This is a genomic window from Streptococcus respiraculi, assembly GCF_003595525.1.
GTDB lineage: Bacteria > Bacillota > Bacilli > Lactobacillales > Streptococcaceae > Streptococcus > Streptococcus respiraculi.
The window spans coordinates 401,453-455,000 of the sequence record NZ_CP022680.1; the positions used below are offsets into that span (position 1 = coordinate 401,453).

Sequence of the window (53,548 nt, forward strand, 5' to 3'; positions counted from 1 at the left end):
CGGTAGCGTAGCGACAGATGTGACGGAATTTGGCGATTATTTCTTAGCGACCTTTTCGATTCAGACAGGAGTTTATTGTCTGGAAAAGGCTATGAAAAAAGAAGTCACTTTAGAGAATGTCCGTTTTGTAGTGAAAAATATCCTTCGAAGTCGTTTTCTGTAAAAGAAAGTTAAAAATCGGTGCTATCAGCTAACCATTGAACAATGGGATGAAAAAAGGCTTCAGAACAGTCTTTTTCGGAGAATGGTCTGAAACCTTTTTATTTTAGCTATTGTTTCTAATTCTTGGTAGTTAGTCCTCTACCCGATAGAAGACTTCTTGGGCGAGAATATCTGCGGGCATGAGGTATTGAGTCGAGAAGAGGCGGTCTTTGGATTTGTCGGTGGGGTCCTCTGCATTTTCTGCGATTGGTGTGATGGCAACTCCTTTAGGGATAAAGACAGTTGAAACAATTGCAGATGCCATAGCATTTGGATTTCGGATGCCAGCCATGAGTTGTCCATTCTCAATTTTGGCATAGTTCAAATTGACATAGTAATTTCTATCTGGCACATCTTGGTAGTTGACTGTTCCGTCTGCTTGGATGGTCAGAACTCTTCCTTTGCCGTTTTTCCAAGTACCTGCAAGACTTGAGAAATCGCCAGTTGCTACGGCATTGATGTCCATGCTTTTTCCAGCGGTATCTGTAGCAGATGCAGGTTTTTGCGGTGTTTCAAAAGATGCCCAGTTGAGAGCCACTAAGTCAAGCTCTTCTGTTTTTGATTTGCCACATAGCTGGTCTAGTTTAATTGGACCAAGCTGAAATTCGTTTTGATCGATTTGCTTCGGTTGGGTACTATCTGCAGAAAATTGGTAAAGTGTTGCGGTACCTTCTCCCGTTCCAGAACTCCAACTAGCGGCAACAACATCGCCATTCTGATAAATCCTAAAGGCGTTTCTAGCTCCGCCATGACCAGCAACAAAACCTTCTGATAAGAGGTTAGGTGTTTTGTTATCTAAATAGTAAAGAGCGACTGGAAAAATTTGCTGATCCTGTTGGAAGGAGCCGACCAGTAACTCATTTTGTCCGTCTTGATTGACATCAAGAAAAGTATAGCGCAAGCGATCTGGAGAGTATAGGGCACTCTCGATTACCCAAGAATTGAGTTCGATATTTAGGCTGCCCAGTAATTCTTGGATGTGGGCGATGTTTGTATTATAGGTAGCACTGTATTCGAGTATTTTTTGATAGTCTTCAAAGACACTGGCATAAGATTTTTTATCGTCTTCTGGGGTTGTTTTTTTGACTTCGGAAGAAGTAGCTGTTGAGTGGCTTGTTTGCTCTGGTGTGCTAGGTTGACTTGTTTTGTTGGTCGTACAAGCAGTCAGTAGTGTACCGGTCAATAAGCTAATTAGAGCAATATGTGATAATTTAGCAGTCTGTTTCATAGGCCTCTCCTTTGTATGAATAGGTGCATAACTGACTTCATTATAGCACAAAAAATACAGATAATCTGCCCAGTATCCTATATTAAAATTTACAGATAATTTAAAGCGTGTTATAATAGTCAAAACGATGCCTGTTGGATAATAGATCGATAAAATTTGCTCTTCTTGGTAGGGTGTTACCCGTTGAAGAAGAGATACTAAAGGCAATAATAAAGAGGATTTATGAGGAATTCTCAGTAATGGTGGAGAAGATGATGAAGCAATTAAAAGTGAAAGATTTGATGGTGATAGGGGCTTTTGCGGCTCTCTACTTTCTATGCGTGGGCCTGGGGACCTTGGTGGCAGCTCTATTTGATCGTTCGGGTAATATGATGTATGCACCAGCTTTTTCAGCTATTTTAGGTGGACCAGTTTATATGCTCTTGGTCGCTAAAGTCGGGAAATTTGGCTCAATTAGTCTAGTAAGTGCCGTTATGGCCTGCTTCTTTTTTATGTCTGGCTACATGACAGCAGCTTTTTTGCCAAGTCTAGTTTTCGGTATCTTAGGAGATGTGATTGCAAGACAGGGACAATACAAGCAAAAATGGCTTAACCTTGTGAGTTTCATCGTTTTTTCTTTTGGAAATTTAGGGCCAATCATTCTCATGTGGTTGATGAAAGATGCTTATGAGGCAAATCTTTTAGCGCGAGGGAAATCTGCGGAATATATCGCTCGTGTCATGGTGGATTTCACGCCTGCCAACGTGCTAGGCTTATCTGCAACTATCATTGTTGGGGCCTTGATTGGAGCTGTTATAGGACAAAAAATGGTAGATAAATCCTTCAAAAAATCGGGGTTGCTGCAATGAGATTTGATGCCAGAAGCAAGTTTCTGTTAAGCATTTTTGCAGGAGTTACCTATGGTCTGCATGTGACGGCTTGGGAGCGTGCTTATCTGCTATTAGGAATTGCAGTTTGTTGGCTTCTTGTGGGACGAATCAAAATGGTGTTTGTGACTTTGCTAGGCTATTTTATAGTCTATCAGTTGAGCCAGGTAGATTTGCTTCCGATGTGGCTTTTTCGTTTTACCTTTATGCTTAGCCATATCTGGGTACCCTTAATGGCTGGGCATTTTCTGCTTATGACAACCTCAGCTTATGAGTTAATCCATGGTCTTAGAAAGTGGCGCTTGCCAGAGACTTTTTTACTAACCTTGGGAGTTATGTTTCGTTTTCTTCCTATGATTAAAAAAGAGGTCCGACTGATTCAAATGGCTTTAAAAACGAGGGGAATTTTTTTGAGAAAACGGGATATTCTCTTGCAACCTCATCGCTATCTGGAATACGTTTTAGTACCCTTGATGATGTCGCTTTTGCGCTCTGCGCAGGATTTGACGATTGCTACCTTGACCAAGGGGCTAGCAGTGACGAAAAGACCCAGTGAGTTTGTCCACTCCCGTTGGACCTGGCTAGATTGGAGTATCTGTGTATGGTGTCTCAGCTTTCTTATCCTAAAATTCAACTAGAAGCTCGTAACGTACGGCTTCGATATGCGTCTAGTCAGAACATAGCCTGTCACATCGGATCTTTACAAGTGAAGAAGGGTGAGTGTCTTGTCTTATGTGGTCCGAGTGGCTCGGGGAAGTCTTCTGTTCTTCATCTCATCAATGGCTTGATTCCTGAGTATTATCAAGGAGAGATTGAGGGAAGTTTGCGAATTGGTCCCCTATCCTATCAAGAAAGTAGTGTGGAAGAATTGGCTTATCAAGTGGCGTCTGTTTTTCAAAATCCGGCGACACAATTTTTTCATCAAGAAGTGTTACAAGAATTAGTTTTTCCCTGTGAAAATCAAGGAATGGCACGAGAGGTTATTTCAAAACGATTGGCAGAGGTAGTAGAACGATTTCAACTAGCGTCTTTGTTACATGAAGACATGGAAAAGTTGTCGGGTGGGCAAAAGCAGGTCGTGGCAATTAGCACAGCAGCTATGCAGGGAACAGACATCATGATTTTTGATGAACCGACTGCAAATCTTGATACAGCAGGTGTAGAGCGGGTGCAGAAATTACTTCAATCCCTAAAGCAGCAGGGAAAAACGCTTATCATCGCAGAACATCGACTGGCCTATCTAAACGAAATAGCGGATTCTTATGCGTATTTTTATGAGGGTAAGCTGGTAGAACATCTGCCTGCGCATGAGTTTCTTGCTTATTCTGATCAACAGCGAGCAGAATTGGGTCTGCGGACAGCAAGTCTAGATACTTATCAAGCACGTGTGAGGGAATTAGCTCACTCGTTTACGGATGACCAAATAGGTCTTGAAGTACGAAATTTCCATATTTACAATAATGGCGACTATCTTTATCAGTTAGATCATCTCATGTTAGCACCAGGGCAGGTTATCGGCCTTATCGGAGCAAATGGTTCTGGTAAGACGAGTTTTGCCCGCTCCTTGTTGGGCCTAGAAGGTGACAAGACAGGTTCAGTTTATTGGCAGGGGCAAAGACTAAATGCTCGGAAACGCCTTACGAAAATGGCTTATGTCATGCAAGATGTGCAGTTGCAGTTAATCACGGAGCGAGTTGAGAAAGAATTGACCTTGGGCTGCCCTACTCACGAGCTGGATTCAGAGGTTCTTCAAGCTTTTCGTCTGTCACAGCTCCTTTCTCGTCATCCGATGAGCTTATCAATGGGAGAACAGCAGCGCCTGATGATAGCAGCTAGCCTGATAGCCGATAAGGACATCATCATCTTTGATGAGCCCTCAAGTGGGCTTGACAGAGAGCAAATGGTACAACTAGCCACCCAACTTGAACTGTTAAAAGCAAAGAACAAACTAGTTTTGCTCATCTCTCACGATGACGAATTGCTAGCCAGGGTTTGTGATAAAGTGGTGGATGTAGCAGGACTTAAGAAATCATAATCGAGGCTGGTCACAAAGTCCAGTCTCTTCTTAATGTTTTGACGAGTATGAATAAAGGTTAGGATATCGTTAAGTCGCTTTGATGAACGCCAGTTCTATCTGCAGCTCCTTGCCTTGTCTTGTCTTATTCCTTTCTCGGTCCACTATAAAAATGAAACCCAGCACGGATTTAGTGCTGGGTTTTGCGTTTCTCCATATTCGGTAAATTGATATGATATTTAATGACAAGCAAGCGGATGAGTAGGAAGATGAAAAAGAGGCTGATAAAGACAGGGATTCGTGCCAATTTCCAATCAAGTACAAGGATGTGATAGCTAATCCCTGTAAAAAGAGCCAGCACAGCATAGACATCTTCTTTTAAGACAACAGGTGTCTCATTGACCAGCAAATCGCGGACGATTCCGCCACCTACTCCTGTCAGGGCTGCCAAAATACCTGATGTCATACCATTCAAACCCAGTTCCACCCCGGTGCTTGCTCCAATGAGAGCAAAGATGACGAGTCCAATCGCATCAAAGACCAGGTTGGTCTTGCTCAGAAATTGATACAAGGTTTTATCGCGCGGTGATTCATTTTTCTTCATGATGACAAAGAGGTACATGATGATGGAGACAATAATCGAAAGATAGATTGAAGATGGCTCTACAAGGGCAACAGGGACTTGATTGACCATAGTATCGCGAATGACGCCTCCCCCAATTGCCGTAATCGTGGCTAGTAGTGTAATGCCGAAAATATCGAGTTTCTTCTTAAATCCTTTAATCGTTCCAGAAACGGCAAATGAGATGGTACCAACGTAGTTGCAAATCAGTAAAAACAAATCGAAATCCATAGCAACCTCCGCAGTTATTTTACCATAAAATAACAGAAGGTTCAACGCTTACAAAAGTTTGTGAAAAAAAGAACATACCTGAATGCAGTAAAGTCAGAAAATGATGAAAAAAGGGGATAAAATGCGCTTTTTTAGAATAAGTCTATGAAATATAAAAGCGGTTAAATTATTTGCTATTTGTGAATTTTTGGATTATCATAGAGAGGAAACAGAATTACTTTGGAGGAAAATATGGTATCTATTTCAAAAGAAAAACATTTAGACATGTTTTTAAAAATGCAACAAATCCGTGATGTGGATATGAAATTGAATAAACTTGTTCGCCGTGGATTTGTACAAGGGATGACCCACTTCTCAGTCGGAGAAGAGGCTGCTTCAGTTGGAGCGATTGCGGACTTGACAGATCAAGACATTATCTTTTCAAATCACCGTGGACATGGTCAAACCATTGCCAAAGGAATTGACATCAATGCCATGATGGCTGAACTTGCAGGTAAAGCTACTGGTTCCTCAAAAGGACGTGGTGGATCTATGCACTTGGCAAACCTTGAAAAAGGAAACTATGGTACAAACGGTATCGTTGGTGGTGGTTACGCCCTTGCAGTCGGTGCGGCCCTTAGCCAACAATATCTTGGAACAGATAATATCGTGATTGCCTTTTCGGGAGATTCAGCGACCAACGAAGGTAGCTTCCATGAGTCAATGAACTTGGCTGCTGTTTGGAATTTGCCAGTTATCTTCTTTATTATCAACAACCGTTACGGTATTTCAACAGATATTACCTATTCAACAAAAATTCCTCACCTTTACCTACGTGCAGATGCTTACGGTATGCCAGGTCACTACGTAGAAGACGGGAATGACGTCGTAGCTGTTTACGAAAAAATGCACGAAGTCATTGAGTATGTTCGTGCTGGAAATGGCCCTGCCCTTGTTGAGGTTGAGTCTTATCGTTGGTTTGGACACTCAACTGCCGATGCAGGTGTTTACCGTACCAAAGAAGAAGTGGATGCTTGGAAAGCAAAAGATCCGCTTAAAAAATACCGTGCTTACTTGACAGAAAACAAGATTGCAACTGATGAAGAATTGGATGCCATTGAGGCGCAGGTTGCAGAAGAAGTTGAAGCATCTGTAAAATTTGCTCAAGAAAGTCCAGATCCAGACATTTCGATTGCTTACGAAGATGTTTTTGTGGACTAATCCTTCAAACAAGGAAAGAAACAGCAAACGTTCCCCAGTGGAACAACTAAGATTTGATATTTTCTAGGAGAAAAACATGACTGAAACAAAAGTAATGGCCTTGCGTGAAGCGATTAACTTGGCTCAAAGTGAGGAAATGCGTAAGGATGAACGCGTATTCTTAATGGGAGAGGACGTAGGTATCTACGGTGGAGACTTCGGTACCTCTGTTGGAATGTTGGAAGAATTTGGTGAAAAACGCGTCCGCGACACACCTATCTCAGAAGCAGCGATTGCAGGTTCAGCTGTAGGAGCTGCTCAGACTGGTCTTCGTCCAATTGTTGACTTGACCTTCATGGACTTTATCACCATTGCCCTTGATGCCATTGTCAACCAAGCAGCAAAAACCAACTACATGTTTGGTGGTGGCTTGAAAACACCAGTCACTTTCCGTGTGGCTTCAGGTTCAGGAATTGGATCAGCAGCGCAACACTCTCAATCACTTGAAGCATGGTTGACTCATATCCCAGGAATCAAGGTTGTCGCACCAGGTACAGCTAACGATGCTAAGGGGCTCTTGAAATCTTCTATCCTCGATAACAACCCAGTTATCTTCTTAGAACCAAAAGCACTTTACGGTAAGAAAGAAGAAGTAAACCTTGACCCAGATTTTTACATTCCACTTGGAAAAGGGGAAATCAAACGTGAAGGAACAGATGTGACAATCGTATCATACGGCCGTATGTTGGAACGTGTGCTTCAAGCAGCTGACGAAGTAGCAGCAGAAGGAATCAGCGTAGAAGTGGTTGACCCACGTACCCTTATTCCGCTTGACAAAGAATTGATCATCAATTCTGTTAAGAAAACTGGGAAAGTCATCCTTGTCAATGATGCTTACAAAACAGGTGGTTTCATCGGTGAGATTGCTTCTATTATCACAGAAAGTGAAGCCTTCGATTACCTCGATGCACCAGTTGTGCGTATCGCTTCTGACGACGTTCCAGTTCCTTATGCTAACATTCTTGAAAATGCAGTATTGCCAAACGTTGAAAAGATTAAAGCTGCAATTTATAAACAAGTCAACAAAGGGTAAAAGCGAGAAAGACGGTTTTGGGAGAGTTCCAAACCGTCGCTCCCTTGTTTGCTAATGGACAAAGAATGGAAAAAACAGAAAGGAAGATTACATGGCAATAGAAATTATCATGCCTAAACTCGGTGTAGACATGCAAGAAGGCGAAATCATCGAGTGGAAAAAACAAGAGGGTGATGTGGTCAATGAAGGCGACGTTCTCTTGGAAATGATGTCTGATAAGACCAGCATGGAATTAGAAGCAGAAGACTCAGGTGTCCTTCTTAAAATCGTTCATGGGAACGGCGCAACCGTGCCTGTTACAGAAGTGATTGCCTATCTCGGAGCAGAAGGCGAAAGCGTAGATGTAGTGGCAAGCTCAGCTCCTGCACCAGCACAAGAAAGTGCACCTGCTGAAGTAGCCCCCGTTGCAGTAGTAGCAGTTCCTACACCAGCTGCAAAACCTCAAGGTGGAGGAAAAGTGCGTGCAACACCAGCAGCTCGTAAATTAGCGAAAGACTTAGATATTGATCTTGGTCTTGTTCCAGGAACAGGAGCAAATGGTCGTGTCCATAAGGCAGATGTCGAAGATTTCAAGGGTGCTGCTCCTAAAGCAACGCCACTTGCACGTCGTATCGCTGCTGATAAGGGTATCAATTTAGAAGATATCGTGGGAACAGGTGTCAAAGGCAAGATTCTAAAAGAAGATGTACTTGCAGCACTCGCAGCTAGCCAATCACCAGCAGTCGAAGCAGCACCAGCTAAGGCAGCAGAAAAACCAGCCAAAGAATTGCCAGAAGGCGTTGAAATCATCAAGATGAGCCCAATGCGTAAGGCAATCTCAAAAGGAATGGTCAACTCTTACCTTACTGCACCAACCTTTACGCTTAACTACGATATTGACATGACTAACCTCATGGCGCTTCGCAAGCAAGTTCTTGAGCCAATCATGAACAAGACAGGCTTGAAAGTGACCTTTACAGATTTGATTGGTCTAGCGGTTACTCGTACCTTGATGAAAGAAGAGCACCGCTACATGAATGCTTCCCTCATCAACGATGCACAAGAAATTGAGTTGCACAAGTTTGTCAACCTTGGAATTGCCGTTGGTTTGGATGACGGTTTGGTTGTACCAGTTGTACATGGTGCAGACAAGATGAGCCTTTCTGACTTTGTTGTCGCATCAAAAGATGTCATCAAAAAAGCACAATCAGGCAAGTTGAAAGGGGCAGAAATGTCTGGTTCAACTTTCTCTATTACCAACCTCGGTATGTTTGGTACCAAGACCTTTAACCCAATCATTAACCAACCAAACTCAGCAATTCTCGGTGTTGCCTCAACTGTTCAAACACCAGTTGTGATTGATGGAGAAATCAAAATCCGTCCAATTATGGCCCTCTGCTTGACTATTGACCACCGTATTATCGATGGTATGAATGGTGCCAAGTTTATGGTGGATCTTAAGAATTTACTTGAGAATCCATTGGAATTGTTGATTTGAGTACGAAATCACAGTATAGGTTATCAGTAGAAGAACTTTTAAACAAAATAAAGAAAGGATGTAGAACGAGTTCGTTGGATTTGAACACGAACTAAATGCTCGGAATTTAGATAGTCCTCCTTGGGTATAAACCATCCTACGTTGGACTCTAAAATTCGGTCGCATTTTGACGTTCTTTGTATCATAATTATGGCAGTTGAAATTATTATGCCAAAACTTGGCGTTGACATGCAAGAAGGTGAAATCATCGAGTGGAAAAAACAAGAAGGTGATGTGGTTAACGAAGGTGACGTTATCCTAGAAATGATGTCTGATAAGACTAGCATGGAATTAGAAGCAGAAGATTCAGGAATCTTGCTAAAAATTGTTCGTGGAAACGGTGAAACAGTACCTGTAACAGAAGTAATCGGCTACATCGGTGCAGAAGGCGAAGTGGTGGACGCAGGTGCAGCTCCAAAAGCAGATGTTGCTCAGGCAACTGCAGACTTGAAAGCAGCAGGACTTGAAGTGCCAGCGGCTCCAAAAGCAGCGCCCGCAGCTCCAAAAGCAGAACTTGCAGCAGACGAATACGATATGGTCGTTGTCGGTGGAGGTCCTGCAGGTTACTACGCTGCGATTCGTGGTGCTCAATTAGGTGGAAAAATCGCCATCGTTGAGAAATCAGAATTTGGTGGAACATGCTTGAACAAAGGATGTATCCCAACAAAAACCTATCTTAAAAATGCAGAAATCCTTGACGGTTTGAAGATTGCAGCTGGTCGTGGTATCAATCTTGCTTCAACCAACTATACAATCGATATGGATAAGACTGTAGATTTCAAAAACTCAGTTGTTAAAACATTGACAGGTGGGGTACAAGGACTCTTGAAAGCCAATAAGGTAACCATCTTCAACGGTCTTGGTCAAGTAAACCCTGATAAGACTGTCACAATCGGCAGCCAAACCATCAAAGGTCGTAGCATCGTCCTTGCGACAGGTTCAAAAGTATCACGCATCAACATCCCAGGTATCGATTCTAAACTTGTCTTGACCTCAGATGATATCCTTGATCTTCGTGAAATTCCAAAAACTCTTACTGTTATGGGTGGTGGAGTTGTCGGAGTGGAACTTGGACTTGTCTATGCGTCATACGGTACAGAAGTAACCGTTGTGGAAATGGCAGACCGGATCATTCCAGGTATGGACCGTGAAGTGTCTGTTGAACTTCAAAAAGTCCTTTCTAAGAAAGGCATGAAGTTCTTGACCTCTGTTGGTGTATCAGAAATTATCGAAGCCAACAACCAATTGACCATCAAGTTGAACGACGGTTCAGAAATCGTATCTGAAAAAGCTCTTCTTTCAATCGGACGTGTACCACAATTGGCTGGTTTGGAAAATCTGAACCTTGAAATGGACCGTGGACGTATCAAAGTCAATGCCTACCAAGAAACATCTATCCCAGGTATCTATGCGCCAGGTGATGTGAATGGTACTAAGATGTTGGCGCATGCCGCTTACCGTATGGGTGAAGTAGCAGCTGAAAATGCGATTAACGGAAACCATCATAAAGCGAAATTGGATTTCACACCAGCAGCCGTCTACACACATCCAGAGATTGCCATGGTTGGTTTGACAGAAGACCAAGCACGTGAGCAATATGGAAATGACATCTTGATTGGTAAATGTAGCTTTACTGGAAATGGTCGTGCCATTGCTTCGAATGAAGCGCATGGATTTGTCAAAGTCATTGCAGATAAGAAATACCATGAAATCCTTGGTGTTCACATTATTGGTCCAGTAGCCGCTGAAATGATCAATGAAGCAGCAACTATTATGGAATCAGAATTGACAGTGGACGATGTAGCAGCATCTATCCACGGGCACCCAACCTTCTCAGAAGTCATGTACGAAGCCTTCTTGGATGTCTTGGGAGTAGCCATTCACAACCCACCAAAACGCAAATAAGAAAGCAAAAAGGGGCGAAAGCCTCTTTTTCTTGCATATAGAGTAATACCAATCACTTGTCTTTTGACAGTGTTTACCCTATACTAGATATTGAGTATACTCAATAGAAATTAAAGACTGATTAGGCAACGAACCGTAGGTAGAACTAGAGTTCGGAAAGGTGAGTTAACAACGTCAGGATTTAATTTTTGAACAGTATGAAAAATGAGGAGTACATTATGAAATACATCATCAACAACAGTAACGATCCTGCCTATAACATTGCTTTAGAAGCCTATGCTTTTAAGGAGTTGACGGATGTCGATGAGATTTTTATCTTATGGATCAATGAGCCTGCGATTATCATTGGAAAACACCAAAATGCCATTCAGGAAATCAACAAGGAATACACCGACGCACACGGTATCCACGTTGTTCGTCGTTTGTCAGGTGGTGGCGCGGTTTATCATGATTTGAACAACTTGAACTACACCATTATTTCCAATAAGGCAGACGAAGGGGCCTTTGATTTCAAAACCTTCTCAAAACCAGTGATTGACACCCTTGCAACCTTAGGAGTGAAGGCTGATTTTACGGGCCGTAATGACCTTGAAATTGACGGCAAGAAGATTTGTGGGAATGCTCAAGCTTACGCTAAGGGTCGCATGATGCACCATGGTTGCCTGCTCTTTGATGTTGATATGACCGTCTTGGGAGATGCGCTTAAAGTCAGCAAGGATAAGATTGAGTCTAAAGGTGTGAAATCGGTTCGTGCGCGTGTGACCAATATTAACAACGAATTGCCAGAAAAAATGACCGTCTTGGAATTTAAAGAGGCCATTTTAGACCAGATGAAAAAAGAATACCCAGACATGGACGAATACGTCTTGTCAGAGGATGAATTAGCTCGTATCAAAGAAATCCGTGATAGCCAATTTGGCACATGGGATTGGACATTCGGTCAAACACCTGAATATACTGTTGAGCGTAGCGTCCGTTATCCTGCAGGAAAAATCACGACCTATGTCAAGGCAGAAAAATCAGTCATTGAATCAATTAAAATTTACGGTGACTTCTTTGGAATCGGAGATGTCTCAGATATCGAGAACTTGTTGGTTGGTACGCGTTACGAGTATACAGATGTACTTGAAAAACTCCAAACCATTGATACGACACACTATTTCTCACGTATGACGACAGAAGAAGTTGCAAAAGCGATTGTCGCTTAAGAGAGAATAGGAGGTTGGGAAACCAGCCTCTTTTATGACTATATAGCTCCTGCCTATGGCTGTTCATAAGGGTTTGGTATTAGTCAAATAGGGGAGTTTTTGGTATGATAGAAGAGTAATTTTACCGATAGGAGAAACTATGTCAAATAATTTACTTGTTTTGCAATCAGACTTCGGTTTGGTCGATGGAGCAGTGTCAGCCATGATTGGGGTGGCGCTACAAGAATCTCGTGATTTGGTCGTTCACAATCTGACACATGATATTACCCCTTACAATATCTTTGAAGGTTCGTATCGTCTTTTTCAAACAGTAGAATACTGGCCGGAAGGCACAACCTTCGTCTCTGTTGTTGACCCAGGTGTCGGATCAAAACGTAAGAGCGTTGTGGCGCTGACTGAGCAAAACCATTACATCGTGACCCCTGATAACGGGACTCTTTCTTTCATCAAACAACACGTTGGTATCAAGGCTGTGCGTGAGATTTCAGAAGTGGCGAATCGCCGTGCCAATACGGAACATTCCTATACCTTCCATGGTCGTGATGTATATGCCTATACAGGTGCAAAATTGGCGTCTGGTCATATTAGCTTCGAAGAAGTAGGGCCTGAGCTCAAGGTGGAAGATATTGTTGAGATTCCAACTGTACCAACAGAAGTCGGTACTGACTTTGTCAAGGGTGCGATTGACATCTTGGATGTCCGCTTTGGTTCTCTTTGGACATCGATTACCCGCGAGGAATTTTATAGTCTCACTCCAACCTTTGGAGATCGCTTTGAAGTGACCATTTATAACAATGATATGCTGGTCTACCAAAACCAAGTAACCTACGGCAAGTCCTTTGCGGATGTTCGTATCGGTCAGCCTCTGCTTTATATCAATTCCCTTTACCGTGTAGGTCTTGCCATCAATCAAGGTTCATTTGCTAAGGCATATAATGTTGGTGTCGGACAAAACTGGCATATTGAAATTAAGAAAATGAGTGTTTAGCAAGAAAAAGGAGATTCTCAATGAAAAATAATTCGATTAAAACAGTTGTGGCAACGGGTGTCGGAGCAGCCTTGTTTGTGGTGATTAGCCTGCTCGTCAATATTCCTGTTGGTTTTATCCCTAATACGTCAGTGCAACTCCAGTATGCTGTTCAGTCTCTATTAGCTGTTCTCTTTGGCCCAATCGTTGGTTTCTTAGTTGGCTTTATCGGCCATGCCTTGAAAGATTCCCTCACCTACAGTCCTTGGTGGTCATGGATTTTTGCATCAGGCGTTTTCGGCTTGATTGTTGGAACCGTGAAAAATCGCTTGCGTATCAGTGAAGGTGCCTTTACGACCAAGGATATTGTCTTGTTCAACGGAGTGCAAATCGTGGCGAACCTCCTTGTCTGGGGTGTCATCGCACCTGTTTTGGACATCTTAGTCTACCATGAGCCAGCCAATAAAGTATTTATCCAAGGAGTGGTAGCTGGTAGTCTCAATGCTGCTACTGTTGCGATTGCAGGAACGATTTTACTAGCAGTCTATGCCAAGACACAAGTGCAAAGCAACAGCTTATCAAAAGATTAGAACTTCCTTGTTCATAACCTGTTCAGTGATTCCTGAGCAGGTTTTGTTTCGTATTTTCGGTCAAATAAATTGCCTTCAATTGTAGATACAAAGTATAATAGAAGAGTTGAATGATAAAATTCAGACAATTTTTAGAAAGAAAAGAGAGAAGAAATCTTATGGCAAAAGATATTCGTGTCTTACTGTATTACAAATACGTTCCAATTGAAAATGCGCAAGAATTTGCGGCGGAACACTTAGCATTTTGTAAATCAATCGGCTTAAAAGGTCGTATCCTTGTAGCGGATGAAGGAATCAATGGAACAGTTTCGGGTGATTATGAAACGACCCAAAAATACATGGACTATGTCCACTCACTTCCTGGTATGGAAGACCTTTGGTTCAAGATTGACGAGGAAGAAGAGCAAGCCTTCAAGAAAATGTTTGTTCGCTACAAGAAAGAAATCGTGCACTTGGGCTTAGAAGACAATGATTTTGACAACGACATCAACCCGCTTGAAACAACAGGTGCCTACCTTTCACCACAAGAATTTAAGGAAGCCCTTTTGGATGAAAACACCGTCGTTCTTGATACACGTAATGACTACGAATATGACCTCGGGCACTTCCGTGGAGCCATTCGACCAGACATCCGCAACTTCCGCGAGTTGCCACAATGGGTCCGTGACAACAAGGAAAAATTCATGGACAAACGCGTGGTTGTTTACTGTACGGGTGGAGTCCGTTGTGAGAAATTCTCTGGTTGGATGGTCCGTGAAGGCTACAAAGATGTTGGTCAACTGCATGGTGGTATTGCGACTTATGGAAAAGATCCAGAAGTTCGTGGCGAACTTTGGGATGGAAAAATGTACGTCTTTGATGAGCGTATTGCTGTTGATGTCAACCACGTAGACCCTGTTGTAGTCGGAAAAGACTGGTTTGACGGAACGCCATGTGAACGCTATGTCAACTGTGGCAATCCATTCTGTAACCGCCGTATCTTGACCTCAGAAGAAAACGAGCATACATACCTCCGTGGTTGCTCGCACGAATGCCGTGTTCACCCCCGCAATCGCTATGTGGCTGAACACCAGTTGACACGTGAAGAAGTCGCAGAACGTTTAGCGGTTATCGGAGAAACGCTTGACGAACTTATCGCAAATTAAGCATGAAAAGAACTGGGCAACATGTCCAGTCTTTTCTTTTGCAAAAGCTATAACCTCCCATGTCAAAAACTATGAAAATTCAGGTTGATTTTATGGTAAAATAGTGAAAGAGGAGAATATCTATGATTTTAGAAGAATTTGATAGTAATCGCTTAGCCATTATTAATCCTGAGGATCTGATAGCTCCCTTGCCAGACTTTCCAGAGGTGGCGGTGTCCTGTTTTGCTCGAGGGACCTTTGATCGTCTGTTGAGAGCTTATCCACAGGAGTTGCTTTTTACGACAGCTATCGCAAATGTGGAAATTCCGATTTATCGGATTGTTGTGGCGGGAAGAAACATAGCCATTTTTAATGCACCCGTAGGGTCTCCTGCTTGTGTAGCGGTTTTAGAAGATTTGATTGCTTTAGGGATGAGAAAATTGGTGCTTTTTGGGACTTGCGGCGTTCTTGATGAGGATATTGCTGAGACGTCCATCATTGTGCCTCTTTCAGCCATTCGAGATGAGGGAACGAGTTACCACTATGTGAAAGCAAGTGATGAGATTCTTTTAAATACCGATATTCAGCAAGCTTTCATCCAGTTTTTAGAGGATAAGAAGATTTCTCATGTGACAGGTAAGGTCTGGACGACAGATGGAATCTATCGAGAAACCATTGATAAATTGCGCAAGCGAAAAGACAGCGGAGCGATTTGTGTCGATATGGAATGTTCTGCTGTGGCGGCTCTGGCTTGCTTTCGTGGGGTAGATATCGCTCATTTTTTCTATGCAGCAGATCATCTATCTGAGGAAGAGTGGGACATGAGAACCCTTGCAAATGATGCGGATTTAGACGAGAAAGATAAGGTTGCAGATTTGGCGGTTCAGTTTGCTTTGACCTTATAGAGGAGTTCTATTATAAAGGCTGGATGATTCCAGCTTTTTCTTTTGCAAAAGCTATAACCCCCCATATCAAAAAACTATGCAAATTCAGGTCGATTTTATGGTAAAATAGTAAGATAGAAAACGTTTCACTAGTCACTGGGGGAAAGTACTCAAGGGCTAGGGACTGCGGAAGAAATGAGATAACAGCATTTATGAAAAAAGCAATCATTGAGTTTGAAAACTTTAGTTTTAAGTACAATGCTCAGCAGGAAGCGACTTTGCGTGAGATTGACCTCACCATTTACCAAGGAGAGAAAGTCTTGATTGTGGGGCCATCTGGCTCTGGGAAGTCAACCCTAGGTCAATGCTTGAATGGAATTATTCCCAATATCTATCAAGGGACAAAGACAGGAAATCTGCGGATTGACGGAAAAGATGCCTTTGATACGTCCATCTATGAAAAATCCCTTCTTGTTAGCACGGTCTTGCAGGACACGGACGGGCAATTTATCGGGCTCAGTGTTGCAGAGGATTTGGCTTTTGCTCTTGAAAATGATGTGACAGCTCTGAAAGAGATGAAGGAGCGGATTCGGTCTTGGGCGGAACGCTTGGACTTGAGGGATTTACTAATCCAAAGACCGCAGGATTTATCAGGTGGACAAAAGCAACGGGTGAGTTTGGCAGGCGTCTTGATTGATGAAAGTCCTATTTTGCTCTTTGATGAGCCTTTGGCTAATCTTGATCCCAAGTCAGGTCAGGACACGATTGATTTGATTGATCGCTTGCACAAGGAGCAGGGAACAACGACCATTATCATCGAACATCGCTTGGAAGATGTTCTCTATCGGCAGGTGGATCGTCTGGTCTTGGTCAATGAAGGACGGATTCTTTACAATGGTGCGCCTGATGCCTTGCTTCGGTCTGAAATGCTCGTTGAAAATGGCATTCGAGAGCCTCTTTATATCACAACTCTGCGCCAGCTAGGCTATGATTTGGACAAGGAAGCAGATGTGACGAGCATTGAAAAACTAGCTTTGACAGATGTTCCAGTCGAAGCCTTGCCAGAGCTTATTGTGGAAGAAAACGCGGACAATCCCTTGGTCGAGGTCAAGCATCTACGGGTTGCCTATGGTGATAAGGAAGTGCTAAAGGACGTGAACCTCTCTATTTGTCGGGGAGAGCGCCTTGCCATTATCGGAAAGAACGGGGCAGGAAAGTCCACTCTCGCTAAGGCCTTGTGCCAGTTTGTTGCGGTTTCAGGTGATATCTTGTGGGATGGTCAGTCTGTTCTTGGAGATTCGATTAAGGAGCGGGCGGAGCGTATCGGATACGTCTTGCAGAACCCCAATCAGATGATCAGCCAGACCATGATTTTTGACGAGGTGGCTCTGGGTTTACGCTTACGAGGAGTTTCAGAAGAAGAAGTGACCCAGAGAGTTGAAGCGGTTCTTCGGACGTGTGGGCTTTATGCTTTTCGGAAATGGCCGATTTCAGCTCTCTCATTCGGACAGAAAAAGCGGGTGACCATTGCTTCTATCTTGGTCTTAAATCCAGAAATTATTTTACTAGATGAGCCGACGGCTGGTCAGGATCAACGAAATTATACTGAAATCATGGATTTTCTTGATGAATTGAACCAGCAAGGCCATACCATTATCATGATTACCCATGACATGCAGTTGATGTTGGATTATTCTGATAGGGCTATTGTTTTAGTGGATGGACAGATTGTAGCAGATAACAACCCAGCGCACATTCTGACCAATCAGGAAGTGATTCAGGCTGCGAATCTGAAAGAAACCAGCATTTTCCACTTAGCTGAAAAACTAGGAGTCGACGCCCTAGCCTTGACCCAATTTTACATGGAAAGAGAAAGGAAAGAGTAGATGAAAGGCATGAATATCATTGGCTATCGGGCTGGTCATGGTCTCGTTTATGACTTATCAGCCGTTAGCAAGCTCGTCTTTTTCCTCGTTGTATCAATCGCAGCCATGGTGACCTATGATACACGCTTGGTCTTTGCCATTGCGATACTTTCCTTATGCTTGTTTAAATGGTCGCAAATTCGGCTCAAGGATGTGTCGTTTATCTTGATTGTGACAACGATTTTTGCGGTGATGAATGCGCTTATGGTTTATCTCTTTGCACCAGAATATGGAGTGGAGCTTTACGGCGCAAAGACTGTCCTCTGGTCAGGGATTGGTGCTTATACGCTGACCAGTCAAGAGCTCTTTTATCTCTTGAACCTACTTTTGAAGTATTTTTGTACCATTCCTCTTGCAGTCATCTTTCTGATGACGACGCACCCGAGCCAATTTGCGTCAAGTTTGAATCAACTAGGTATTTCTTACAAGGTTGCCTATTCGGTCAGTTTGACCATGCGCTATATTCCCGATATTCAGGAGGAATTTTATACTATTCGGATGTCGCAAGAAGCTAGAGGGATTGAATTGTCCAAAAAAGGTAAGGTGTTGGAGAGAATCAAGGGAAATTTGGCACTTGTCATCCCACTGATTTTTAGCTCACTTTCACGGATTGATACTATTTCAACAGCTATGGAATTGCGACGCTTCGGAAAAAATAAAAAACGAACCTGGTATACCTATCAGGATCTGGGGAAAAAAGATTATCTAGTCTTAGCCCTAGCAATCAGCATCCTGCTTCTAACAGGATTCTTGTTTGTCATCAATGGTGGTCGTTTTTACAATCCTTGGGGATAATAGAACACTAGAAAGAGGCTGGGACAGACTCCCATGATTGCTTCGCAATCACCCACCAAACATGAAAACTAGCCCACAAGCCCTCATTAGGTGTATAATCCTAGTGAGGGCTTTGTGGTTGATGATTTATTGGCTTTGATTGCCGAGGGACACACTAATCCACTCTACTGACGAGAGCCACAGAAAGCCACCATTGCCATAGCACACCACTTATTAAAATTAGCCTATTATCTCCTAAAAAAACCACCAAACTTACCTCTAAGCTAGGAAAATGAAAAAGGATTGTTAGGGGCGAGCTAACAATCCAAGAACAAAAAATGCACTCTTAGGATAACATAAGGGGGGATTTTTTGCACCTTTTAAGTAGTTTTCGTATAAAAAGTCCTTGTCTCCATTTTTGTCCCACTCCCTTTTTGCTTTATAGTGGTCGTTTGTTGGGCATACCCGCTTTACGTGGGTACTTGTTTGGTGTTTCTTTCTTCTTCTCGACAATGGTCAGGGTTCGTGGGTCTCCGTTTGGAAGAAGATAGTCTACATTCTCGATGACCTTGGCAAAGAGAGCGGTTAGAGCATTTTTCGCTTGGGTTAGCTCATCTTCGGCACTTGAAGCCTTGAGGGCAATTAGTTTTCCATTTACTGTGAGAAATGGAATGGTTAACTCCGCTAAAATCTGCATGCGGGCAACTGCTCGGGCAGTTGCGATCTCAAATTGCGCTCGGAAGTTCTTGTCTTGGGCGAAATCCTCAGCTCGCCCGTGATAGAAGTGAACCTTGGTTAGGTCCAATTCTTGAGCTAAGCGATTCAAGAATTGAATCCGCTTGTTGAGTGAGTCGATAATAGTGACGTCTAGTTTTGGAAAGAGGATTTTCATGGGTAGGCTCGGAAAGCCAGCTCCTGCTCCGATATCAAGAAGACGAATCGGCTCATTTACCAGATAACCTTGCAGGATAGGAGCTAGCGAATCGTAGAAATGCTTGAGGTAAACACCTTCCTCATCCACGATAGCGGTCAAGTTAATCTTTTCATTCCATTCGACCAAGCGGGTAAAATAGAGGGCGAATTGTTCTTTTTGTAAATCTGTTAGGCTATAGCCTTGTGCTTCTAGGGCGGTGTAAAATTCTTCTGGTTTCATATCTCTATCTTATCACAAATATAAAAAAAGCAAAACTCATACTCATCCAAAATAAAAATCTGACGTCGTTCACTCACCTTGCTGAACGGTTCGTTCCACGTAAGGTTTCGTTTCCTAGTCAGATTTTGATTTTTATTGAGAAGAACTTGGCGTTGGGCTAGAAGAAGCAGGTTGGTCTTGATTAGTGCTATTTGTAGTGCTAGTTTGTGGCTCTTCTGATGGTTGACTAGTCGCAGGGTCTGTCAAACTGCTTGTTGTAGAACTTGCGTTTGAAGAGCTAGAAGTTGACGTCGTGCTACTTGTAGTCGTGTTAGTGTTTGGAGTATAGGTGTATTGAGGAACACTTCCTTCCAAGTACCAATATCCTCCGTATCGATAGATGCCATCTGGGGCTTCCCAATCACTAGCAGTGTCAATCGGATTGAGATAGGCCATCATGCTATGGTAAACATCTGTTGCAATAGGAATACCATTGTCTAAGATTGGCGTTTGTCGATTGGGATACCCTGTCCAAACAGCCATGGCATAACGTGTAGTATAGCCTACAAAGTTTTCATCAGGAACAACGAGTGTGCTGTAGTTGGCTGGTTCGTTATTAGCGAGAATCGCATCCATCTCCGCATCTGTATAATTAGAGGTACCGGTCTTACCTGCTTGAGGAAGGCCTGGAATTGCAGCGTTCAACCCATTTCCGTAAGTCAAGACACTCTTCATCATATCGGTCATCATATAAGCTGTTTCAGCTGTCATGACACGGGTGCCTTCAGGGACAAATTCTTTTGTGCTACCATCACTAAAGACAACCTTGTTGACGTATTGTGGCTTGTAATAGGTACCACCGTTGGCAAAGGCAGCGTAGGCTGCCGCCATTTTCTCACTGCTTGCCCCATACTTAGAGCTGGTATCTGTCGTATTACTTGAAATGGAGTTTGAATAGAGCAGTTCCGGATAAAAGATCCCCAGACTATTTAAAAACTTATGAGCTTTGTCTAAGCCAACGGCCTCTAATGTCTTAACGGCAGGAACATTCCGTGAATATTGAATGGCTGCTTTTAAGGTTAGCGAACCATAGTAGGTTCGATCCCAGTTATTGATTGGAGTGTTGGAACCAGGGTAATTATAAGGAGAATCCACGATGATATTAGCTGTCGAGTTATAGACACCATATTCAAGGGCAGGCGCATAATCTGTAATCGGCTTCATGGTCGATCCGAAGTCTCGGTTGGTTTCAACTGCTTGGTTGGTACCAAATGAAACATTGCTATCTTGGTTTCTGGAGCCGAGCTGGGCAACGACATGTCCATTTGAAACATCGACTACGGTAGAAGCGACTTGGAAGTTTTCATCAGGGTAGTTGACATAGTTGCCAGAGTTATAAATATCCCAGAGCTGTCTTTGAGCATCTACATCGACATTCGTATAGACATCAAGTCCTGTAGTAAGTAGATTGTAGCCAGTTTGCGCTTCGACTTCCTCGATGACTTCCTTGAGGTAGTTATCCATGTAAAGTGGGTAAGCTGAAGTATTGGTGAGAGGTTGTAAGCCGTCGTTGATATCTGTTAGAACGGCAGCTTCGTACTGCTCTTGGGAAATATATTTTTGCCCGAGCATCTGTTGCAAGACTAAGTCCCTACGGTATTTAGCCGCTTCTGGCTGGGTGTAAGGGTCGTATTGATTGGGTGCCTGAGGCATACCTGCCAAGAGTGCCAACTGTGGGAGAGTGAGCTCTTTTAACTCTTTTCCGTAGTAGGCTCTCGCCGCGGTCTTCATCCCATAATTTCCATTCGCCATAAAGACCTTGTTGACATAGTAGGTCAAAATTTCTTGCTTAGTGTTCCGACGCTCCAACTGAAGGGCCAGCCAGGCTTCTTGGATTTTTCGTTTAATGGTTTGATCCTGAGTTGATGTGGAAAAATAGGTCAACTTGATAAATTGCTGGTCCAAGGTTGACCCGCCTTGGAGGTGCCCACCTTTTAAGTTGTTGACAAATGAACCTGCAATCCGAATGACGTCGATTCCGCGATGGCTAAAGAAGCGTTGGTCCTCAATAGAGACAATCGCATTGACCAAGTCTTCAGGAATTTCAGAGGTTTTTGCATTGGAGCGTTTCTCTGAACCCAAATCGGCAATTAGCTTGCTATCCTTGTCGTAAATTTTACTGGAAACCGTCGCAGTAAGTGCCTCTTCTGTCAATTTTGGAGCAGAGCTCACATAGTAGATGACGATTGCTAGCACGACCAGAAATAGAGCGATAAAGCTAGCTAGGGCAACGTTAGCGAAAATGATCCACATTTTCTTAAGGTTTGGTTTTTTCAAGAGTATCACCACCTAATAAATTTTTTTCAACAACTTCTAAGTAAGGTAAGCTAGGATAGCCCCCCATCTCGATTTGGAATCCATGTTTACGAATATAGTCAATAGGCATGGATTTTTTGCCGTTTTCGACCCTGTAAAAATCAATCAGAGCAGCAGCAGGAAGCAGATAGGTTTCTTTCAGTGTTGAAAAGTGAAGGAGTACAAAACAAATTCCTCTTTGTTGCAGGACTTGATCCATATGTTCAATCTGATGCGAGTGAAAATTTTTCATTGGCATCGATGTTTTCTGTCGCGTTTCCTTGGCCTCAAAGTCGATATAGTGACCTTGGTAGACCCCTGAATAGTCCGTCGTAGATGCCTGACGGAAATAGGCTTCGACAATCTTAGCCCGACTTCGTCTTGGGTAATCTACTTTCACGATTTGTACAGGGGTCGGTTTCTTATGGATGACCGCATGCCCATGAGCTAGATAGTAGGTATTACTATCGTTAATAGCGGCTTCAAAGGACATGCCTCGGTTGGCAAAGTCCGTCTGCTGGCGAGAAGATTTTGAATTGGTTCTACTGATTTTTTTTCTAACCTGATGAGGATAATTGACCATAGAACTCCTTCTTGATAAAATAAAATCATTATATTATACCATAACATAGGAAAAGAGTTCAAGTAATGCACATTGACCGGATACTGATTACAGGCTATCGTCACACCGATTTGGGGATTTTTTCAGATAAGGACCCTCGCCTTGCCATCATCAAAAAAGCCATTCGAATGGATTTGATTCGCTTCTTGGAAGAGGGGGTGGAATGGTTCATCTTGACGGGGAATCTAGGTTTTGAATACTGGTGTTTGGAGGTCCTTCGAGACCTACGAAAAGAAGGGTATGAATGCCAGATAGCAACGCTCTTTTTATTTGAGAACCATGGGGAAAATTGGAATGAGGCCAACCAGATAAAATTAGCCCATTTTAAGGCTGTTGATTTTGTAAAAATGACTTATCCTCGCTATGAAAATCCCAGCCAATTTCGATTATACAATCAGTTCTTGTTAGACAATACAGATGGCGCCTATCTATTTTATAATCCTGAAAACGAAACAAACTTGAAATATCTTTATCGTCTGATGTTAAAAAAAGAAGAGTATGTTAGAAAAACGCTTACTTTTGAGCAGTTAAATGAGATAGCTGAAAATTTTGAAGAAATTGAGTGATATGACTTGATTTTTCCCTATATTTTTTCATATAATAGAGGTAATGACGTTTTAGAAGATAGAGGTGTAGCAAATGGCAAGTATTAAATTTACAACGAAAGATATTTTTGAACAAGACTTTAAAATCGGTTTTCGCGGCTATGATCAAGATGAGGTGAATGATTTTTTAGATGAAATCATGAAAGATTACGATGCTTACGATGCAATTATCAAGGAATTGAAAGGTGAGATTGCTCGTTTGAAAGCGCAAATGGCAAATGCGCCACGTGTAGCTACAGCGAGTATGGAAGATTCTGAAACATTGAGAACAGAACGGGCGTCTTCAGCAAGCAACTTTGATATTTTGCGCCGTTTGAACCGTTTAGAAAAAGAAGTATTCGGCAAGCAAATCGCTCAAGAAGACTAAGAGTAGTAAGATTGTGCAATTTTTGGATAATCGCATGGTAGCCAACTATCATGAGGAAAGTCCATGCTAGCACCGGCTGGGATGCCGGTAGTGTTTGTGCTAGGCGAACCAATAAGCCTAGGGACGCAGTAATGCGTTACGGCGATCAAAACAGCTAAGTCGAAAGATATGCTCGAGTAGGTCTGAAAAGTGCCACAGTGACGGAGTTTTTATGGAAACATAAAAAGTGGAACGCGGTAAACCCCTCAAGCTAGCAACCCAAATTTTGGTCGGGGCATGGGGAAGTCGGAAGCAGAACGAACTTTCCTGACTGCGTAAGCGGTAGACAGATGATTATCGAAAGTGGTAGTGCCTAGTACCACTGGAACAAAACATGGCTTATAGAAAATTGCATATATAGGTAGGCTAGCTTTGCTAGCTTTTATTATCGGAGAATCATGAAGAAAACATTTACATTTATTGCGACAGCAGCTGCTGGATTAGAAGCTGTAGTAGGGCGTGAAGTTCGGGAGTTGGGATACGACTGTCAGGTCGAAAATGGCCGCGTTCGTTTTGAAGGCAATATTGAGGCGATGATCAAAACCAATCTCTGGCTCAGATCAGCTGATCGAATCAAGATTGTGGTCGGAAGCTTCAAGGCTAAGACCTTTGAAGAACTATTTCAAGGTGTTTTTGCCTTAGATTGGGAGTATTACCTGCCCTTGGGCTGTAAGTTCCCGATTTCAAAAGCTAAGTGTGTCAAGTCAACTCTACACAATGAACCTAGTGTCCAAGCTATTTCTAAAAAAGCAGTGGTTAAGAAATTGCAAAAGCATTTTTCACGACCAGAAGGTGTGCCTTTGCAGGAAGTGGGAGCAGAGTTTAAAATTGAAGTATCGATTTTAAAGGATGTTGCAACGGTTTTGATTGATACAACGGGTTCGAGCCTCTTTAAACGTGGCTATCGTGCTGAAAAAGGTGGCGCACCAATTAAGGAAAATATGGCAGCAGCCCTCTTGCAGTTGTCTAACTGGTATCCTGATAAGCCCTTGGTTGATCCAACCTGTGGTTCGGGAACCTTTTGTATCGAAGCCGCCATGCTTGCCCGTAATATGGCGCCAGGCCTAGAGCGTTCTTTTTCCTTTGAAGAATGGAATTGGGTTGATGATACCCTGATCAGGCAGGAAAGACAGGCCGCTCGCCAAGCGATTCGAAGGGATGTGGAACTGGATATTTCAGGCTTTGATATTGACACGCGCATGATTGACATTGCTAAGAAAAATGCAGTTGCAGCAGGAGTGGATAAAGATATTACCTTTAAGCAAATGCGCTTGCAGGATTTTCGAACGGATAAAATCAATGGTGTTATTATCTCAAATCCGCCTTACGGAGAGCGTTTGCTCGATGACACGGCCATTATGACCCTCTATCGAGAAATGGGGCAAACATTTGCGCCTCTCAAAACCTGGTCCAAATTTATTTTGACCAGCGATGAGCAATTTGAACAACGCTACGGCAGTCAAGCAGATAAAAAACGCAAATTATACAATGGAACATTAAAAGTCGACCTTTATCAATTTTTTGGACAGCGCGTGAAGCGAGTGGTGAAAGAGCAGGAATAAACATGGTAAAGAATACAGAAAAGAGCAATAATCTCCCAGATGATGGAGAAAAAATCTTAGAGTTTGAAGATGCAAAAAATATGACTGTAGGTCAAGCAGTCAGAAAACATGAAGAAATTCAGGCAGGTGTGACCGAAGAAGATGGTCTTTTAGATCGCTATATCAAGCAACACAGAGATGAGATTGAGTCAAAAAAATATGAAACACAGGTCAATCTTCCGGTTGTGACAGATGAGGATGTAGCTGAGACAGAAGAAGTAGAAGAAGCAGAGGAAGTTAGTGAAGTAAATGATTCCTCACTTGAGCCGACTGTTGAAGAGCAAGTAGATGCGCTGCCACTTCATAAGCTTGCTCCAGAGACTTCTAAAGAAGAGGTCTTGCCTGACCCTGAAACAGCCCCATTTAATGATTTTGAAGAAGAAGAGAAACCCTCTCGTAAGCCTATGGTGATTTGGATAGCCTTGGCGCTCTTCTTTATCACAGCTTTGGCTCTAGCCTTTGTCTGGATGAAGCAGTCAGAAAAAGCAGAAGAGGCAACATCTTCTTCGACCTCAACCAGTCAAAGCAGTAGCTCAAGTAAGGAAGATGCGACACTCACAGCTTTTAACAGCCTCTATGCGACATTCTTTGTCGATAAGGAACAAAGCAAGCTAAAAAATAGTGAATTTGCTAAGTTACCTGAATTGAAAAAAGCTTTGGATAAGATTGATAAGAAAGCGTCTGCTTATCAGACTGCTAAAAAGAAGTATGACAGTCTCGAAACAGCGATTAAATCCGTTCAAGCCTTAAATAATCAGTTTGATAAACCAATTCTTGTTAATGGTGACTTGGATACAACGGCAACGGTGAAAGATGGCGAAACCCTTACTCCCGCTACGACAGGTATCGCAGCTGTTGATGCAAAAATTACAGCAGCGATTAATCTAGGGCGTTCTCAACAAACGACAGCTAGTAGCGTGGCGCCAGCACCAAATACAGGAACAAACGCAGGCGCACAAGTAGCAGCTACAGAAGCCCCTGTAAGTGCAGATCAGATGGATCCTTCTGTCCAAACGGGTGGGGACAGTGTTGGTACGGACCCTCTGTATGGTATTGCGATTCCTGCAGGTGTTACTCTCCAACGCAATCTTAGCCGTGTCCCGTATGATCAAACGAAGATTGATGACGTTAACAATCCAGCATGGACTTTTAACCCAGGTGTCTTAGAAGCGATTATTGCAGTTTCTCAAGAACGAGGATATGTAATTGGCTACAACTACATTTTGGAGCCTGTCAATATCATCAATGGCAATGGCTATTACAACTTATTCCGTCCAGACGGTACTTACCTCTTTTCAATGAATGCTAAAACAGGCTACTTTGTTGGAAATGGTGCAGGATATGCCGACGATTTAGATTATTAAAAATGACGAAAGCCTATCATTGCGAGATAGGCTTTCGTCATTTTTAAGACCTTAGGTTCAAGATTGCTTTAACAGTCCAGTGGACTGTTAAAGGTCGGAAATACAAGGTTGCTTGCGTCCGCACTATCTAATAAAGTATCGAAAAATGCTACTGTTGATAGTAATAGAGTATTAGTTTTTATGCAGCTAGAGGTGAGCACAAATATTTTGAAGGCAAATATTTTTGAATAAAAAATGATTTAATGATTCAAAGCTATTGCACCCCACCCCTTATATGTGGTACAATAACCAAGATGTTGTTTACTTATCGAAGATGTCATATATGACGACAAGCTAGGGGTACAGACGTTTTGTATATTCTAGCTTTTATAGTGCTTACTCACTGAATGGACAACATAATGATATGATAAAAAGAAAAGGAGTATTTTGTGAATAAGAAGTTACGATATGGATTGCTTTCTGTTGCAACACTTACCTTTCTAGCTCTTGGAACAGCTTGTACGAGTTCAAAAATGACCACTGCTTCTAGTAGTGAAGCAACATCTAGTGCAGCTGACACAGTGAATTCGGCAAAGAAGCTTGAAGGTAAAACATTGCCAGACTTTAAGGTTCAAAATGCAACTGGCGAGGAGTTATCTTCGAATCAATTATTGGGCTCGAAAGCAACTTTGTTAATCGTTTGGGCAAGTTGGTGTCCAGACTGTCAGCAGCAATTACCTATTATTGAAAAAGTGTATCACTCATATAAAGACCGTGTAGATTTCGTAGGGATAAATTATACGGACGGAGACCGTGAAACACAGGAGAAAGCAGCTCAGTATCTCACTGAAAAAGGCTATACGTTACCAGTTGTTTTTGATAAATCAAGTGCAACACAAGAGTTTTTAGGGGTTGAATCCATTCCTACCATGTATCTTATTAAAGGGAATAAGATTGAAAAAGTATTTGTGGCAGTAGAGGCAGAAGAAACCTTACAAACAGCTCTAGATGCATTAGTAAAATAAAAAAAGGAAAATAGGATGTGAATAAAATGAAAAAATTGATCAAAAAATTCGCCTATCTTGGAGCTACATTGGGATTGCTTGTTAGCAGTGTTGGAAGTGTAGGTCAGGTATTTGCGGTAGATGGTGCTGATTCAGATACGGATATTAGTTATGTTTATTCTGAACAATGTAAAGTAGGAAAAAATGTTAACAATCTATTTGAAAATGCAGGTGTGGGACATGTAAAGGTAAAAACTGTCAAAGGACAGTATCAATTAGCGGCGGATAATCCGTATCAAATTAATAATTACCAATCAGTCCTTGTACAATTTCAAGGAAAAATTCCAAATACAGATTTCTCCTTGAAAAAAGGTGATTATTTTACGGTTCAATTATCGACAGATACTCGTACTGCAGGGATTACTAGCCAGAATGTTGTTCGTATTCCAGATATTACAACAATGGACAACGGACAAACCGTTGTTCTTGCAACAGCTAATTTTGATCCAGCAACGAGACTAATTACTTATGTCTTTACAGAAGCAGTAGAGAAGCGTCAAAATATTGAAATTCTGCAACAATTTGTTCAGTCTGCTGATCCAAATAAGGTATTGAACAATGGACCATTTACCTTCAAAGGAGAATATGCAGGGATACCGTACGAATATACTTATGATATGGAAATCTATTCAGCAGATGATTTGAATCGGTTTAATAATGTCAGTGAGGCAAATCCAGTAGAGGTTGCTTCAAAATTGACAGATGTGAATCCAACAAATAATAAGTTTGAGGCAGTTACAAAAGTGAAAGTGAGCGGAACTGGAAGCCCATTGACATTCCGTTATTCTAAACATCCATCTGTACCAATTGATGGTGGGACTCGCCTAACAATTTATGAGATTCCAGAAGACCAAGAACTTGCTGGTTATGGGATTAATTCAGCTTGGACCGATGTGACGGCATCATTCACTAGGACAGAAACGGAACAAGGTATTGAATATACTATTCCAAGTAACAGCTCAACAAAATACGCTTTCGTTTCCCATGGGACCTATGTTGAAGACACAGGGATTTACTATGTACCATCAGCAATCTATAAAGGGAAGACCTCAGGTATTGCTGTATTGATGGATAAAGCTGCGACAATTGGCTGGGCAGATGCGGATGATATTCAAAAATTCCGATGCGTTCCCCACAAAGAAATTAAAATCAAAAAAGTTGACAGTCAGAACAAAGAACACGGATTAGCAGGCGCGAAGTTTGAAGTTCGCAATGCAGCAGGTACAGTTGTTGCGACTGTTGAGACAGGTGAGAATGGAGAGGTTTCTGTAGGGAATCTACCATTGGGTGAATACACTGTTACCGAAGTTAAAGCGCCAGCAGGCTATGCTCTTTCTAGTGAAGCAAAAACAGTGGTTCTTGATGGAACAACTGATCCAGTCGTGAATCACCAAGTAGAAAACATTGGAATCGGTAGTGTCAAAGTAACTAAAGTCGATGCAGATAATAAGTCGAAACTGTTACCAGGTGTTGTCTTTGCTTTGAAACAAGGCGAAGCTGAAATTGCCCAAGCAACAACAGATGAAAACGGGGTAGCTTTCTTTGAAAACATTCCATATGGTGATTATAAACTTGTTGAGCTTGCAACTGCTGTTGGTTATGTTTTGAGTGGTGAAACACGTGATGTCAAAATCACAGAAGCTGGTCAAGTTGTTGACTTGAATACCTTCGAGAACCATCTAATCAAGGGTAGTGTGACTGTCACTAAAGTTGATGCAGACGATGAATTTAAAGTCTTGCCAGGTGTTGTCTTTGTCTTGAAACAGGGTGATACAGTTGTTGCTCGAGAAACGACGGATTCCAAAGGAACTGCGACCTTTAAGTCTATTCCTTATGGAACGTATACGCTTGCAGAAGAAAAAACAATTTCTGGTTACGATTTGAGTACAGAAACACGTGAAGTGACGGTTTCAGAAGATGGTCAGACAGTTGACCTTGGTAAGTTTGCAAATAAAAAAACACAAACACCTCCGCCGTCATCAACGGAGCCAAGTTCATCATCGACCGAACCAAGTTCATCATCGACCGAACCAAGTTCGTCAACAGAGCCAAGTTCATCATCGACTGAACCAAGTTCGTCAACAGAACCTTCAAGCAGTACCTCAGTACCAATGTCATCTGGTCAAACGCCACCTCCAGGAGGCAGTGTATCGATAAGACCAAAATCAATTCTTCCACGTACAGGTGAAACAGCTTCTATCTGGATGGGGGTTCTAGGTCTTGCTTTGCTTGCTCTTGTAGGATTTGTATACCGTACAAAAAAAGAAAACTAAGCTAATAAAAAAGAAAGGGTTCCCCTTTCTTTTTTAGGTTATTATGGCTTCAAGCCAGTTCTTCTCGCAGAGAAGAACAAGAAAACCACCAGCTAAGCTGGTGGCTAACAAGGCTTCTAGCTTTCATTTATTTTTCCTAGTATAATCTAATTGTTCAGGTTAGACAAAGGAGGAAAAATAAATGACTAAAAGTAGTTATAGTTTATCACACACCAAATGGATGTGCAAATATCATATTGTCTTCACACCGAAGTACCGAAGAAAAGCCATATACTACAACATTAGGCAGGATTTAATCAAGATTTTCCGTCATCTATGCCAATATAAAGGAGTTGAAATTATTGAAGGTCACATGATGTCAGATCATGTTCACATGTTAGTTCTCATTCCTCCAAAACTTGCGATTTCTGAATTTATGGGCTATCTGAAAAGTAAAAGTGCCTTAATGATATTTGATAAACATGCGAATTTAAAATATAAGTATGGAAATCGCAAATTTTGGGCAAGAGGCTATTACGTCAGTACGGTAGGATTAAACGAGAAAACTGTTGCGAAGTATATCCGTGAGCAGGAAAAGACTGACATCGCTCTTGATAAGTTGAGTGTTAAAGAGTATGAAGATCCATTTTCAGATGGAAGTTTTAGAACAAGATAAAAGCCCGTTGTTACGGGCATTAGTCAAGTAATAGAAGCTAACCTGAACGAAGTTCAGCGAGCGTCTTTAGACGCCCGCTGGAGGGAAACGGCTTATAGCCGGTGTACAAGCCACCCGTTTTCACGGGTGGTTATGACTCAATAACGTGGCGTTCAAATGGGTCGTCTGAGATACCTTGGGAGAGAATGAGTTTTGCCCATTCTTTAGCAGAAAAGAGGCTATGGTCCTTATAGTTGCCACAGGATTCGATGGTTGTACCAGGAACATCTTCCCAGGTGGTTACTTCTGCAATTTCCTCCAAGCAAGATTTGATGACCAGTGCAATCTCAGTGGTAGAATGACTCCCCCACATAATCATGTGAAAGCCTGTTCGGCAGCCAAATGGAGAGCAATCAATCAGACCGTCCATGCGTTTTCTGATGAGGAGTGCCAGCAGATGTTCAATCGTATGGAGTCCTGCGGTAGGAATCGCATCTTCATTTGGTTGAACCAAACGGATATCGTAATTTGAAATGACATCTCCCTTAGGTCCCGTTTCTTCCGAAATCATGCGGATATAAGGTGCTTTAACGATGGTATGGTCCAGTTCGAAACTTTCAACTAGAACTTCTTTTGTCATAATATTCCTCCTTTTGTTTTAAAATGATTATAACATATTTTTGATTTGGAGATTGTGAAATGAATGAAAATATGGTAGAATGAAAGAAGATTTTTAATCTAAAAAATAAATAAAAAGAGGTGGAAAATGACTGCACTATCCATTGGTGTTGCTCTTATTTCCGCTCTCATTGGTTTAGTTATTGGTTATCTAGCGATTTCTTTAAAAATGAAAACTGCAAAAGAAGCTGCAGAATTAACACTTTTAAACGCTGAACAAGAAGCAAGTAATATTCGAGGAAAAGCTGAGCAAGAGGCAGATCAGTTGATGATTGTTGCGGAACGCGACCGTCAAACCTTGAAAAAAGAATTGCTTTTAGAAGCGAAAGAAGACGCTCGAAAATATCGTGAAGAAATTGCGGAAGAATTTAAGTCGGAACGACAAGAATTGAAACAAACGGAAGCACGCTTGACAGAACGTGCAAGCAGCTTGGACCGTAAAGACGATAATTTAACAAATAAAGAAAAAGCTTTGGAGCAAAAGGAGCAATCCCTTACAGATAAGTCTAAACACATTGAAGAGCGCGAAGAAGAGGTCGCAAAATTAGAGGAGCAAAAGGCTCTTGAATTAGAACGAGTGGCATCGCTCACTCAGGAAGAAGCACGTGATTTAATCTTAACGGATACACGTGATAAGATGGCCCATGAAATTGCCACTCGCATAAAAGAAGCAGAACGAGAAGTCAAAGAAAGGGCTGATAAGACAGCCAAAGACTTGTTGGCTCAAGCAATGCAACGGATTTCTGGTGAATATGTAGCTGAACAAACGATTACCTCTGTTCATTTACCAGATGATACCATGAAAGGTCGGATTATCGGACGTGAGGGCCGAAATATTCGTACTTTTGAAAGTCTGACAGGGATTGATGTGATCATTGATGATACGCCAGAAGTGGTTGTCTTATCTGGATTTGATCCCATTCGCCGAGAGATTGCCCGCATGACCATGGAAGCCTTGTTGCAAGATGGTCGGATTCATCCAGCTCGTATTGAAGAATTGGTTGAGAAACATCGTGTTGAGATGGACAACCGCATTCGGGAATATGGTGAGGCAGCAGCTTATGAAATTGGTGCACCAAATCTTCATCCAGATTTGATTAAGACTATGGGACGCTTGCATTTCCGCACATCCTATGGTCAGAATGTATTGCGCCATTCGATTGAAGTAGCTAAATTGGCTGGTGTACTTGCGGCAGAACTCGGTGAGAATGTCAATATGGCCCGCCGTGCAGGTTTCTTACATGATATCGGGAAAGCTATTGACCGTGAGGTGGATGGTAGCCACGTTGAGATTGGAACAGAACTGGCTCGTAAGTACAAGGAACATCCAGTAGTGGTCAATGCGATTGCCAGCCACCACGGTGATGTTGAAGCGACAAGTACGATTGCAGTGGTTGTTGCAGCAGCAGATGCCCTCAGCGCAGCGCGTCCAGGATCACGTCGTGAATCGATGGAAGCTTATGTGAAACGTCTTCAAGATTTGGAAGAAATTGCTAATAGTTTTAATGGTATCAAGCAAGCCTATGCAATTCAGGCTGGTCGTGAGGTACGTATTATTGTTCATCCAAATATTGTCAATGATGATAAGATTACCATTTTGGCCCATGATATTCGTGAGAAGATTGAAAACAATCTCGATTATCCAGGTAATATCAAGGTAACGGTTATCCGTGAAACACGTGCGACGGAAGTAGCTAAATAAGAATCAGAAAGATTAGTTCTTAGGAGCTAGTCTTTTTCTAGTCACTAAAAATTTTAAGTAGAATAGTAATAACAGCTGTTGAAAAAGAGTTTGATATTATACTCTCTTAATCTCAACATTAGTATTTTTTGATATCGTATTAGATAGTGCTGACGCATTACGTGAGAAACGATTAAACATAGTCATTCTTTATGGAGGTCAACTATAACAACTTTTATTGGATAAGATAATGAAAATCAGTTGAAAAAGACTTGTTTTTTTGATACACTAAAGAGAAAGATTGTGAAGGAGATATGATGGCAGATCGTGGCTTGTTAATCGTTTTTTCAGGACCTTCTGGGGTAGGCAAAGGAACGGTTAGACGTGAGATTTTTGAAAGCTCAGAAAATAAATTTCAGTATTCTGTTTCCATGACAACCCGTTCTCAACGTCCAGGCGAGGTAGACGGAGTGGATTATTTCTTTAGAGCTCGTGAGGAGTTTGAAGACTTGATTCGTCAAGGACAAATGCTAGAGTACGCAGAATATGTAGGAAATTACTACGGTACGCCATTGACTTATGTCAATGAAACGCTGGATAAGGGCATCGATGTCTTTCTGGAAATTGAAGTACAGGGTGCCTTGCAGGTGAAAAAGAAAGTGCCTGATGCGGTCTTTATCTTCTTGACACCGCCTGATTTGGATGAGTTGCAAGATCGTCTAGTGGGACGCGGGACAGATAGTGCAGAAGTCATTGCCCAACGGATTGAAAAAGCCAAAGAAGAAATCGCCCTCATGCGTGAATACGACTATGCGATTGTTAATGATGAAGTGCATTTAGCAGCTGAGCGGGTGAAACGCGTGATTGAGGCGGAACATTTCCGTGTAGATCGTGTCATCGGTCACTATCAAGACATGCTAAAAGAGATAAAAAATTAGAAATTAGGTAAAGAGATATGATGTTAAAACCGTCTATTGATACGTTGTTAGACAAGGTACCTTCAAAATATTCCTTGGTCATCTTAGAAGCAAAACGTGCGCATGAGTTGGAAGCAGGAGCAAAGGCTACTCAAGAATTTACTTCTGTCAAGTCAACCTTACGTGCTCTGGAGGAAATCGAATCTGGAAATGTTGTGATTCACCCAGATCCAGTAGCAAAACGTGAAGCTGTTCGCCGTCGTGCGGAAGAAGAGCGCCTTCGTCAGGAAGAAGAAGAACGAAAGATTAAAGCACAGATTGCCAAAGAAAAAGAAGACGGCGACAAAATCTAAAAGGCAAAGCTCAGTTGGCATTCCAACTGGGTTTGTTTTCATTTTGAAGTTGTTGAACAAAACGAGAAAGGAGCCAGAATGTTTGCAGAAATTATCGTCGATGTCCCCTTGATGCAGACGGACCAAGCCTATACCTATCATATTCCAGAAGAATTTGAAAATATGCTTGAGGCAGGGATGCGGGTCCATGTTCCCTTTGGAAATGGGAATCGGCTCATTCAAGGAATTGTGGTCGGCTTTTCAGAAGAAACGGATACAGAGACGAAAGACATTGCTGAGGTGCTGGACTTTTCACCTGTTTTAAATGCGGAGCAATTATGGCTGGCAGATGAACTGCGAAAAACGGTTTTTTCTTATAAGATTTCCCTCTTAAAAGCCATGTTGCCCAGCTTGCTCAATTCTTCTTATGACAAGGTGCTTTCTCAAGGGGTGGGCCTATCAGAAGCAGATAGGCAAGCCATTTTTGGTGGTCAAGAGAGTGTTCATTTCTCAGATTTGGACATTCAGCAGCAGGCTCGAGTCATGCGCCTAGCCCAGGCTGGTAAAATGACCGTTGACTATCTGGCTAAGGATAAGAAGCAGATTAGGACTGAAAAGTGGTATCAGGTAGAGCTAGATAAATTGCAGAATCTTGCAATCAGCAATCGTGCTAAAAAACGTCAGACCTTAAAGGAAGTTCTGTTGCAGCAAGGCGGTCCTGCTCCTCTAGCGAACTTGCGCGAGAATTTTTCGGCTGACATTATCCGTTATTTCCAAGAACAAGGTGCTATTAAAATCTGGGAAGAAGAAGTCAGCCGTACGCAGGCGTATTTTGACGGTATAAAGCAAGCTCAGGCCTTACAGCTCAACGGCGAGCAAGCGACAGCTGTCCGAGAAATCATCTCAGAAATTGGTCAGGAAAGTAGAACCTATCTCCTAGAAGGAGTGACTGGGAGCGGGAAGACCGAGGTCTACTTGCAAGTTATTGATCATGCCGTGAAGCAGGGAAAGACGGCTATTATGTTGGTGCCTGAAATTTCCCTGACCCCGCAGATGACCAACCGCTTTATTGCTCGTTTTGGTCAGAAAGTAGCGATTTTGCATTCGGGCTTATCTGAGGGAGAAAAGTACGATGAATGGCGCAAAATTGAACGCGGGGATGCCCAGGTAGTTGTGGGAGCTCGTTCTGCGATTTTTGCCCCTCTGACCAATATCGGAGCCATTATCATCGATGAGGAACACGAGGCGACCTACAAGCAGGATTCTAATCCCCGCTACCATGCGCGAGATGTGGCCAAACTTCGAGCCGACTATAATCGAGCAGTCTTAGTCTTGGGATCTGCCACTCCGAGCTTGGAAAGTCGAGCTCGGGCTAGTAAGGGGCTCTATGGATTTCTGACACTGACCCAGCGAGCCAATCCTCAAGCCCAGATTCCCTCTGTTGAGGTCGTTGATTTTCGGGATTACATCGGCCAGCAGGAAGCTAGTACGATTACCCCTGTTTTGCTTTCGAAAATCAAGGAAAAATTAGCTAAAAATGAGCAGGTTGTACTGATGCTCAACCGTCGTGGGTATTCTTCTTTTGTCATGTGTCGGGACTGTGGTGCAGTGGATGAGTGTCCCAATTGTGATATTTCCCTAACTCTCCATATGGATACTAAGACCATGAACTGCCATTATTGTGGTTTTCAAAAGGATATTCCCCGTTTTTGTCCCAACTGCCATAGCAAGGCCATTCGTTACTACGGGACAGGTACTCAAAAGGCTTATGATGAGCTAATGGAATTATTGCCTGAAGCCAGGATTTTGCGTATGGATGTTGATACAACCCGCAAAAAAGGTAGTCACGAAAAAATCTTGACCGCCTTTGGGAAGGGCGAAGCAGATATTCTTCTTGGGACACAGATGATTGCTAAGGGACTGGATTTTCCAAATGTGACCTTGGTTGGGGTTTTAAATGCGGATACGGCTTTGAACTTGCCTGATTTTCGTTCGGCAGAGCGGACCTTCCAGCTCCTCACTCAGGTAGCAGGTAGAGCGGGTCGAGCTGATAAGGCAGGGGAGGTTGTGATTCAGACCTATAATCCGAAGCACTACGCTATTTCCTTTGCTAAGGAGCAGGACTATGAAGGTTTTTACCAGTATGAAATGGCTATGCGCAGGGCCTGGGGCTATCCGCCCTACTATTACACGGTTGGTCTGACCTTGTCGCATAAATCTGAAGAGCTGGTCGTCAAAAAAGCCTTTGAGGTCATGACATTATTGCGGGAGCAACTGAGCAACCAGATTCAATTGCTGGGTCCAACGCCAAAACCGATTGCACGGACCCATAACCTATATCATTATCAGATGATTGTCAAATACCGTAAGGAACCGCATTTGGACCGAGTCTTAAATCACGTGCTCGACTGGACTCAGGAAAGGGAAAACCAAGACCTACGTGTCGTGATTGACCATGAACCACAAAATATGATGTGAGGGATTAGATTCCCTCTTTCTTCTTTTTAGAACTTGAGAGACTCTATCATCAGGGTCTGAGAAGCCTTTCAGACAGAGAAATAGGCCAGAAAATGGTATAATAGGGTAGACGATACCTTTGGAAAATGAAGCAAAAAGGAGTATGCGGATGACAAAATTGATTTTTATGGGGACGCCAGATTTTTCAGCGACAGTCCTCAAGGGGTTGCTAGAAGATGACCGATATGAGATGTTAGCAGTTGTTACCCAGCCAGACCGTGCGGTGGGTAGAAAAAAAGAAATCCGAATGACACCGGTCAAAGAAGTAGCCTTGGCGCATGACTTGCCCGTTTATCAGCCGGAAAGATTGTCCGGAAGTAGCGAATTAGAAGAATTGATGACACTGGGTGCAGATGGCATCATCACAGCAGCTTTTGGTCAGTTTTTACCGACAAAGCTTCTTAATAGCATGTCTTTTGCGGTCAATGTTCATGCGTCCCTTCTACCAAAATATCGTGGCGGTGCACCGATTCACTACGCTCTCATCAATGGAGATAACGAGGCTGGTGTGACCCTCATGGAAATGGTCAAGGAGATGGATGCGGGCGACATGATCGCGAAAGCTGCGATTGAAATTACCGATGAAGACAATGTCGGCACCTTGTTTGAGAAATTGGCAGTTGTGGGGCGTGATTTATTGTTGGAAAATCTTCCTGCTTATATAGCTGGCGACTTGAAGCCAGAAGCTCAAGACCCAAGCCAAGTGACCTTCTCACCTAATATCAGTCCTGCAGAAGAACGCCTCGATTGGGCTAAGACCAATCGTCAGCTCTTTAACCAGATTCGAGGCATGTATCCGTGGCCAGTGGCTCATACTCTTTTAAACGGTGAGCGATTTAAGATTTATGAAGCGAGTCTCGCTGAGGGGTCGGGTCAACCAGGGGAAATTATTGCACTTAGCAAGAAAGGATTGCTCATTGCAACAGGTGAAGGAGCCATTGCTCTGAAAACCGTTCAGCCAGCAGGTAAGCCGAAAATGGGGATTGCCGATTTCCTAAATGGATTCGGGCGTAAGTTAGCAGTAGGTGATCGCTTTGGTGAATAAAAAAGAAACAGCGCGTGGTCTTGCCTTAGCCATTTTAGGTCAGGTCTTTGATGAGGGGGCTTATGCGAACCTTGCCCTTAATCAAGCTCTAAAAACTTCTTCCTTGTCAGAAAAAGACAAGGGGCTTGTGACCGAGTTGGTCTATGGCACGGTCATGCGAAAAATCACGCTCGAGTGGTATCTAGCACATGTGATTGAAGATCGAGATAAATTAGACTCCTGGGTCTATTATCTACTCATGATGAGCCTTTATCAGATTTTGTATCTGGATAAAATTCCCGATCATGCCCTTGTTAATGAAGCAGTGGAATTGGCAAAGAAAAGCCGTGGAACAGATAAATTTGTTAATGCTATTTTAAGAAAACTAGTGGATAATGAACTACCAGCTATTGACAGTATCAAACGCAAGAACAAACGCCTATCTATTCAGTATTCTCTTCCTGTTTGGTTAGTGAAAAAACTGATTGACGAATACGGAGAAGAGCGGGCAATCAAGATTTTTGAGAGTTTACTAATCCGCAATAAAGCTAGTGTCCGTGTGACCAAGCCTCAGGATATGGAAATCATAAAAGAAGAGACAGAAGGAGAACGTTCCCTCTTATCAGATGTCGGCTTGGTCAAGCCACATGGTCATTTTGCAGGGACGGTATTTTTCAAGGACGGGCGGATTACCATTCAAGATGAGAGCAGCCAGTTGGTGGCACCAACGCTCAATCTTCAAGGTGATGAAGCAGTGCTCGATGCCTGCGCAGCTCCAGGTGGAAAGACAGCTCACATCGCCAGCTATTTGACGACAGGAACTGTCACGGCTCTTGACTTGTACGACCATAAATTAGCCTTGATTGAAGAAAATGCTGCTCGCCTTGGTGTGGCAGATAAGGTGGTCACCAAAAAGCTAGATGCAAGGCACGTCTTTGAGACATTTGGAGCAGATGCCTTTGATAAGATTTTGGTGGATGCACCTTGTTCAGGGATTGGGCTCCTGCGCCGTAAACCAGACATCAAATACAACAAGGAAATAGCAGACTTTAAGGCTCTGCAACAAATTCAGCTAGAGATATTAAACAATGTTTGTCAAAGTCTGAAAAAAGGTGGTATAATAACCTATAGCACCTGCACCATTGTAGCAGAAGAGAATCATCAAGTGGTCGAGGCATTCCTAGCCAAACACCCCAATTTTAAACAAGTAAGATTAGAACATAAAAGAAAAGATATTCTGCAAGACGGCTGTATTCTCATCACCCCTGAATTATATGGGAGTGACGGATTCTTTATCAGCCAATTTCAGCGAATATCGTAAGAGGAGGAAATGGACCAGATGGAAATTTCATTATTAACAGACGTAGGTCAGAAACGTACCAATAACCAAGATTATGTCAATCGTTATACAAACCGAGCAGGTATTGATTTGATTGTATTGGCAGACGGTATGGGTGGTCATCGTGCAGGGCATATTGCGAGTGAGATGGCAGCTACAGATTTGGGGATTTCATGGGTAGATACACAGATTCACACCTTGAATGATGTTCGTGAATGGTTCTCGACTGTCCTTGAAGAAGAGAATCAAAAGATTCATGAGTTGGGACAGACAGAAGAATATCGTGGGATGGGGACAACCTTAGAAGCTGTGGTCATCATTGACCACCAAATGATTTATGCCCATATCGGAGACTCGCGAATTGGTCTGGTGCGCGACGGGGAATACAGCCAGTTGACCAATGACCATTCACTGGTAGGTGCTTTGGTACGTGCAGGACAATTGACCGAAGAAGAAGCGCAGCATCATCCACAGAAGAATTTCATTACTCAGTCTATCGGGCAACAAAATCCTGTTGAAGCAGATATTGCTTTAAAAACGTTAGAGCCAGACGATTACATTTTAATCAACAGTGATGGTTTAACCAATATGGTTTCTAACGAAGATATTCGGGATATTATCCTCAGTGAAGTATCCTTAAACAGTAAGACAGAAAGTCTCATTCGCTTTGCCAATAATGCCGGTGGTACAGATAACATTACTGTAGCCCTCATCCACATGACCGAGGAGGCTAGGCAATGATTCAGATTGGGAAAATCTTTGCTGATCGCTACCGAATCGTCCGTCAAATCGGTCGTGGTGGAATGGCGGATGTTTATCTGGCAAAAGATTTGATTTTGGATGGTGAAGAAGTTGCTGTTAAGGTTCTTCGAACCAACTATCAAACCGATCAGATAGCCGTTCAGCGTTTTCAGCGTGAAGCTAGAGCCATGGCGGATTTGGACCATCCGAATATTGTGCGTATTTCAGACATTGGTGAAGAAGACGGACAACAGTATTTAGCGATGGAATATGTCGATGGTCTCGATTTAAAACGCTATATTAAAGAAAATGCCCCTTTGTCAAATGACGAAGCGGTACGGATCATGGGACAAATCCTTTTAGCGATGAGAATGGCCCATACCCGTGGTATCGTTCACCGCGATTTGAAACCGCAGAATGTCTTGTTGACCAAGGAAGGTGCAGCCAAGGTAACGGATTTTGGAATTGCAGTGGCCTTTGCAGAGACCAGCCTAACCCAGACCAATTCGATGTTAGGCTCCGTCCATTATTTGTCACCTGAACAGGCTAGAGGCTCAAAAGCAACAGTCCAAAGTGACATTTATGCTATGGGGATTATCCTGTTTGAAATGTTGACAGGTCGAATTCCCTATGATGGGGATAGTGCTGTAACGATTGCCCTTCAGCATTTCCAAAAAGCGCTACCCTCTGTACGAGAAGAAAATCCTAGCGTGCCCCAGGCACTTGAAAACGTCGTCTTAAAAGCAACAGCTAAAAAGCTCACTGACCGCTATAAGACTGTAGCTGAGATGTATGCAGATATTGCTTCTTCCTTATCCAATAATCGCCTGAATGAAAAGAAAGTTGTCTTAGAAGACGGAAAAGTAGATACCAAAACCCTACCAAAGTTGTCGACAATTGCGACCGAGCAACAACCGCCTTCTGCGAAATCTCCTAAGAGAGAGGCTTCTTCTAAATATTCAGACCGTCCGATAGCTCCCCCCTTAAAGAACAAGCGAAAAATGCGGACACGCTATAAAGTATTGATTGGAGCAATTTTGCTGATTATCGCTGCAGTAGCTGCTCTGCTTTTGAATACCCCTGCTACCATCAAAGTTCCAGATGTCAGTGGACAAACACTAGAAGTTGCACAGGAGTTAATTGAAACTGCAGGCTTGAAAGTTGGTAAGGTGACAGAGGAGCCTTCTTCAGAAGTGGAAGAAGGGAAGGTCATCCGGACTAACCCAGCAGCGGATACCTCAAAAAGGGAAGGCAGTACGGTTGATATCGTCGTAGCAACGACGGATGCGGTGAGCGTTCCAAATGTTGTTGGAAAGGACTTTGACGAAGCTAGGGTTGAGCTAGAAGCAGCTGGCTTTGTCGTGAAAGAGAAACAAGAGTACAGTTCTGAAATGGAGGCTAAGAAGGTCATCTCAACAGATCCGCCAGCTCATTCTTCTAAGACCAAGGGAAGTACGGTAACGGTGACTGTATCCAAGGGAGTTGAACAATATCAAGTCCCGAATGTCGTTGGAAAAAGTCTCGAGGCAGCTACGCAAGAACTAAAAGCAGCAGGCTTGAAGGTCGGGGCAACAACCGAAGAATATGATTCACACCAAAAAGGTATTGTGATTCGAACCGAGCCAGGTGTGGGAGAAACTCTTGCCAAAGATTCAATCGTTAATCTTGTCATCTCAAAAGGTCCAGCACCAGTGATGCCAGACTTTGGTATCTTAAAAGTCAGTTATGCAGACGCGCGAAGACAACTCCAGAATTTAGGGGTTAATGTCACTGTTGAAAAGGTTGAAGATGTCAATTATACTGCTTCAGGCGAATTGGTAGTAGGACAATATCCTTCTGCTGGTGCCACTATTGGCGATAGCGTGACGCTTTACGTATCTGTGCCAGCTGCTACATCGTCATCGACAAGCAGCCATACTGATTCAGGTACTTCTGGAAGTAGCTCAACAACTACTAGTAGCTCAGAACATTAAAACAGAAAGAGGGGCTAGAGCTCCTTTTTTCCTACCCTAGAAGGAGGTAATTCGGAAGAATTTTGGTACAATAGTAGGGAAAGGAATCATACGATGAGAAAAGTCCAGTTTTTTTTATTAGTCGAAAGTATTATTTTTACCTTGGCTTGTTTTGATGTCCTAGCAAGTGAGGCGGCTCGGACCATCTTACTGGTTGCTCTGTTTTTGCTGGGAATCTGGTATGTGACAGGAAGAAAAATTACGAGTGTTTTTCTCTCCAGTGCAATCTTTTTAATCTTTCTGGTCTTTGTCTTAAATCCCTACTTTATCATCGGAGTCATCTTCTTGTTGATCTATATGATGATCAATTTCTTCTCCCGCTATGAGAAGCGCAATCAGTACACACATCTACATTTTGAAGATACGGCGCTCGAAGCTCACAAGCAAAAAACCAAGTGGTTTGGCAATCAAGACCATTCCCAAGATTCTTACGGCTTTGAAGACGTCAATATTGTTCGTCTCTTTGGTAATGATGTGGTAGATCTTGATGAGACGGTTTTGGTCGGACGGGACAATATTGTCGTGGTCCGCAAGACTTTTGGTAAAACCAAGATTATCGTTCCAATTGATGTCGAGGTTTCCTTGTCAGCAGCGAGCTTATATGGTAGGGTCTATTTCTTAGGTCTTTCCTACTGGGATTTGCGTAATGAGAGTTTCTCCATTGCAAGTCCTTACTACAAGGATTCCCATAAGCGAGTAAAAGTGGTTGTCAATTGTATTTTTGGTGATGTGGAGGTGGTTCGCGTATGATAAAGAAAGGAACCGTTCTTCTTCTCGCCTGGTATGCTACCTTGATTGTCTTGGTAGTGCTGGCAGCAGTCTTTCCTCTCCTCCACCAGTCTTTCTTTGATATATCTTTATGGACATCGACAGAACAATTTATATTTACCGTTTTTCTCTTGATTGTTATTCTGACCTTTTTTTTGGTCGTTTTGGTTCAATCCGTCGCGATTGTTGCTACCCAAGGAATGCGGCAGAAAATTCGTTCCATTATTCAAAACAAGAACATCCGCAGCTCATCAGAAGATGACCAGCTCTTGCTCCAATTATCGGAAAAAGTGCGTGGCTTGACTCGGCAGGTCCAGCTGATTGACAACCAGGATTTGGTCAAAAAAGAAGAAATTGTGGAAGGGGAACGCAAGCGGATTGCTCGTGATTTACATGATACTGTCAGCCAAGAATTATTTGCCAGCAGTATGATTTTATCAGGTTTGTCTAGTAGCTTAGAGACGATTGAGGCGGATATCTTGCAGCAACAATTAGGAATCGTCAAAGACACGATTGAAACAGCCCAGCGTGATTTGCGCATTTTGCTCTTGCATTTGCGCCCGAGTGAGTTAGATGGCAAGGATTTGGTGGAAGGTTTTGACGTTATTCTGCGGGAAGTAAGCGATAAGAGTACAATTGAAGTGCAGTTTCATCATGAAGTGGAGAAGTTGCCAACTGCCATCGAAGAGCATCTCTTTCGCATTGGTCAAGAGATTGTCAGCAATACCTTGCGGCACTCTAAAGCCCATCATCTGGATGTTTACCTCGTGCAATCAGAGTATGAAGTGCAGCTGAAAATGACGGATGATGGTGTCGGTTTTGTCAAAAATGACGAGCAAGAAGTCAGCTACGGCTTACAAAATATTCAGGAACGGGTAGAAGATATGGCAGGAACGGTGAAAATTCGCACCGCTCCTGACAAGGGAGTGGCGATTGATATCCGTGTCCCATTATTGAAAGGAAAAGAACATGAGCAAGATTCGAGTCTTACTAGTGGATGACCATGAAATGGTCCGACTAGGATTGAAAAGTTTTTTAAATTTACAACCAGATGTCGAGGTAATCGCAGAAGCCAGTGACGGTCAAGAAGGAGTTGAGAAATCTTTGGAACTAAGACCAGACATCATTGTCATGGACTTGGTCATGCCTCAGCTATCAGGGGTTGATGCGACGTTGGAAATTCTTAAAGAATGGAAGGATGCCTCTGTCTTGATTTTAACCTCATACTTGGACAATGAAAAAATTTATCCGGTCTTGAAAGCAGGAGCCAAGGGCTACATGCTAAAAACCTCGAGTGCAGAAGAAATTGTCCGTGCCATTCGTAAGGTTTATCAGGGAGAGCTTGCCATTGAAACGGAAGTGGAAAAGAAGATGGAGCACCAAAAACGCCACCCTGCTTTGCATGAGGATTTGACAGCGCGCGAAAAGGAAATTTTGACCTTGCTTGCCAAGGGCTACGACAACCAACGGATTGCAGATGAATCCTTTATTTCCCTAAAGACAGTCAAAACTCACGTGTCGAATATCTTGTCGAAGCTAGCTGTAAGTGACCGCACGCAGGCAGTTGTCTATGCTTTCCAACATGGACTGGTAGCGCAAGACTCAGAATCGTGATATAATAATACTCGATTGTGAAAGCTAGTCAGATTCTGAGTTTTAGAAAGCATAACATGCAGTAAAAGGAGATATATGGACGCGAAATTAAAATACAGAGCTAAAAAAATAAAAATCATCTTTTTTGATATTGACGATACTCTTCGTGTCAAGGATACAGGCTATGTTCCAGCTTCCTTGACCCATGTATTTAAATCTTTGAAAGAAAAAGGGATTCTAACAGGTATTGCTTCTGGGCGTGCTATTTATGGTGTAGTACCAGAATTACAAGCCTTGAAGCCAGATTATTTTGCGATGATTAATGGCAGTTTTGTCGAAGATGCAAAAGGAAATATTATCCGTCAAAAAGCGATTGCGACAGAGCTGGTAGAACGTTGTATCGAGTGGACCAAGACAGAAGGAATTGATTACGGCTTAATGGGAGGCCATAAGGCAACCCTGTCTCACCGTGATGAACGTATCAGTAAGACCATTGACATTATTTATGAAAATTTGGAAACAGATCCCGATTTTTATAAAGAAAATTCCATTTATCAGATTTGGACTTTTGAGCAAGAAGGTAGAGAGGTCGAACTTCCAGCAGACTTACAAGAAGAGATGCGTAGCGTCCGTTGGGAAGCAATCTCATCGGATATTATCCTGCAAGACGCATCGAAAGCAGCAGGAATTGCAGCAGTTGTCGAACACCTTGGTTTGAAACCTGAGAATGTCATGGTCTTTGGGGATGGTTTGAATGACCTAGAAGCCTTTGATTATGCTGGAATCAGTGTTGCTATGGGTGTTTCTCACCCTGACTTAGCAGCAAAAGCAGACTACATTACAAAAACAGTAGAAGAAGATGGCATTTTACATGCCTTGGAGGAATTTGGTTTGGTAGAAAAAGAAAAATATTACCCACAATTGGACTTAGAGAATGTTGAAGGACCTCGTGCGACAATTAAGACTAGTCATGGCGATTTAAAGTTGCAATTATTCCCTGATATTGCACCAAAAACAGTTGCAAACTTTGTGGCGCTCGCAAAAGACGGCTACTATGATGGTGTTATTTTCCACCGCATTATCAAAGATTTCATGATTCAAGGGGGAGACCCAACTGGAACAGGTATGGGTGGCGAATCCATTTATGGTGAAGCTTTTGAAGATGAATTTTCAATGGAAGCTTTCAATATTCGCGGAGCGCTGTCGATGGCAAATGCAGGACCAAATACCAACGGCAGTCAATTTTTCATCGTTCAAAATACCAACTTACCTTATGCTAAAAAGGAATTAGAACGAGGTGGCTGGCCAGCACCGATTGCAGAAATCTATGCAGAACAAGGCGGAACACCGCATTTGGATCAACGCCACACTGTCTTTGGTCAATTACGAGATGAAGCATCATACGCTGTTTTAGATACCATTGCTGCAGTTGAAACAGGGGCGATGGACAAGCCAGTCGAAGACGTCATCATTGAAACAATCGAAATTGAGGATTAAGATGAAAATTGGAGAGAAATTACGGGGGACGGTGACCGGTATCCAACCCTACGGGGCCTTTGTTGACTTGGAAAATGGAACAACAGGATTGATTCACATTTCAGAAATCAAAACAGGCTATGTGGACAATATCCGCGAGCAATTAAGGATTGGGCAGGAGTTGCTGGTGCAAGTCGTTGATTTTGATGAATATAGCCAAAAAGCTAGTCTATCTCTACGAACGCTAGAAGAAGAAAAGCAGAAAGTCCCACGACCTCACCGCTTTACAAGTGACCGCTACAAAATTGGTTTTGAACCCCTAGCTAAGAATTTACCGCATTGGATCAAAGAAGCCAAAAAGTATTTAGAAAAGCAAGCATGAATAAACAGCAAAAAAGGAATTAGGAGTAATCCAATTCCTTTTTTAATAGTTTAGTCTTAGAACCTGTATTTATAAGCGAAGTCATTCTAGTCGGGAACTTATTTTACGATGATCAAGGTGTTTTTTTGAAGGAATACTGACTGTGTTTCGAAAAAAAGCAACGATGAGTAGAAAAAAATAAGTCCTAAATAGAGTTGCTGAGCTTTGGATACAGGTTCTTAAATTTACGCTTCATAAAGAGCGGTTGAAAGATAACGCTCACCGTTGTCAGCAAGGATTGCCAGCACCTTTTTACCAGTTCCTAGTTCTTTTGCGACTTCAATCGCAGCGTAAATGGCAGCACCAGAAGAAATTCCTACCAGGAAGCCCTCTTTTCCACCAATCGCTCGACCAGTCGCGAGTGCATCGTCTGATTTGACACGGATAATATGGTCGTAGGATTCAGTATCTAGGGCTTCAGGGATAAATCCTGCGGAAATTCCTTGGATTTTGTGTGGTCCAGGTGCCTCGCCTGATAAGACAGCAGATTCGTCTGCTTCGACAGCGTAAATGCTGATAGCGGGATTTGCTTGTTTGAGAGTATGAGAGACTCCTGTAATCGTTCCGCCGGTTCCAATCCCAGAAACAAAGGCATCGAGTCCTGTTGGGCCAAAGGCTTCTAGAATTTCTTGACCAGTAGTATCCTCGTGGATTTTTGGGTTAGCAGGATTTGCAAATTGAAGAGGCACCCAACCTTCACGTTCTTTTGCAATTTCATGAGCTTTTGCAATCGCCCCCTTCATTCCCTCGCTACCAGGAGTAAGAACGAGTTCAGCTCCGTAAGCTTGAATGATTTTGCGGCGCTCAATGCTCATGGTTTCAGGCATGACGATAATCACCTTGTACCCTTTTGCAGCTCCGACCCAGGCAAGTCCGATTCCTGTATTTCCGCTGGTTGGCTCCACAATGGTATCGCCAGGTTTGATGACTCCGTCTTTTTCAGCTTGTTCAATCATCGCTAGGGCAATCCGGTCTTTGACAGATGAACCAGGATTGAAGGCTTCTAATTTCACATACACATCCGCAGCCCCTTCTGGTACGAGATTGTTTAATTTTACGATAGGAGTCTTTCCAACTAATTCTGTAATATTTTGATAAATAGCCATGCGGCACCTCCATTTCTTATTGCTATCAGTATACTCTTGTCTTTATTGTTTGTAAAATATAAAAAACCTATCGTGGTGATAGGTGTTATCAATGCACAGGGATTTCAACGATACGGAAATCAGTTTTTTCAACTTGGATTTTTCCATGGTAAAATTTTGTCAGACTGTCCATGATGTTCTGCGTCTCTTTCTTATCGGTAAAAATCATGGTCTGAATATCTGCTAAAAATTCAGTATCATATTCTTCTAAATTATGTGTCGCCCGCCAATTGGCAAATTCCTGATATTGGGAATAGTTCATCGTAATCGAAATGCCTTGCTGTTCCTTGACCTCGACAATCCCAATCTCAGATACGGTATGGGCGACTGCTCCAGCATAAGCCCGAATCAAGCCTCCGGCCCCTAATTTAACTCCACCAAAATAGCGGGTCACAACGACAGCTACATTGGTCAATTGATTGTTTTCTAAGACAGTAAGCATCGGAACGCCAGCAGTTCCAGAAGGCTCACCGTCGTCTGAAGACCGCTTGATTCCCATATTTTCGCCTAGGATAAAAGCAGAGCAGTTATGGGTGGCGCGGGAGTGTTCTTTTTTGATTGAGTTAATAAAGTCACGGGCTTCATCTTCAGAAGCTACCCGTTTTACATGACAGATAAACCGTGATTTTTTGATTTCCTCTTCTGCTAAACCGTCAGTAGCAATTGTTCGATATTCTCTCATATCCTGATTGTACTAATTTTTTTTTAAGATGACAAGTTTTCAGATAAAAAATGCGAATAGATAACTATGACAGATTTAGCAAATTACTATGGACGGTTGTTTACCCACCACCAATTGACAGCAGAAGAGCGCAAGCAAGCTCAGAAGGTAGCAAGTCAAGTTGACAAGGCCTGTTTTCGTTGTTCAACTGTTTTTGATGACAAGCATCGTCTGCCAAATGGCGCCCTGTATTGTAGAGAGTGCATATTACTCGGACGCGTGCGGACGGATGAAGATTTATATACATTTCCCCAGCAAGCCTTTCCACCACAAAATTCTTTAAAATGGAAAGGACGGTTGACTGCATGGCAGCAGGGAATTTCAGATGCGCTTCGGCAACAATTTCAAGCTAAAAAAGCTACCTTAGTTCATGCTGTGACAGGAGCTGGTAAAACTGAAATGATCTATCATGTCATGGCAGATGTGATTGATGCAGGCGGTGCGGTTTGCTTAGCTAGTCCACGGATTGATGTTTGCCTCGAGTTGTATAAGCGTTTGCAGCATGATTTTTTCTGTCCGATTAGTCTGTTACATGAGGGAGCAGAACCTTACTTTCGCACGCCACTTGTGATTGCAACCACACATCAACTGCTGAAATTTTATCAGGCGTTTGACTTGGTCTTGATTGATGAGGTGGATGCCTTTCCCTATGTGGATAATCCCATACTTTATCGTGCAGTAGAAAATGCTATCAAAGAAGGTGGTGTGACCATATTTTTGACTGCTACTTCGACGAATGAATTGGATAAAAAAGTTCGTATTGGAGAACTGCACCGCCTCCGACTACCCCGACGCTTTCATGGGAATCCCCTAGTCGTTCCGCAAAAGGTATGGCTCTCTCATTTTGAAAAGAATCTAAAGAAGAGCAAAATCCCCCAAAAATTGGTAAAGAAAATAGCAGAGCAACAAAAAACAGGCTTTCCTCTCCTCCTTTTTCTACCGGAAATTCGTATGGGGCAAGACTTTGCTAATCTATTGACAACCTATTTTCCAGACCAGGGCATTGGCTTTGTCTCCAGTCAGACCGAAAATCGTCTTGAAATCGTGGGACAATTCCGCAAGCAGGAAATCACCATACTTGTCACGACCACTATTTTAGAACGTGGGGTCACTTTTCCAGGTGTCGATGTTTTTGTAGTAGAGGCTAATCACTACCTCTATACCTCGTCCTCCCTCATTCAGATTGCCGGACGAGTAGGCCGAAGTATGGAGCGGCCAACAGGGACCTTGCTCTTTTTTCATAATGGAACCAATCGTGCGATTGAAAAAGCTATTCAAGAAATTCAGCTAATGAATAAGGAGGCAGGCGATGGTCAGGTGTCTACTGTGTCAGCAAAGTCTTAAAAATCGGGTCTTGTTTTCAGACATTCTTCTATTAAAGAAAGAAAAAGAAGAAGTTTGTGTTGACTGCAAAAAGCGGTTTCTTCCCATATCAGAAACGCACTGCCCAACATGCTTTAAAGAAGGAGAAGAAAAAGTCTGTTCAGACTGCCACTATTGGCAGGACAAGGGGACGGGAGTCTCCCATGAAAGCCTCTATCGCTATAACGAAGCAATGGCAGATTATATCAGCCGCTATAAATTTATTGGCGATTATCTGCTACGGACTGTATTTGCAACTGAATTACGGATCTATTTCAAAGATAAGAGAGGTCATACGCTTGTGCCTATTCCTATTAGTGAGCAGAGAATGGCAGAGCGTGGCTTCAATCAAGTCACTGGCTTGCTAAATGCAGCAGGGCTTTCGTTTCAGGAAATTCTCCAAAAAGAAGCGACCAAAAAGCAATCAGATAAGAATCGCCAAGAACGTTTAGCGTTAAAGCAGCCTTTTTCCATTGTTGAAAAAACAGCTATTCCCGAAAAACTTATATTGGTAGATGATATTTATACGACAGGCGCTACTATATGGTTAGCAAAACAACTCTTGATGAAAAATGGTGCGAAAACAGTCACGAGTTTTTCACTCGCCCGTTAGTAAACGCTTGCAAAAAAATCATAATATGGTATAATGATAGTGAACAAAAGCGAAAGCTTAGAAAGAGGTATTTACTATGATTAAATTTAGCATTCGTGGAGAGAACATCGAAGTAACAGACGCTCTTCGTAGTTACGTCGAAGAAAAAGTAGCTAAGATTGAAAAATACTTCCATGCAGACCAAGAGTTAAATGCGAAAGTAAATCTAAAAGTATACCGTGATAAACGCTCAAAAGTAGAAGTGACTATCCCACTAGGATCAATTACACTTCGTGCAGAAGATATCTCTCAAGACATGTACGGTTCAATTGACTTAGTAGTTGATAAGATTGAACGTCAAATTCGCCGCAATAAAACAAAGATTGAAAAGAAAAATCGTCAAAAAGTTTCTACTAGTCAGTTGTTTACAGAAGAGTTAGTAGAGCAAGTTGAAGAAGAAGTAAAAGTTGTTCGTACCAAGCAAGTGGATTTGAAACCAATGGATTTAGAAGAAGCTATTTTACAACTTGAATTGCTGGGACATGATTTCTTCATCTATACAGATGCGAAAGACTCTACAACAAATGTCATTTACAAGCGTGAAGACGGTGGCCTCGGTTTACTAGAGGTCAAAGCTTAAAAAATATCTTGAAAATATCTGCAGATTCCTGTAGATATTTTTTGAATCTCCTCTTGCGAAAGTGAGTAGCTTTCGTAGTAGCTTATACTAGCAGTAAGAGGCCACGTTTTTTACGGTATTATCGGGCCAAGGCCAAAAAGAAGGCACAGTTCGGCAAATTTCAAGTTCAAGTTAGCCAGTCTGTAAAAATTCTCTAGGAGATTTGTAACCCAATATCTTCTTTGGATAGTTGTTAATCCAGTTTTCAATAAATGCGACTTGTTGCTGCGTCGCCTTTTTGCTTCCCTTAGGCAACCAACGCCTGATGAGTCTATTATGATTCTCATTAGTTCCACGCTCCCAAGAGGAATAAGGGTGGGCATAGTAGATATGATCGGGGCCAAAAACTTCTGCTAAACGACTGAATTCAGTCCCGTTATCAGCTGTGATTGAGTTAATTTGATAATCTCTGAGGATCATTTTCAGAGCTTGATTGACTGAAGACGCGGACTTATCGGGAATGAGTCGGATGATTTGATAACGACTCTTTCTATCAGTTAGAGTCAACAGACACTCATTTTTTGCCCGTGTTTGAATAACCGTATCAATTTCAACATCACCAACATTCTCACGTTGATTAATGCTTTCTGGCCGTTCCTCAATCGATTTTCCAGCCGGCTTAAAGTTGGGACTCGCTTGTTTTTTCTTCGTTTTCTCCTTGCGAGGATAAAGCATGCCATCCTTGGTCAATCCTAAGTGTCCATGATGAATCCAGTAGTAAATGGTGGAGACGGAGACAGATATCCCTTTTGCTTTTACCATCATCTCAGGAGAGTATTTCTGCTTGATATAGTGAAGAATCTTTTCTTTGAGTTCCTTGGTTAGGGAAGTCTGCCTCACAGAATGTTTACGATTATTTTGATAGTTTTTTTGAGCGAAGTCAGCTGAGTAGATTATTTCAAATTTTCCTTTACGCACTTGTTGCCTAACCAGACCACGTTTGACTTCGTTGTGAATGGTTTGAGGAGCCTTCTCTAATCTTCTAGCGATTTCACGATTTGAGAGCCCTTCTTGAAGCCAACGCTCAATCATTCTACGTTCAGCTAGTGTCAAATGTTTCCTTTTTGGTGTATAATAGTGTTGCATCTCAGAGTCTTTCTAATTGTTCTTGTGGTGATTACAATTATATCTCTCTGAGATGTTTTTTTATACCCTTGAGTGGCTAACTTCATTTTAGAACTTTCGCCGAACTTTCGTTCATGAAAAAAATTCAAAAAAAGTAAAAAAAGTAGTTGACAATAAGAAGCAGAGGTGATATACTGATATAGTTGTCGCTTGAGAGAGCGATAAGGCAAGACCTTTGAAAATTAAAGAAGACGAACCAAACGTGCAGGGTGGTTTATGGAGACATAAACCGTCAATGAACATAAGAAAATAAATCTGTCAGTGGACAGTATGAGTGAAGACTCAAACTATTAAATGAGAGTTTGATCCTGGCTCAGGACGAACGCTGGCGGCGTGCCTAATACATGCAAGTAGAACGCTGAAGCTTGGTGCTTGCACCGAGCGGAGGAGTTGCGAACGGGTGAGTAACGCGTAGGTAACCTGCCTGGTAGCGGGGGATAACTATTGGAAACGATAGCTAATACCGCATAAAAGTACTTACTGCATGGTAAGTATTTGAAAGGTGCAATTGCACCACTACCAGATGGACCTGCGTTGTATTAGCTAGTTGGTGAGGTAACGGCTCACCAAGGCGACGATACATAGCCGACCTGAGAGGGTGATCGGCCACACTGGGACTGAGACACGGCCCAGACTCCTACGGGAGGCAGCAGTAGGGAATCTTCGGCAATGGGGGGAACCCTGACCGAGCAACGCCGCGTGAGTGAAGAAGGTTTTCGGATCGTAAAGCTCTGTTGTAAGAGAAGAACGTTAGCGGGAGTGGAAAATCCGCTAAGTGACGGTAACTTACCAGAAAGGGACGGCTAACTACGTGCCAGCAGCCGCGGTAATACGTAGGTCCCGAGCGTTGTCCGGATTTATTGGGCGTAAAGCGAGCGCAGGCGGTTTGATAAGTCAGAAGTAAAAGGCTGTGGCTCAACCATAGTACGCTTTTGAAACTGTCAAACTTGAGTGCAGAAGGGGGGAGTGGAATTCCATGTGTAGCGGTGAAATGCGTAGATATATGGAGGAACACCGGTGGCGAAAGCGGCTCTCTGGTCTGTAACTGACGCTGAGGCTCGAAAGCGTGGGGAGCGAACAGGATTAGATACCCTGGTAGTCCACGCCGTAAACGATGAGTGCTAGGTGTTGGGTCCTTTCCGGGACTCAGTGCCGCAGCTAACGCATTAAGCACTCCGCCTGGGGAGTACGACCGCAAGGTTGAAACTCAAAGGAATTGACGGGGGCCCGCACAAGCGGTGGAGCATGTGGTTTAATTCGAAGCAACGCGAAGAACCTTACCAGGTCTTGACATCCCAGTGACCGTCCTAGAGATAGGATTTTTCTTCGGAACACTGGTGACAGGTGGTGCATGGTTGTCGTCAGCTCGTGTCGTGAGATGTTGGGTTAAGTCCCGCAACGAGCGCAACCCCTATTGTTAGTTGCCATCATTGAGTTGGGCACTCTAGCGAGACTGCCGGTAATAAACCGGAGGAAGGTGGGGATGACGTCAAATCATCATGCCCCTTATGACCTGGGCTACACACGTGCTACAATGGCTGGTACAACGAGTCGCGAGTCGGTGACGGCAAGCTAATCTCTTAAAGCCAGTCTCAGTTCGGATTGTAGGCTGCAACTCGCCTACATGAAGTCGGAATCGCTAGTAATCGCGGATCAGCACGCCGCGGTGAATACGTTCCCGGGCCTTGTACACACCGCCCGTCACACCACGAGAGTTTGTAACACCCGAAGTCGGTGAGGTAACCTTTTAGGAGCCAGCCGCCTAAGGTGGGATAGATGATTGGGGTGAAGTCGTAACAAGGTAGCCGTATCGGAAGGTGCGGCTGGATCACCTCCTTTCTAAGGAAATGGAACTCTGTACGTAGTCTTCTTTAATTTTGAGAGGTCTTGTGGGGCCTTAGCTCAGCTAAGCGAAACCGCAGGTTTCAGGTTTGTCGAAGCGAAAGCGAACGACAGGGGCCAGCGGCACCCGAAGACAATAGAATAAGAAACGTGAACTAATAAGAGAAAACCAGATTATTAGTTGGGGCCTTAGCTCAGCTGGGAGAGCGCCTGCTTTGCAC

The 53,548-nt window shown here is 42.8% G+C and carries 47 protein-coding genes, 1 tRNA gene, 1 rRNA gene and 1 other RNA gene (2 of these 50 cut by a window edge); 41 read left to right on the plus strand and 9 right to left on the minus strand.

Annotated features, from left to right (window positions below; translation table 11 throughout):
- On the plus strand, positions 1-163 hold the 3' portion of the coding sequence (locus CHF41_RS01920) for a glycerate kinase family protein (protein ID WP_119875785.1). It extends 881 nt beyond the left edge of the window; only the last 163 of its 1,044 coding nucleotides appear in the window; its start codon lies beyond the left edge, outside the window; it ends in the stop codon at positions 161-163.
- Positions 164-292: 129 nt separating this feature from the next.
- On the opposite strand, the gene CHF41_RS01925 is transcribed toward CHF41_RS01920, so the two are convergent.
- The gene (locus CHF41_RS01925; RefSeq protein WP_119875786.1) at positions 293-1,429 is read right to left on the minus strand and encodes a DUF6287 domain-containing protein; all 1,137 of its coding nucleotides are present in this window, start codon (positions 1,427-1,429) and stop codon (positions 293-295) included.
- 254 nt (positions 1,430-1,683) lie between these two features.
- Here CHF41_RS01925 and CHF41_RS01930 point away from each other — a divergent pair, with 254 nt between their 5' ends.
- Genes CHF41_RS01930 through CHF41_RS01940 form a run of 3 tightly spaced genes read left to right on the plus strand, consistent with a single transcriptional unit; the run spans position 1,684 to position 4,330 of the window.
- Positions 1,684-2,277 carry an MptD family putative ECF transporter S component gene (locus CHF41_RS01930; RefSeq protein ID WP_119877115.1) on the plus strand — a complete coding sequence of 198 codons (594 nt, stop codon included), beginning with the start codon at positions 1,684-1,686 and terminating at the stop codon, positions 2,275-2,277.
- A complete protein-coding gene (locus CHF41_RS01935; protein ID WP_119875787.1) occupies positions 2,274-2,933 on the plus strand; it encodes an energy-coupling factor transporter transmembrane component T family protein in 660 nt (219 codons plus the stop codon). The genes CHF41_RS01930 and CHF41_RS01935 overlap by 4 nt, the downstream gene beginning before the upstream one ends.
- Complete coding sequence (locus tag CHF41_RS01940) at positions 2,897-4,330, plus strand: ABC transporter ATP-binding protein (protein ID WP_119875788.1); 1,434 nt, start codon at positions 2,897-2,899, stop codon at positions 4,328-4,330. Before CHF41_RS01935 ends, CHF41_RS01940 begins: the two co-directional genes overlap by 37 nt.
- 169 nt (positions 4,331-4,499) lie before the next feature.
- On the opposite strand, the gene CHF41_RS01945 is transcribed toward CHF41_RS01940, so the two are convergent.
- Positions 4,500-5,162 (minus strand): trimeric intracellular cation channel family protein, encoded by a 663-nt coding sequence (locus CHF41_RS01945; protein ID WP_119875789.1) that lies wholly within the window; start codon positions 5,160-5,162, stop codon positions 4,500-4,502.
- A gap of 231 nt (positions 5,163-5,393) precedes the next feature.
- Here CHF41_RS01945 and CHF41_RS01950 point away from each other — a divergent pair, with 231 nt between their 5' ends.
- From CHF41_RS01950 to CHF41_RS02000, 11 genes are all read left to right on the plus strand, one after another.
- Positions 5,394-6,362, plus strand: a complete 969-nt coding sequence (locus CHF41_RS01950; RefSeq protein WP_075105075.1) for a thiamine pyrophosphate-dependent dehydrogenase E1 component subunit alpha — start codon at positions 5,394-5,396, stop codon at positions 6,360-6,362.
- 76 nt (positions 6,363-6,438) lie between these two features.
- Positions 6,439-7,434: an alpha-ketoacid dehydrogenase subunit beta gene (locus CHF41_RS01955; protein WP_075105076.1), complete on the plus strand. Its 996-nt coding sequence runs from the start codon at positions 6,439-6,441 to the stop codon at positions 7,432-7,434.
- 91 nt (positions 7,435-7,525) lie between these two features.
- Positions 7,526-8,911 carry a dihydrolipoamide acetyltransferase gene (locus CHF41_RS01960; protein WP_119875790.1) on the plus strand — a complete coding sequence of 462 codons (1,386 nt, stop codon included), beginning with the start codon at positions 7,526-7,528 and terminating at the stop codon, positions 8,909-8,911.
- Between the two features lie 189 nt (positions 8,912-9,100).
- Entirely contained in the window at positions 9,101-10,855 is a 1,755-nt protein-coding gene (lpdA, locus tag CHF41_RS01965; RefSeq protein WP_119875791.1) for a dihydrolipoyl dehydrogenase, read from the plus strand.
- A gap of 218 nt (positions 10,856-11,073) precedes the next feature.
- A complete protein-coding gene (locus tag CHF41_RS01970) occupies positions 11,074-12,063 on the plus strand; it encodes a lipoate--protein ligase (protein ID WP_119875792.1) in 990 nt (329 codons plus the stop codon).
- Between the two features lie 139 nt (positions 12,064-12,202).
- Positions 12,203-13,051, plus strand: coding sequence for an SAM hydrolase/SAM-dependent halogenase family protein (locus CHF41_RS01975; protein ID WP_119875793.1), 849 nt, complete (start codon positions 12,203-12,205; stop codon positions 13,049-13,051).
- A gap of 20 nt (positions 13,052-13,071) precedes the next feature.
- A complete protein-coding gene (locus CHF41_RS01980; protein ID WP_119875794.1) occupies positions 13,072-13,620 on the plus strand; it encodes an ECF-type riboflavin transporter substrate-binding protein in 549 nt (182 codons plus the stop codon).
- A 158-nt stretch (positions 13,621-13,778) separates the two neighbouring features.
- A complete protein-coding gene (gene trhO / locus CHF41_RS01985; RefSeq protein ID WP_119875795.1) occupies positions 13,779-14,765 on the plus strand; it encodes an oxygen-dependent tRNA uridine(34) hydroxylase TrhO in 987 nt (328 codons plus the stop codon).
- A gap of 122 nt (positions 14,766-14,887) precedes the next feature.
- On the plus strand, positions 14,888-15,649 hold the full coding sequence (locus CHF41_RS01990) for a nucleoside phosphorylase (protein WP_119875796.1): 762 nt from the start codon (positions 14,888-14,890) through the stop codon (positions 15,647-15,649).
- Between the two features lie 191 nt (positions 15,650-15,840).
- Positions 15,841-17,514: an ABC transporter ATP-binding protein gene (locus tag CHF41_RS01995; RefSeq protein WP_119875797.1), complete on the plus strand. Its 1,674-nt coding sequence runs from the start codon at positions 15,841-15,843 to the stop codon at positions 17,512-17,514.
- Positions 17,515-18,348, plus strand: coding sequence for an energy-coupling factor transporter transmembrane component T family protein (locus tag CHF41_RS02000; RefSeq protein WP_420852854.1), 834 nt, complete (start codon positions 17,515-17,517; stop codon positions 18,346-18,348).
- A gap of 418 nt (positions 18,349-18,766) precedes the next feature.
- On the opposite strand, the gene rsmG is transcribed toward CHF41_RS02000, so the two are convergent.
- From rsmG to recU, 3 genes are all read right to left on the minus strand, one after another.
- On the minus strand, positions 18,767-19,480 hold the full coding sequence (rsmG, locus tag CHF41_RS02005) for a 16S rRNA (guanine(527)-N(7))-methyltransferase RsmG (protein ID WP_119875798.1): 714 nt from the start codon (positions 19,478-19,480) through the stop codon (positions 18,767-18,769).
- Between the two features lie 132 nt (positions 19,481-19,612).
- A complete protein-coding gene (gene pbp1a, locus CHF41_RS02010; RefSeq protein ID WP_119877117.1) occupies positions 19,613-21,772 on the minus strand; it encodes a penicillin-binding protein PBP1A in 2,160 nt (719 codons plus the stop codon).
- 4 nt (positions 21,773-21,776) lie between these two features.
- Positions 21,777-22,397 (minus strand): Holliday junction resolvase RecU, encoded by a 621-nt coding sequence (gene recU / locus CHF41_RS02015; protein WP_119875799.1) that lies wholly within the window; start codon positions 22,395-22,397, stop codon positions 21,777-21,779.
- 65 nt (positions 22,398-22,462) lie between these two features.
- Here recU and CHF41_RS02020 point away from each other — a divergent pair, with 65 nt between their 5' ends.
- From CHF41_RS02020 to tnpA, 8 genes are all read left to right on the plus strand, one after another.
- Positions 22,463-23,002, plus strand: coding sequence for an SLOG family protein (locus CHF41_RS02020; RefSeq protein WP_119875800.1), 540 nt, complete (start codon positions 22,463-22,465; stop codon positions 23,000-23,002).
- Positions 23,003-23,075: 73 nt separating this feature from the next.
- On the plus strand, positions 23,076-23,408 hold the full coding sequence (gene gpsB / locus CHF41_RS02025) for a cell division regulator GpsB (protein WP_119875801.1): 333 nt from the start codon (positions 23,076-23,078) through the stop codon (positions 23,406-23,408).
- An 18-nt stretch (positions 23,409-23,426) separates the two neighbouring features.
- Positions 23,427-23,794, plus strand: an RNA gene (gene rnpB / locus CHF41_RS02030) — RNase P RNA component class B.
- 51 nt (positions 23,795-23,845) lie between these two features.
- Positions 23,846-25,009: a THUMP domain-containing class I SAM-dependent RNA methyltransferase gene (locus CHF41_RS02035; protein WP_119875802.1), complete on the plus strand. Its 1,164-nt coding sequence runs from the start codon at positions 23,846-23,848 to the stop codon at positions 25,007-25,009.
- A 2-nt stretch (positions 25,010-25,011) separates the two neighbouring features.
- Entirely contained in the window at positions 25,012-26,412 is a 1,401-nt protein-coding gene (locus CHF41_RS02040) for a cell division site-positioning protein MapZ family protein (protein WP_119875803.1), read from the plus strand.
- A gap of 428 nt (positions 26,413-26,840) precedes the next feature.
- Positions 26,841-27,416 (plus strand): TlpA family protein disulfide reductase, encoded by a 576-nt coding sequence (locus tag CHF41_RS02045; protein ID WP_119875804.1) that lies wholly within the window; start codon positions 26,841-26,843, stop codon positions 27,414-27,416.
- A gap of 26 nt (positions 27,417-27,442) precedes the next feature.
- Entirely contained in the window at positions 27,443-29,728 is a 2,286-nt protein-coding gene (locus tag CHF41_RS02050; protein ID WP_119875805.1) for a SpaA isopeptide-forming pilin-related protein, read from the plus strand.
- 181 nt (positions 29,729-29,909) lie between these two features.
- Complete coding sequence (gene tnpA / locus CHF41_RS02055; protein ID WP_119875806.1) at positions 29,910-30,383, plus strand: IS200/IS605 family transposase; 474 nt, start codon at positions 29,910-29,912, stop codon at positions 30,381-30,383.
- Positions 30,384-30,513: 130 nt separating this feature from the next.
- Here the strand turns inward: tnpA and CHF41_RS02060 are convergent, their stop codons facing one another.
- Positions 30,514-31,002 carry an S-ribosylhomocysteine lyase gene (locus tag CHF41_RS02060; RefSeq protein WP_119875807.1) on the minus strand — a complete coding sequence of 163 codons (489 nt, stop codon included), beginning with the start codon at positions 31,000-31,002 and terminating at the stop codon, positions 30,514-30,516.
- Between the two features lie 126 nt (positions 31,003-31,128).
- Here CHF41_RS02060 and CHF41_RS02065 point away from each other — a divergent pair, with 126 nt between their 5' ends.
- From CHF41_RS02065 to CHF41_RS02125, 13 genes are all read left to right on the plus strand, one after another.
- On the plus strand, positions 31,129-32,742 hold the full coding sequence (locus CHF41_RS02065) for a ribonuclease Y (RefSeq protein WP_119875808.1): 1,614 nt from the start codon (positions 31,129-31,131) through the stop codon (positions 32,740-32,742).
- 296 nt (positions 32,743-33,038) lie between these two features.
- Positions 33,039-33,659 (plus strand): guanylate kinase, encoded by a 621-nt coding sequence (gene gmk / locus CHF41_RS02070; RefSeq protein ID WP_119875809.1) that lies wholly within the window; start codon positions 33,039-33,041, stop codon positions 33,657-33,659.
- Between the two features lie 17 nt (positions 33,660-33,676).
- Positions 33,677-33,991, plus strand: a complete 315-nt coding sequence (gene rpoZ, locus CHF41_RS02075) for a DNA-directed RNA polymerase subunit omega (protein ID WP_119875810.1) — start codon at positions 33,677-33,679, stop codon at positions 33,989-33,991.
- Between the two features lie 78 nt (positions 33,992-34,069).
- Positions 34,070-36,448 (plus strand): primosomal protein N', encoded by a 2,379-nt coding sequence (locus tag CHF41_RS02080; RefSeq protein WP_119875811.1) that lies wholly within the window; start codon positions 34,070-34,072, stop codon positions 36,446-36,448.
- Between the two features lie 148 nt (positions 36,449-36,596).
- Positions 36,597-37,532 carry a methionyl-tRNA formyltransferase gene (gene fmt / locus CHF41_RS02085; RefSeq protein ID WP_119875812.1) on the plus strand — a complete coding sequence of 312 codons (936 nt, stop codon included), beginning with the start codon at positions 36,597-36,599 and terminating at the stop codon, positions 37,530-37,532.
- On the plus strand, positions 37,522-38,832 hold the full coding sequence (gene rsmB, locus CHF41_RS02090; protein ID WP_119875813.1) for a 16S rRNA (cytosine(967)-C(5))-methyltransferase RsmB: 1,311 nt from the start codon (positions 37,522-37,524) through the stop codon (positions 38,830-38,832). Before fmt ends, rsmB begins: the two co-directional genes overlap by 11 nt.
- A gap of 18 nt (positions 38,833-38,850) precedes the next feature.
- Positions 38,851-39,591 carry a Stp1/IreP family PP2C-type Ser/Thr phosphatase gene (locus tag CHF41_RS02095; protein ID WP_119877118.1) on the plus strand — a complete coding sequence of 247 codons (741 nt, stop codon included), beginning with the start codon at positions 38,851-38,853 and terminating at the stop codon, positions 39,589-39,591.
- Positions 39,588-41,564 (plus strand): Stk1 family PASTA domain-containing Ser/Thr kinase, encoded by a 1,977-nt coding sequence (pknB, locus tag CHF41_RS02100; protein ID WP_119875814.1) that lies wholly within the window; start codon positions 39,588-39,590, stop codon positions 41,562-41,564. Before CHF41_RS02095 ends, pknB begins: the two co-directional genes overlap by 4 nt.
- Positions 41,565-41,657: 93 nt before the next feature.
- Positions 41,658-42,353, plus strand: coding sequence for a cell wall-active antibiotics response protein LiaF (gene liaF, locus CHF41_RS02105; RefSeq protein WP_119875815.1), 696 nt, complete (start codon positions 41,658-41,660; stop codon positions 42,351-42,353).
- Positions 42,353-43,372: a sensor histidine kinase gene (locus CHF41_RS02110; RefSeq protein ID WP_119877119.1), complete on the plus strand. Its 1,020-nt coding sequence runs from the start codon at positions 42,353-42,355 to the stop codon at positions 43,370-43,372. Before liaF ends, CHF41_RS02110 begins: the two co-directional genes overlap by 1 nt.
- Positions 43,341-43,985, plus strand: a complete 645-nt coding sequence (locus tag CHF41_RS02115) for a response regulator transcription factor (protein WP_119875816.1) — start codon at positions 43,341-43,343, stop codon at positions 43,983-43,985. The genes CHF41_RS02110 and CHF41_RS02115 overlap by 32 nt, the downstream gene beginning before the upstream one ends.
- Before the next feature lie 75 nt (positions 43,986-44,060).
- A complete protein-coding gene (locus CHF41_RS02120) occupies positions 44,061-45,461 on the plus strand; it encodes a bifunctional Cof-type HAD-IIB family hydrolase/peptidylprolyl isomerase (RefSeq protein ID WP_119875817.1) in 1,401 nt (466 codons plus the stop codon).
- A 1-nt stretch (position 45,462) separates the two neighbouring features.
- Positions 45,463-45,822: a S1 RNA-binding domain-containing protein gene (locus tag CHF41_RS02125; RefSeq protein WP_119875818.1), complete on the plus strand. Its 360-nt coding sequence runs from the start codon at positions 45,463-45,465 to the stop codon at positions 45,820-45,822.
- A gap of 224 nt (positions 45,823-46,046) precedes the next feature.
- On the opposite strand, the gene cysK is transcribed toward CHF41_RS02125, so the two are convergent.
- Complete coding sequence (gene cysK, locus CHF41_RS02130) at positions 46,047-46,967, minus strand: cysteine synthase A (RefSeq protein ID WP_119875819.1); 921 nt, start codon at positions 46,965-46,967, stop codon at positions 46,047-46,049.
- 88 nt (positions 46,968-47,055) lie between these two features.
- Positions 47,056-47,688 carry a YigZ family protein gene (locus CHF41_RS02135; RefSeq protein ID WP_119875820.1) on the minus strand — a complete coding sequence of 211 codons (633 nt, stop codon included), beginning with the start codon at positions 47,686-47,688 and terminating at the stop codon, positions 47,056-47,058.
- Between the two features lie 66 nt (positions 47,689-47,754).
- Here CHF41_RS02135 and CHF41_RS02140 point away from each other — a divergent pair, with 66 nt between their 5' ends.
- From CHF41_RS02140 to hpf, 3 genes are all read left to right on the plus strand, one after another.
- A complete protein-coding gene (locus tag CHF41_RS02140) occupies positions 47,755-49,071 on the plus strand; it encodes an ATP-dependent helicase ComFA (RefSeq protein WP_119875821.1) in 1,317 nt (438 codons plus the stop codon).
- The gene (locus CHF41_RS02145) at positions 49,037-49,702 is read left to right on the plus strand and encodes a ComF family protein (protein WP_119875822.1); all 666 of its coding nucleotides are present in this window, start codon (positions 49,037-49,039) and stop codon (positions 49,700-49,702) included. The genes CHF41_RS02140 and CHF41_RS02145 overlap by 35 nt, the downstream gene beginning before the upstream one ends.
- 76 nt (positions 49,703-49,778) lie before the next feature.
- Positions 49,779-50,321: a ribosome hibernation-promoting factor, HPF/YfiA family gene (gene hpf, locus CHF41_RS02150; RefSeq protein ID WP_119875823.1), complete on the plus strand. Its 543-nt coding sequence runs from the start codon at positions 49,779-49,781 to the stop codon at positions 50,319-50,321.
- 171 nt (positions 50,322-50,492) lie between these two features.
- On the opposite strand, the gene CHF41_RS02155 is transcribed toward hpf, so the two are convergent.
- Positions 50,493-51,446, minus strand: coding sequence for an IS30 family transposase (locus tag CHF41_RS02155; protein ID WP_119875415.1), 954 nt, complete (start codon positions 51,444-51,446; stop codon positions 50,493-50,495).
- 329 nt (positions 51,447-51,775) lie between these two features.
- On the opposite strand from CHF41_RS02155, the gene CHF41_RS02160 reads away from it, so the two are divergent.
- Together CHF41_RS02160 and CHF41_RS02165 are read left to right on the plus strand one after the other, a co-directional pair.
- Positions 51,776-53,324: ribosomal RNA gene (locus CHF41_RS02160) — 16S ribosomal RNA — on the plus strand.
- Positions 53,325-53,510: 186 nt separating this feature from the next.
- Positions 53,511-53,548, plus strand: a tRNA-Ala gene (locus CHF41_RS02165) (it continues 35 nt past the right edge of the window).

What these genes read in the sequence shown, in the direction of transcription:
- CHF41_RS01925 (WP_119875786.1), bottom strand. Translation starts at nt 1,429, where the DNA reads ATGAAACAGACTGCTAAATTATCACATATTGCTCTAATTAGCTTATTG.
- CHF41_RS01930 (WP_119877115.1), top strand. Translation starts at nt 1,684, where the DNA reads ATGAAGCAATTAAAAGTGAAAGATTTGATGGTGATAGGGGCTTTTGCG.
- CHF41_RS01935 (WP_119875787.1), top strand. Translation starts at nt 2,274, where the DNA reads ATGAGATTTGATGCCAGAAGCAAGTTTCTGTTAAGCATTTTTGCAGGA.
- CHF41_RS01940 (WP_119875788.1), top strand. Translation starts at nt 2,897, where the DNA reads ATGGTGTCTCAGCTTTCTTATCCTAAAATTCAACTAGAAGCTCGTAAC.
- CHF41_RS01945 (WP_119875789.1), bottom strand. Translation starts at nt 5,162, where the DNA reads ATGGATTTCGATTTGTTTTTACTGATTTGCAACTACGTTGGTACCATC.
- CHF41_RS01950 (WP_075105075.1), top strand. Translation starts at nt 5,394, where the DNA reads ATGGTATCTATTTCAAAAGAAAAACATTTAGACATGTTTTTAAAAATG.
- CHF41_RS01955 (WP_075105076.1), top strand. Translation starts at nt 6,439, where the DNA reads ATGACTGAAACAAAAGTAATGGCCTTGCGTGAAGCGATTAACTTGGCT.
- CHF41_RS01960 (WP_119875790.1), top strand. Translation starts at nt 7,526, where the DNA reads ATGGCAATAGAAATTATCATGCCTAAACTCGGTGTAGACATGCAAGAA.
- lpdA (WP_119875791.1), top strand. Translation starts at nt 9,101, where the DNA reads ATGGCAGTTGAAATTATTATGCCAAAACTTGGCGTTGACATGCAAGAA.
- CHF41_RS01970 (WP_119875792.1), top strand. Translation starts at nt 11,074, where the DNA reads ATGAAATACATCATCAACAACAGTAACGATCCTGCCTATAACATTGCT.
- CHF41_RS01975 (WP_119875793.1), top strand. Translation starts at nt 12,203, where the DNA reads ATGTCAAATAATTTACTTGTTTTGCAATCAGACTTCGGTTTGGTCGAT.
- CHF41_RS01980 (WP_119875794.1), top strand. Translation starts at nt 13,072, where the DNA reads ATGAAAAATAATTCGATTAAAACAGTTGTGGCAACGGGTGTCGGAGCA.
- trhO (WP_119875795.1), top strand. Translation starts at nt 13,779, where the DNA reads ATGGCAAAAGATATTCGTGTCTTACTGTATTACAAATACGTTCCAATT.
- CHF41_RS01990 (WP_119875796.1), top strand. Translation starts at nt 14,888, where the DNA reads ATGATTTTAGAAGAATTTGATAGTAATCGCTTAGCCATTATTAATCCT.
- CHF41_RS01995 (WP_119875797.1), top strand. Translation starts at nt 15,841, where the DNA reads ATGAAAAAAGCAATCATTGAGTTTGAAAACTTTAGTTTTAAGTACAAT.
- CHF41_RS02000 (WP_420852854.1), top strand. Translation starts at nt 17,515, where the DNA reads ATGAAAGGCATGAATATCATTGGCTATCGGGCTGGTCATGGTCTCGTT.
- rsmG (WP_119875798.1), bottom strand. Translation starts at nt 19,480, where the DNA reads ATGAAACCAGAAGAATTTTACACCGCCCTAGAAGCACAAGGCTATAGC.
- pbp1a (WP_119877117.1), bottom strand. Translation starts at nt 21,772, where the DNA reads ATGTGGATCATTTTCGCTAACGTTGCCCTAGCTAGCTTTATCGCTCTA.
- recU (WP_119875799.1), bottom strand. Translation starts at nt 22,397, where the DNA reads ATGGTCAATTATCCTCATCAGGTTAGAAAAAAAATCAGTAGAACCAAT.
- CHF41_RS02020 (WP_119875800.1), top strand. Translation starts at nt 22,463, where the DNA reads ATGCACATTGACCGGATACTGATTACAGGCTATCGTCACACCGATTTG.
- gpsB (WP_119875801.1), top strand. Translation starts at nt 23,076, where the DNA reads ATGGCAAGTATTAAATTTACAACGAAAGATATTTTTGAACAAGACTTT.
- CHF41_RS02035 (WP_119875802.1), top strand. Translation starts at nt 23,846, where the DNA reads ATGAAGAAAACATTTACATTTATTGCGACAGCAGCTGCTGGATTAGAA.
- CHF41_RS02040 (WP_119875803.1), top strand. Translation starts at nt 25,012, where the DNA reads ATGGTAAAGAATACAGAAAAGAGCAATAATCTCCCAGATGATGGAGAA.
- CHF41_RS02050 (WP_119875805.1), top strand. Translation starts at nt 27,443, where the DNA reads ATGAAAAAATTGATCAAAAAATTCGCCTATCTTGGAGCTACATTGGGA.
- tnpA (WP_119875806.1), top strand. Translation starts at nt 29,910, where the DNA reads ATGACTAAAAGTAGTTATAGTTTATCACACACCAAATGGATGTGCAAA.
- CHF41_RS02060 (WP_119875807.1), bottom strand. Translation starts at nt 31,002, where the DNA reads ATGACAAAAGAAGTTCTAGTTGAAAGTTTCGAACTGGACCATACCATC.
- CHF41_RS02065 (WP_119875808.1), top strand. Translation starts at nt 31,129, where the DNA reads ATGACTGCACTATCCATTGGTGTTGCTCTTATTTCCGCTCTCATTGGT.
- gmk (WP_119875809.1), top strand. Translation starts at nt 33,039, where the DNA reads ATGGCAGATCGTGGCTTGTTAATCGTTTTTTCAGGACCTTCTGGGGTA.
- rpoZ (WP_119875810.1), top strand. Translation starts at nt 33,677, where the DNA reads ATGATGTTAAAACCGTCTATTGATACGTTGTTAGACAAGGTACCTTCA.
- CHF41_RS02080 (WP_119875811.1), top strand. Translation starts at nt 34,070, where the DNA reads ATGTTTGCAGAAATTATCGTCGATGTCCCCTTGATGCAGACGGACCAA.
- fmt (WP_119875812.1), top strand. Translation starts at nt 36,597, where the DNA reads ATGACAAAATTGATTTTTATGGGGACGCCAGATTTTTCAGCGACAGTC.
- CHF41_RS02095 (WP_119877118.1), top strand. Translation starts at nt 38,851, where the DNA reads ATGGAAATTTCATTATTAACAGACGTAGGTCAGAAACGTACCAATAAC.
- pknB (WP_119875814.1), top strand. Translation starts at nt 39,588, where the DNA reads ATGATTCAGATTGGGAAAATCTTTGCTGATCGCTACCGAATCGTCCGT.
- liaF (WP_119875815.1), top strand. Translation starts at nt 41,658, where the DNA reads ATGAGAAAAGTCCAGTTTTTTTTATTAGTCGAAAGTATTATTTTTACC.
- CHF41_RS02115 (WP_119875816.1), top strand. Translation starts at nt 43,341, where the DNA reads ATGAGCAAGATTCGAGTCTTACTAGTGGATGACCATGAAATGGTCCGA.
- CHF41_RS02120 (WP_119875817.1), top strand. Translation starts at nt 44,061, where the DNA reads ATGGACGCGAAATTAAAATACAGAGCTAAAAAAATAAAAATCATCTTT.
- CHF41_RS02125 (WP_119875818.1), top strand. Translation starts at nt 45,463, where the DNA reads ATGAAAATTGGAGAGAAATTACGGGGGACGGTGACCGGTATCCAACCC.
- cysK (WP_119875819.1), bottom strand. Translation starts at nt 46,967, where the DNA reads ATGGCTATTTATCAAAATATTACAGAATTAGTTGGAAAGACTCCTATC.
- CHF41_RS02135 (WP_119875820.1), bottom strand. Translation starts at nt 47,688, where the DNA reads ATGAGAGAATATCGAACAATTGCTACTGACGGTTTAGCAGAAGAGGAA.
- CHF41_RS02140 (WP_119875821.1), top strand. Translation starts at nt 47,755, where the DNA reads ATGACAGATTTAGCAAATTACTATGGACGGTTGTTTACCCACCACCAA.
- CHF41_RS02145 (WP_119875822.1), top strand. Translation starts at nt 49,037, where the DNA reads ATGGTCAGGTGTCTACTGTGTCAGCAAAGTCTTAAAAATCGGGTCTTG.
- hpf (WP_119875823.1), top strand. Translation starts at nt 49,779, where the DNA reads ATGATTAAATTTAGCATTCGTGGAGAGAACATCGAAGTAACAGACGCT.
- CHF41_RS02155 (WP_119875415.1), bottom strand. Translation starts at nt 51,446, where the DNA reads ATGCAACACTATTATACACCAAAAAGGAAACATTTGACACTAGCTGAA.